52 protein-coding genes and 1 pseudogene (2 of these 53 only partly in view) are annotated in these 57,671 nt (G+C 67.7%); 22 read left to right on the forward strand and 31 right to left on the reverse strand.

The window, feature by feature from the left end:
* The 3 genes in view from efeU to ASD37_RS13625 are tightly spaced (at most 44 nt apart) and all read left to right on the forward strand, a layout consistent with a single transcriptional unit that may run on beyond the window.
* On the forward strand, positions 1 to 1,017 hold the 3' portion of the coding sequence (gene efeU / locus ASD37_RS13615; protein ID WP_056551589.1) for an iron uptake transporter permease EfeU. 576 nt of this gene lie to the left of the window's left edge; only the last 1,017 of its 1,593 coding nucleotides appear in the window; its start codon lies beyond the left edge, outside the window; its stop codon occupies positions 1,015 to 1,017.
* Positions 1,018 to 1,045: 28 nt separating this feature from the next.
* The gene (efeO, locus tag ASD37_RS13620) at positions 1,046 to 2,239 is read left to right on the forward strand and encodes an iron uptake system protein EfeO (RefSeq protein WP_235568252.1); all 1,194 of its coding nucleotides are present in this window, start codon (positions 1,046 to 1,048) and stop codon (positions 2,237 to 2,239) included.
* 44 nt (positions 2,240 to 2,283) lie between these two features.
* Positions 2,284 to 3,519 carry a Dyp-type peroxidase gene (locus ASD37_RS13625; RefSeq protein ID WP_082570189.1) on the forward strand — a complete coding sequence of 412 codons (1,236 nt, stop codon included), beginning with the start codon at positions 2,284 to 2,286 and terminating at the stop codon, positions 3,517 to 3,519.
* Here ASD37_RS13625 and ASD37_RS32275 read toward each other — a convergent pair.
* The 8 genes and pseudogenes from ASD37_RS32275 to ASD37_RS13665 all read right to left on the reverse strand — a co-directional run.
* A partial coding sequence (locus ASD37_RS32275) for an HNH endonuclease signature motif containing protein (RefSeq protein ID WP_235568261.1) occupies positions 3,492 to 3,965 on the reverse strand: 474 nt, incomplete at its 5' end. The two genes, ASD37_RS13625 and ASD37_RS32275, sit on opposite strands and share 28 nt — an antisense overlap.
* Before the next feature lie 489 nt (positions 3,966 to 4,454).
* A pseudogene (locus ASD37_RS32705) lies at positions 4,455 to 5,430 on the reverse strand (DUF222 domain-containing protein); the annotation flags it as partial.
* Positions 5,431 to 5,581: 151 nt separating this feature from the next.
* Positions 5,582 to 7,099, reverse strand: a complete 1,518-nt coding sequence (locus ASD37_RS13640) for an LCP family protein (protein WP_056551597.1) — start codon at positions 7,097 to 7,099, stop codon at positions 5,582 to 5,584.
* A gap of 187 nt (positions 7,100 to 7,286) precedes the next feature.
* The gene (locus ASD37_RS13645; protein ID WP_056551599.1) at positions 7,287 to 7,574 is read right to left on the reverse strand and encodes a YggT family protein; all 288 of its coding nucleotides are present in this window, start codon (positions 7,572 to 7,574) and stop codon (positions 7,287 to 7,289) included.
* An 87-nt stretch (positions 7,575 to 7,661) separates the two neighbouring features.
* Positions 7,662 to 7,982: a putative quinol monooxygenase gene (locus ASD37_RS13650; RefSeq protein ID WP_056551601.1), complete on the reverse strand. Its 321-nt coding sequence runs from the start codon at positions 7,980 to 7,982 to the stop codon at positions 7,662 to 7,664.
* A 16-nt stretch (positions 7,983 to 7,998) separates the two neighbouring features.
* The gene (locus ASD37_RS13655) at positions 7,999 to 9,024 is read right to left on the reverse strand and encodes an NAD(P)-dependent alcohol dehydrogenase (protein WP_056551603.1); all 1,026 of its coding nucleotides are present in this window, start codon (positions 9,022 to 9,024) and stop codon (positions 7,999 to 8,001) included.
* 35 nt (positions 9,025 to 9,059) lie between these two features.
* Positions 9,060 to 9,788, reverse strand: coding sequence for an iron-sulfur cluster assembly protein (locus ASD37_RS13660; RefSeq protein ID WP_056551605.1), 729 nt, complete (start codon positions 9,786 to 9,788; stop codon positions 9,060 to 9,062).
* A gap of 1 nt (position 9,789) precedes the next feature.
* A complete protein-coding gene (locus ASD37_RS13665; protein WP_056551608.1) occupies positions 9,790 to 10,827 on the reverse strand; it encodes an amidohydrolase family protein in 1,038 nt (345 codons plus the stop codon).
* A 169-nt stretch (positions 10,828 to 10,996) separates the two neighbouring features.
* On the opposite strand from ASD37_RS13665, the gene ASD37_RS13670 reads away from it, so the two are divergent.
* Entirely contained in the window at positions 10,997 to 12,472 is a 1,476-nt protein-coding gene (locus ASD37_RS13670; protein ID WP_082570190.1) for a GAF domain-containing protein, read from the forward strand.
* Between the two features lie 11 nt (positions 12,473 to 12,483).
* Here the strand turns inward: ASD37_RS13670 and ASD37_RS13675 are convergent, their stop codons facing one another.
* Positions 12,484 to 13,446: a cation diffusion facilitator family transporter gene (locus ASD37_RS13675; protein ID WP_056553261.1), complete on the reverse strand. Its 963-nt coding sequence runs from the start codon at positions 13,444 to 13,446 to the stop codon at positions 12,484 to 12,486.
* Between the two features lie 94 nt (positions 13,447 to 13,540).
* Between ASD37_RS13675 and ASD37_RS13680 the strand changes: the two genes are divergently transcribed.
* Complete coding sequence (locus ASD37_RS13680) at positions 13,541 to 14,791, forward strand: Ig-like domain-containing protein (RefSeq protein ID WP_370072877.1); 1,251 nt, start codon at positions 13,541 to 13,543, stop codon at positions 14,789 to 14,791.
* A gap of 2 nt (positions 14,792 to 14,793) precedes the next feature.
* On the opposite strand, the gene ASD37_RS13685 is transcribed toward ASD37_RS13680, so the two are convergent.
* Both ASD37_RS13685 and ASD37_RS13690 read right to left on the reverse strand, forming a co-directional pair.
* Positions 14,794 to 15,126: an Lsr2 family protein gene (locus tag ASD37_RS13685; RefSeq protein ID WP_056551613.1), complete on the reverse strand. Its 333-nt coding sequence runs from the start codon at positions 15,124 to 15,126 to the stop codon at positions 14,794 to 14,796.
* A gap of 94 nt (positions 15,127 to 15,220) precedes the next feature.
* Complete coding sequence (locus tag ASD37_RS13690) at positions 15,221 to 16,651, reverse strand: hypothetical protein (RefSeq protein WP_056551615.1); 1,431 nt, start codon at positions 16,649 to 16,651, stop codon at positions 15,221 to 15,223.
* A gap of 118 nt (positions 16,652 to 16,769) precedes the next feature.
* Between ASD37_RS13690 and ASD37_RS13695 the strand changes: the two genes are divergently transcribed.
* Positions 16,770 to 17,273, forward strand: coding sequence for a PPOX class F420-dependent oxidoreductase (locus ASD37_RS13695; RefSeq protein WP_056551617.1), 504 nt, complete (start codon positions 16,770 to 16,772; stop codon positions 17,271 to 17,273).
* A gap of 9 nt (positions 17,274 to 17,282) precedes the next feature.
* Here ASD37_RS13695 and ASD37_RS13700 read toward each other — a convergent pair whose 3' ends face one another.
* The 5 genes from ASD37_RS13700 to ASD37_RS13720 form a co-directional block, all read right to left on the reverse strand.
* Entirely contained in the window at positions 17,283 to 18,098 is an 816-nt protein-coding gene (locus ASD37_RS13700; protein ID WP_056551618.1) for an acyl-CoA thioesterase domain-containing protein, read from the reverse strand.
* Between the two features lie 27 nt (positions 18,099 to 18,125).
* A complete protein-coding gene (locus ASD37_RS13705; protein ID WP_056551620.1) occupies positions 18,126 to 18,437 on the reverse strand; it encodes a GNAT family N-acetyltransferase in 312 nt (103 codons plus the stop codon).
* A 15-nt stretch (positions 18,438 to 18,452) separates the two neighbouring features.
* A complete protein-coding gene (locus tag ASD37_RS13710) occupies positions 18,453 to 19,406 on the reverse strand; it encodes a pirin family protein (RefSeq protein ID WP_056551621.1) in 954 nt (317 codons plus the stop codon).
* 29 nt (positions 19,407 to 19,435) lie between these two features.
* Positions 19,436 to 19,852, reverse strand: coding sequence for an EVE domain-containing protein (locus ASD37_RS13715; protein ID WP_056553263.1), 417 nt, complete (start codon positions 19,850 to 19,852; stop codon positions 19,436 to 19,438).
* 301 nt (positions 19,853 to 20,153) lie between these two features.
* The gene (locus ASD37_RS13720; protein WP_056553266.1) at positions 20,154 to 20,486 is read right to left on the reverse strand and encodes a WhiB family transcriptional regulator; all 333 of its coding nucleotides are present in this window, start codon (positions 20,484 to 20,486) and stop codon (positions 20,154 to 20,156) included.
* A 365-nt stretch (positions 20,487 to 20,851) separates the two neighbouring features.
* Between ASD37_RS13720 and ASD37_RS13725 the strand changes: the two genes are divergently transcribed.
* Positions 20,852 to 21,580, forward strand: coding sequence for a hypothetical protein (locus ASD37_RS13725; RefSeq protein ID WP_056551623.1), 729 nt, complete (start codon positions 20,852 to 20,854; stop codon positions 21,578 to 21,580).
* Positions 21,581 to 21,587: 7 nt separating this feature from the next.
* Here the strand turns inward: ASD37_RS13725 and ASD37_RS13730 are convergent, their stop codons facing one another.
* Positions 21,588 to 22,910 (reverse strand): MinD/ParA family protein, encoded by a 1,323-nt coding sequence (locus ASD37_RS13730; RefSeq protein WP_056551625.1) that lies wholly within the window; start codon positions 22,908 to 22,910, stop codon positions 21,588 to 21,590.
* Positions 22,911 to 23,422: 512 nt separating this feature from the next.
* On the opposite strand from ASD37_RS13730, the gene ASD37_RS13735 reads away from it, so the two are divergent.
* The 13 genes from ASD37_RS13735 to ASD37_RS13795 all read left to right on the forward strand — a co-directional run bounded on the left by ASD37_RS13735 (position 23,423) and on the right by ASD37_RS13795 (position 38,239).
* Positions 23,423 to 24,265, forward strand: a complete 843-nt coding sequence (locus ASD37_RS13735) for an ESX secretion-associated protein EspG (RefSeq protein ID WP_056551627.1) — start codon at positions 23,423 to 23,425, stop codon at positions 24,263 to 24,265.
* A gap of 26 nt (positions 24,266 to 24,291) precedes the next feature.
* On the forward strand, positions 24,292 to 24,747 hold the full coding sequence (locus tag ASD37_RS13740) for a YbaB/EbfC family DNA-binding protein (protein WP_200959888.1): 456 nt from the start codon (positions 24,292 to 24,294) through the stop codon (positions 24,745 to 24,747).
* Complete coding sequence (eccA, locus tag ASD37_RS13745; protein ID WP_056553268.1) at positions 24,740 to 26,461, forward strand: type VII secretion AAA-ATPase EccA; 1,722 nt, start codon at positions 24,740 to 24,742, stop codon at positions 26,459 to 26,461. The genes ASD37_RS13740 and eccA overlap by 8 nt, the downstream gene beginning before the upstream one ends.
* 3 nt (positions 26,462 to 26,464) lie before the next feature.
* Positions 26,465 to 27,937, forward strand: coding sequence for a type VII secretion protein EccB (eccB, locus tag ASD37_RS13750; protein WP_056551630.1), 1,473 nt, complete (start codon positions 26,465 to 26,467; stop codon positions 27,935 to 27,937).
* Positions 27,934 to 30,156: a type VII secretion protein EccCa gene (gene eccCa / locus ASD37_RS13755; protein WP_056551632.1), complete on the forward strand. Its 2,223-nt coding sequence runs from the start codon at positions 27,934 to 27,936 to the stop codon at positions 30,154 to 30,156. Before eccB ends, eccCa begins: the two co-directional genes overlap by 4 nt.
* Positions 30,153 to 31,931, forward strand: a complete 1,779-nt coding sequence (gene eccCb / locus ASD37_RS13760) for a type VII secretion protein EccCb (RefSeq protein ID WP_056551634.1) — start codon at positions 30,153 to 30,155, stop codon at positions 31,929 to 31,931. The genes eccCa and eccCb overlap by 4 nt, the downstream gene beginning before the upstream one ends.
* Positions 31,932 to 32,074: 143 nt before the next feature.
* Positions 32,075 to 32,371, forward strand: a complete 297-nt coding sequence (locus tag ASD37_RS13765) for a PE domain-containing protein (RefSeq protein WP_056551636.1) — start codon at positions 32,075 to 32,077, stop codon at positions 32,369 to 32,371.
* Positions 32,372 to 32,413: 42 nt separating this feature from the next.
* Positions 32,414 to 33,742 carry a PPE family protein gene (locus ASD37_RS13770; protein WP_235568269.1) on the forward strand — a complete coding sequence of 443 codons (1,329 nt, stop codon included), beginning with the start codon at positions 32,414 to 32,416 and terminating at the stop codon, positions 33,740 to 33,742.
* A 103-nt stretch (positions 33,743 to 33,845) separates the two neighbouring features.
* Entirely contained in the window at positions 33,846 to 34,145 is a 300-nt protein-coding gene (locus ASD37_RS13775) for a WXG100 family type VII secretion target (protein ID WP_304438712.1), read from the forward strand.
* A gap of 33 nt (positions 34,146 to 34,178) precedes the next feature.
* Complete coding sequence (locus ASD37_RS13780; RefSeq protein ID WP_056551640.1) at positions 34,179 to 34,469, forward strand: WXG100 family type VII secretion target; 291 nt, start codon at positions 34,179 to 34,181, stop codon at positions 34,467 to 34,469.
* A 91-nt stretch (positions 34,470 to 34,560) separates the two neighbouring features.
* On the forward strand, positions 34,561 to 35,940 hold the full coding sequence (locus ASD37_RS13785) for a MinD/ParA family protein (protein ID WP_056551642.1): 1,380 nt from the start codon (positions 34,561 to 34,563) through the stop codon (positions 35,938 to 35,940).
* Positions 35,937 to 37,466 carry a type VII secretion integral membrane protein EccD gene (gene eccD, locus ASD37_RS13790; protein WP_056551643.1) on the forward strand — a complete coding sequence of 510 codons (1,530 nt, stop codon included), beginning with the start codon at positions 35,937 to 35,939 and terminating at the stop codon, positions 37,464 to 37,466. Before ASD37_RS13785 ends, eccD begins: the two co-directional genes overlap by 4 nt.
* Before the next feature lie 14 nt (positions 37,467 to 37,480).
* Positions 37,481 to 38,239 carry a hypothetical protein gene (locus ASD37_RS13795; protein ID WP_056551645.1) on the forward strand — a complete coding sequence of 253 codons (759 nt, stop codon included), beginning with the start codon at positions 37,481 to 37,483 and terminating at the stop codon, positions 38,237 to 38,239.
* Between the two features lie 18 nt (positions 38,240 to 38,257).
* Here ASD37_RS13795 and ASD37_RS31465 read toward each other — a convergent pair whose 3' ends face one another.
* From ASD37_RS31465 to ASD37_RS13850, 12 genes are all read right to left on the reverse strand, one after another.
* A complete protein-coding gene (locus ASD37_RS31465) occupies positions 38,258 to 39,715 on the reverse strand; it encodes a hypothetical protein (RefSeq protein ID WP_156720870.1) in 1,458 nt (485 codons plus the stop codon).
* A gap of 888 nt (positions 39,716 to 40,603) precedes the next feature.
* The gene (locus ASD37_RS31470; RefSeq protein ID WP_156720871.1) at positions 40,604 to 41,569 is read right to left on the reverse strand and encodes a hypothetical protein; all 966 of its coding nucleotides are present in this window, start codon (positions 41,567 to 41,569) and stop codon (positions 40,604 to 40,606) included.
* A 443-nt stretch (positions 41,570 to 42,012) separates the two neighbouring features.
* Positions 42,013 to 43,104, reverse strand: coding sequence for a hypothetical protein (locus ASD37_RS31475; RefSeq protein WP_156720872.1), 1,092 nt, complete (start codon positions 43,102 to 43,104; stop codon positions 42,013 to 42,015).
* A gap of 10 nt (positions 43,105 to 43,114) precedes the next feature.
* Positions 43,115 to 43,381, reverse strand: coding sequence for a hypothetical protein (locus ASD37_RS13810; RefSeq protein ID WP_056551649.1), 267 nt, complete (start codon positions 43,379 to 43,381; stop codon positions 43,115 to 43,117).
* 178 nt (positions 43,382 to 43,559) lie between these two features.
* Positions 43,560 to 43,901 (reverse strand): YbaB/EbfC family nucleoid-associated protein, encoded by a 342-nt coding sequence (locus ASD37_RS13815; protein WP_185934799.1) that lies wholly within the window; start codon positions 43,899 to 43,901, stop codon positions 43,560 to 43,562.
* On the reverse strand, positions 43,898 to 45,454 hold the full coding sequence (locus tag ASD37_RS32535) for a hypothetical protein (protein WP_056551652.1): 1,557 nt from the start codon (positions 45,452 to 45,454) through the stop codon (positions 43,898 to 43,900). Before ASD37_RS32535 ends, ASD37_RS13815 begins: the two co-directional genes overlap by 4 nt.
* Positions 45,455 to 45,500: 46 nt before the next feature.
* Complete coding sequence (gene eccE, locus ASD37_RS13825; protein ID WP_056551653.1) at positions 45,501 to 46,898, reverse strand: type VII secretion protein EccE; 1,398 nt, start codon at positions 46,896 to 46,898, stop codon at positions 45,501 to 45,503.
* Complete coding sequence (gene mycP / locus ASD37_RS13830) at positions 46,895 to 48,226, reverse strand: type VII secretion-associated serine protease mycosin (RefSeq protein WP_056551655.1); 1,332 nt, start codon at positions 48,224 to 48,226, stop codon at positions 46,895 to 46,897. Before mycP ends, eccE begins: the two co-directional genes overlap by 4 nt.
* A 237-nt stretch (positions 48,227 to 48,463) precedes the next feature.
* A complete protein-coding gene (locus ASD37_RS13835) occupies positions 48,464 to 48,721 on the reverse strand; it encodes an HPr family phosphocarrier protein (RefSeq protein WP_056551657.1) in 258 nt (85 codons plus the stop codon).
* A gap of 33 nt (positions 48,722 to 48,754) precedes the next feature.
* Positions 48,755 to 50,773, reverse strand: a complete 2,019-nt coding sequence (locus ASD37_RS13840) for a fructose-specific PTS transporter subunit EIIC (protein WP_056551659.1) — start codon at positions 50,771 to 50,773, stop codon at positions 48,755 to 48,757.
* A 32-nt stretch (positions 50,774 to 50,805) separates the two neighbouring features.
* Positions 50,806 to 51,783, reverse strand: a complete 978-nt coding sequence (locus ASD37_RS13845) for a 1-phosphofructokinase family hexose kinase (RefSeq protein ID WP_056551661.1) — start codon at positions 51,781 to 51,783, stop codon at positions 50,806 to 50,808.
* A complete protein-coding gene (locus ASD37_RS13850; protein ID WP_056551663.1) occupies positions 51,780 to 52,559 on the reverse strand; it encodes a DeoR/GlpR family DNA-binding transcription regulator in 780 nt (259 codons plus the stop codon). Before ASD37_RS13850 ends, ASD37_RS13845 begins: the two co-directional genes overlap by 4 nt.
* 102 nt (positions 52,560 to 52,661) lie before the next feature.
* On the opposite strand from ASD37_RS13850, the gene ASD37_RS13855 reads away from it, so the two are divergent.
* Complete coding sequence (locus ASD37_RS13855) at positions 52,662 to 54,383, forward strand: putative PEP-binding protein (RefSeq protein ID WP_200959889.1); 1,722 nt, start codon at positions 52,662 to 52,664, stop codon at positions 54,381 to 54,383.
* A 140-nt stretch (positions 54,384 to 54,523) separates the two neighbouring features.
* Positions 54,524 to 55,498 carry a pirin family protein gene (locus ASD37_RS13860; RefSeq protein ID WP_056551665.1) on the forward strand — a complete coding sequence of 325 codons (975 nt, stop codon included), beginning with the start codon at positions 54,524 to 54,526 and terminating at the stop codon, positions 55,496 to 55,498.
* On the opposite strand, the gene ASD37_RS13865 is transcribed toward ASD37_RS13860, so the two are convergent.
* Positions 55,495 to 57,648 carry an FUSC family protein gene (locus ASD37_RS13865; RefSeq protein WP_056551667.1) on the reverse strand — a complete coding sequence of 718 codons (2,154 nt, stop codon included), beginning with the start codon at positions 57,646 to 57,648 and terminating at the stop codon, positions 55,495 to 55,497. The two genes, ASD37_RS13860 and ASD37_RS13865, sit on opposite strands and share 4 nt — an antisense overlap.
* Positions 57,649 to 57,670: 22 nt before the next feature.
* Position 57,671 carries a 1-nt sliver of a TetR/AcrR family transcriptional regulator gene (locus ASD37_RS13870; protein ID WP_056551669.1) on the reverse strand. Its footprint extends 560 nt past the window's final position, so just 1 of its 561 coding nucleotides falls inside the window; its start codon lies off the right edge, out of view; its stop codon straddles the right edge of the window (only 1 of its three bases is visible, at position 57,671).

Below are 57,671 nucleotides of genomic sequence, written 5' to 3' on the forward strand. Positions count from 1 at the left end.
ATCGCCGCCGGCCTGGTGATGAGCAGCCTGCGGACCGCCCACGAGGCCGGCTGGGTCGACGTGGGGCAATCGCGAATCGTCGACCTCTCCGCAGTATTGGGGCCGAAATCGGTTGCCGGAGCGGTCGTCACGGGCATGTTCGGAATCCCGCCCGACCCTCGCCTGATCGAAGTGCTGGGCTGGCTGCTCTATGCAGTCCCCGTTCTCGTCGTCTTCCTCTGGCCGGCCAGGTGGGTACCCGCCCCTGCGTCGAAACGACGGTTGACGTTCGGCGTCGCGGTGGTCCTCGCGGTGCTCGCGGGCGCCATGGCCGTCCTCATCCCCGCGGGCGGCAGCCCGGCACCGGGACCGACGAGGACCGCGCGGACCGCGGGCGGCGGCACCGTCACCGCAACCGTGCACGCCGACGGAGCCGGCCGGGTGCTCACCGTCGTCGACCCGGCCGGGCCCGGACAGCAGATCTCGCTGGCCCCCGCCGGCCAACAGTCCGTCGACGGCGCCGACGTCGACGTATGGCAGGCAAGGGTTCCTGCCGATCCCGGGGTGACCACCTCGCCGATCGGCTTGGCGCAGTTGACGACACTCACCGGCGGGCGCCTGCCGGTCGGCCTCGGCACGGCACGCACCCCCGGGCCGTTCGACGCGACGTGGAGCGCGAGCACCGTGTACACAGTCCTCGCACACGGAGACGACGTCGTCTCCGCCGAACGGGCCAGCAGCAGAGTGGCCACCCTCAGCGGCGGGGGACTGACCGGTCCGAAGACGGTGAGCGTCGGTGGACTCGCCGCGGACTGGGCCACCAACCCCGACGACGACCAGACCGTCACCGACACGATGGCGCAATCCAACCGGGACCGGGCCGAGCGAACGCTCTGGACGGTATGGCTGCCAACGGTTTTCGCCGTGGCTGCCGTACTCGTCGCTCTCACCGCGGCCCGCACCCACAGCAATACCGACGAAAGGGAACGACGACAACATGGTGAATCACCAACTCGCGACGAGATCGGGGTCGCGTAGCGGCCTGTGGGCCGCACGAGCCCTGGCCGTGGCGACCGCCCTCGCGCTCAGTGCGTGCGGGTCGGCCGACGACGCCGCCACGAGCACGCCAAAACCGAACGCCGTCAACACCAACGGCGTCAGCGCGGTGAACGTGACTCTCGCCGAGGACGCCGGAAAGGACGCCTGCTCGCTCGACACCAAGACCGTGCCGGCCGGCCCGGTCACGTTCACCGTGTCCAACACCAGCGCACCCGGTGTCACCGAGATGGAGTTGCTCAAGGATCAACGCATCGTCGGCGAGAAGGAGAACTTGGCGCCAGGGCTGGATCCGGTCTCCTTCACCGTCACACTCGACGGCGGCAAGTACCAGATCTACTGTCCCGGTGCGGCATCGGAGTACCTCGACTTCGCAGTCACCGGTCAGGCCGCCGCCGCCCCGACCGGTACCGTGCCGACGATCCTGAGTCAGGGCACCAAGGAGTATTCGGCGTACGTCGTCGACCAGGTCAACCAGTTGAACACGGCGGTCAAGGCGCTCGACACGGCCGTCCAGGCGGGCAATCTCGCCGACGCGAAGACGGCATACGCCAAGGCGCGACCGTTCTACGAGCGCGCCGAATCCAGCGTCGAGGGCTTCGTGCTGCCGGGGTTCGCCGTCGACGACAACGCAGGCAACCTCGACTACCTGATCGACATGCGCGAGTCCACTCCCGTCGACGACAAGGTCGGTTGGAAGGGATTCCACGCCGTCGAACGCGACCTGTGGCAGGGCGGGGCGATCACTCCGGCCACCAAGGCGCTCAGCACCGAATTGGTCGGCAACGTCGGGCATTTGGTCACCGTCGTCGCACCCCTGCAGTACAAGCCGGAGGACCTCGCCAACGGCGCCGCCGATCTCATCGAAGAGGTGCAGAACACCAAGATCACAGGTGAGGAGGAGGCTTACAGCCACCTCGACCTCGTCGACTTCGCGGGCAACGTCGAGGGCGCGCAGCAGGCCTACGCGTCGTTGCGGCCCGGGCTGCAAAAGATCGACCCGGCCCTGGTGACGACGCTCGACCAGCAGTTCCAGACGGTCCTGACCACCCTCGACGGCTACCGTGACGCCGCAGCACCGGGCGGCTACCGGGTGTGGACACCCGCGCTGCGTGGCACCGACGCACCCAAGTTGACCGCGGTCATTCAACCGCTGCACGAAAGCCTTGGCACGGTGGCGCAGAAGGTCGTGTCGGCGAGTTGACCATTCAGGAAGGGCAACCACCCCCGGGCGTGTCCCGGCGCGGAATGCTCTCTGGCGCAATGATTGCCGGCCTTGGCGGCGCCGTCGTCGGCGCGGCAGGGGGTGGAACGACGGCGTGGGCGATGGCGTCGTCGGAGGCCGCGACGGTCGACGACGCGGATGCCGTCGACCTGGACCGCAGCCATCCCTTCTACGGGACGGGGCACCAGGGCGGCATCTCCACCGAACCCCAGCGGCACACCGTCTTCATGACCTTCCGGCTGGCCGACACGGCGTCGGCGAAGTCGCTGCAGACACTGCTGGCCCGCTGGTCGGCTGCGGCGGCGGTTATGCAGCAGGGCAAGCCGGTCGGCACGGTCCAGCCCGACAACGAGGTCGCGCCGCCCACCGACACCGGGGAGGCGTTCGGTCTGAGTCCCGCCAGCCTGACCGTCACGATCGGTCTCGGTCCGGCGCTGTTCGACGGACGCTTCGGACTCGCTGCCCACAAACCCGCCGCGTTCTCGGACCTGCCGACGCTCAACGGCGACACGCTCGACCCGAAGTTCACCGGCGGCGAGCTGTCCGTACAGGCCTGCGCCGACGATCCCCAGGTCTGCTACCACGCCGTGCGTAACCTGGCCCGCCTCGGCCGCAGCACGGTCACTCCGTTCTGGGCGGTGCTGGGCTTCGGGCGGACGTCGGCCGGACCCGGCCAGCAGACACCCCGAAACCTGTTGGGCTTCAAGGACGGAACGCGAAACGTCGACACCGACGAGCAGTACTCCAAGTTCGTCTGGGTAACCGGTGGTGACCAACCGTGGATGGAGGGTGGCACCTACCAGGTGGTGCGCAAGATCCGCATGCTGCTCGAGACGTGGGACACGGATCGCGTCGGCAACCAACAGCGAATCATCGGACGCCACAAGGAGGAAGGGTCACCGCTGACGGGTCGCAGCGAGAAGGACACCCCCGACTTCGCCTCGAAGGACACGACGGGCGAGCCGGTGATCAACCCGCTGTCACACGTCGCGCTGGCCGCGCACGAGAACAACGACGGTGTGCTGATCAAGCGCCGCGGCTACAACTACACCGACGGGCTCGACCCGAACGGTCAGCTGAACGCGGGCCTGCTGTTCATCTCGTATCAAAACGATCCGCAGAACTTCGTCCGCCTGCAGAACCGTCTCGGTGGTCACGACCTGCTCAACGAGTACATCCGGCACGTGGGCTCGGCGATCTTTGCCGTCCCACCCGCCCCCGAGCAGGGGCACTACGTCGGGCAGGCGCTCTTCGGATAACGGTCGTTCAGGTCGCGCTCGCGTTGGATGCGTCTGGCGCGGTCTTGGGTGCGGGTGGTCTTGCGGCGTGGCATTGTCAGCCCGGTCGTGTGTGCTGTGGGCACCCGGCTCGCCTGAACGGTCTTGGTGGGTTCGGACAGTTCGGGGAAGAGCAGGCGGCTGCCCGGTGTGGTGACGTACCGGCGGCCGTCGGGTGCGGTCCAGATGACCGTGCCGTCATCGAGTTGCTCGTCGCGCCAACCACTTTCGCCGCCCCAGAACGTTTTGAGCAAGTGGTGTCTTCGGCATAGGCATTTCAGGTTGGACGCGGCCGTGGGCCCGTCGGGCCACGGGATCGTGTGGTCGACGTCGGTATGGGTGGCGGGTACTTTGCAGCCGGGGAAGCGGCAGGTCAGGTCGCGGCAACGGACGAAGTCGGCCAGCTTCTTGGAGGGTCGGTATCGGGGNGTCGGTATGGGTGGCGGGTACTTTGCAGCCGGGGAAGCGGCAGGTCAGGTCGCGGCAACGGACGAAGTCGGCCAGCTTCTTGGAGGGTCGGTATCGGGGTTCCGGTGGTGCCTGTCCGGGGTGGACGATCGGGGTGATCGTTGCCCCGACGGTGGCGCGGCAGGCGATCGCCCCGGGTAGGAACTGTCCACCCATCAGGGCGGCGGGCCGCAGGCTGGCCAACCGACCCGGGGTGGGGGTGAGGGCTTCGGTGAGGGTCAGTTCACGCAGCGGCTTGCTGAACAGGGCTGGGGGTTCGCCGTCGAGGGCGGTGCGCTCGTCGGCGGGGTCGGCGTGGATGTCCTCGCGCGACTCAGCATGTGGCGCAGCGTCACTCGGGCGGTCGGCGCTGCCCTTCACGACGTCTTCTGCGCCTTCGGGAGCATCGTCAGGCCCTTGAACCGGTCCACACCAGCATCACCGCGGCCAACGGCGCTGCGGTGTGTTCNCCTCGCGCGACTCAGCATGTGGCGCAGCGTCACTCGGGCGGTCGGCGCTGCCCTTCACGACGTCTTCTGCGCCTTCGGGAGCATCGTCAGGCCCTTGAACCGGTCCGTCAGGCGGCCGAACATCGGGAACGTCAAACGGCGGTGCAGGCGGGGGTGGCGTCGACCGTTCGTCGACGGTGTCCTGGTGGGTGATCACGTAGACCACCACCCCGGTGGAGGGCGGGTTCTCCCCGGCCGGGCAGTCGTCGCTGTCGCAGAGGCAGGCCAGGCGGTCGTTGCCGTGGGACATGGCTCCGATGGCGTCGGCACGGCGTTGATCCTTGGTCCGGGGATCGGCCGGGCACGCGGTGTCGGCGATCGCACTCAACCGCGCGTCGAAGGCCTTCGCGTCGGTGGCGAACAAGGTCGCAAACACCGTGGCCATCCCGCTGCCGTCGTCGTCGCCGACGTCCACCGACCGGCCCCGGGCACGGGTCTCGGTGCGATGCACAGCCTGCGGGTCGACCTGGGCGACGAACGCGTCCACGGTCTTCTCGAGTGTTGCCGTCGACATGGGTTCGCGGGTGCTCAGCGCCTCGGCCAACAACTTGTCCAACTCGTGCAGGGCGTCCGGGTCGACGACGAGGGCGCCGCGCTGCACCACCGTCCGCACCAGTTGGTAGGTGATGAGTCCCTCGGCGAACACCGCCGCGACCAGGGGGAACCGTTCGTGCAGTGCCACGGCGATCAGGAGATGGTTGGAGGCGGCGCCATGAGTGATCCTCTGGGCGGCGCCGATGTGGGCGGCGACAGCGTCCCAGGTGTCGGTGCACCACAAATCCCGCTCGGCGGAGCCGTCGGCGGCGTAGGCGGCCTGGAACATGGCCGCCATCGCCGCAACGCGACGGGCGCAGGCCGCAGACTCCACCCGCTGCCACGACTCCACCGCACCGGCACCTGAGGTGCCGGCCGTGGAAGCCACCAGTGAGTCGAACATGCGTTCGAATTTACGCTCGGCGGCCGATGCCTGCGCCGGGAATCTCGCCGTGGACCCCGATCTGGGGATGAATCACGGACTGTGCATAACCCTCGTGCCAAGGCGCAAAAAGTCGGTCCAGCATGATCAGCGCGTGCCGAAAGGCGCCTGGCTAGTTGACGCAGGGGATTCCGCTGCCGCTGATGGGTAGGCCTTGGTCGGGGGCGGGCGCGTCCGAGCTGCCGACGTCGATCCCCAACGCCTCGCCACCCGACGGCGCGGTGGCCAAGCTGGCGAGATCGGTCGGCAGTGCGTAACCGTCGCCAAGGACCACCCGGACACGTCCGGGGGCCAGGTCGAAGACCGGCTGCGGGGGCGCGCTGACCTCCAGTGCGGTCGCGACGGCTTGGGCGGCGGGCTCGCCACCCGTGCCGAACTCGACGACGGTCGCCGGCGACTGACCGCGCCCGCCGAGGCTCAGCTCGCCTTCGTGATAACCCTGGTGGCTCAGGATGTTCGACGCCTCGGTGGCAAGACCGCGAACGCCGCTGGCGTTCACGACGTCCACCGTGACGTCGGCAGGTGCCACCGGAACCGGCGTCGCCGACGGGTCTCCGAAGGTGGTCTTGACGAGCGCGCGGATCGCCGCGGGGTCGACGATGTTGACGTCCTGGCCGTAGACCGTGTCGTACCGCACCACCGGAAGGGTTTGGTAGTGCACCTGCTCGCCGGAGAGCGAGCCGATGCGGCGGAACAGGCTCTGGTCCCACCCGCTGGACAGCACGATGTCCTTGCGCGCCACGTCCATCAGCTCGTCGAGCTTGCCCATGTCGCTGAACGACCCGGAGCCCTGCAGTTGGCGGATCACCGAGATGAGGAACGCCTGCTGGCGATGGGTGCGGTCGAGGTCCCCGTTGTCGAGGCCGTGCCGCTGCCTGACGAAGGCGAGCGCCTGGCGGGCGTCGAGGGTCTGGCGGCCCGCGGGGAAGTCGGCGCCGGAATAGCTGTCGTGCACCGCGTGGTTGAGGCAGACCTCGACCCCGCCGAGGCTGGCGGCGACGTCGTAGAAGCCGGCGAGATTGACCTCGGCGAAGTAGTCGATCGGGACGCCCGTCAGGGACCGCACCACCGCGAGCGTCGCCTTGCGACCGGCTTCGCGGCCCTGCTTCTCCAGGGTGGCCCGATCGGACTCGCCGTCGTCGACGAGCTTCTGCTCCTCGTCGGCCTTGGTCAGTCCGTAGGCTTCCTTGATCTTGATGTGGTCGTATCCCGGGACGATGCCCTTCACGCTCACGTAGTCGTCGCGCGGAATGGAGAACGCTTCGACGCTGCCGTCCTCGGCGAGGTGGACGAGGATCAGCGTGTTGGTGTTGTAGCCACCGGAGGTGGAGTCGCCGGCATGAAGCTGGTCGAGCACGTCCTGCGGCAGGTCGTCACCGTTTTGGTCCTTGCGCGAGTCCAGGCCGATCAGCAGGATGTTGACCGCCGTGCCGGCGGAGTGCGGCGCGTCGGCCCCGAGCGCCTGCGACACCGTGATGCCGGTCAGCATGCCGTGAAGGGTCCACCAGCCGAAGCCGGTCACCGCCACCACCACGGCGGTGACCACGGCGAGCCCGCCGCGCAGAAGCCGCGCCGCGGTGAAGCGGGGCTGCCTCGAAGACGGCATCAGGTGACGCGCACGCTCACCCATCACCGCCGCCTTCGATTGGTAGCCACGCCCCACCATGCGGGAAGAACCTCGTGACTCGGCTGTGAAGGTGGTGAAAGTCACCCTCGGCGCATGGCGCGCCCTGCCGACCGTTCGACCCAGAATACGGGGGTCTGGGCGGCGGTCGCCAGTCGACGAGACGGCCGGGCGTCGGTTTCTGGGGTGCGATTCAGAACGGAATCGCCGCGGCCACCACCGACCGAAGTACCAGCACGGCGACGAACACGACGGTGAAGGCCAGGTCGATCGACACCGACCCCACGCGGACTGGCCTCAAGACGCGCCGGACCGGTCCAAGCACGGGTTCGGTGAGTCCGTGAGTCACCCTGCGAGCCTGGTACATGGCGCTGCTACCACCGGTGGTCGGGGACAGCATTGCGGCCCAGTCGACGATCATCCTCGCGATCAGCACGACCTCGAAGAGCAACAGGGCGAAACCAAGCAGGCTGGCGATCATCGCACTCTCCTTTCCCTCCTCTGATCATCTGCCGGTTCTGTGAGAGCCGGCTGACACGAGGCTGAGACGGGACCGAGAAAACCGCGCTCACACCTTGATCTCGCCCATCTCCGACCAGCCGGTCGCGTCGATCTCGTGGCTGATGATCAGCGGAGTCGACGCCAGGAAGCCCGGTGCGGCCGCGACGAAGGTCTTGAAGTGCTCGCTGTTGACGTGCTCGCCGCCGGCGTCACCGTCGCGGAACCCCTCAACCAACACGTATTCCGACGGGTTCTCCAGGCTGCGGGACCATTCGTAGAACATGTTGCCCGGTTCGGCGCGGGTGGCGTTGGTGAAGTCGGCCACCAGGTTCGGGAAGTTCTCGACGTGCTCGGGCTTGGGCGTGAACTTGACGACGATGAATATCAAGGGAATCTCTCCTGCGTTACGGAATGAGGATGGCTCGGCCGCGGACGTTGCCGTTGTCGAGATCGCTGATGGCGGACTGGAAGTCGTCGAGTGCGTACTTCTGCGTGTGCAGGTTCACCGAACCGCGAGCGGCCAACGCCATCAGATCGCACAGGTCGTTGTAGGACCCGACCAGGTTGCCGATGAAGTTGATCTCACTGGAGACGATGTCGATGGTTGGCACGTCGATGTTCTCGCCGTAGCCCACCACGTAATAGTCACCGGCCCCGCGCAGCATCGCCACGCCCTCGCGCGTCGCGCCACCCTCGCCGACGAAGTCCACCACCGCCTCGGCACCTGCACCGCCGGTGAGCTCCAGCACCTGATCCACTTGCGAACCGTCGGCGATCACCCCGCGGTCGGCGCCAATCGCCTCGGCCAACTTCAGCGCCTCGGGATTGCGGTCCACCACGATCAACTCCGCGGGGGTCAACGCCTTGAGCACCTGAATCCCGATGTGCCCCAACCCACCAGCACCGATGATCACGCACTTGTCGCGGGGGGTCAGCCGCTTGGCGGCCTTGGCCGCTGCGTGATACGCCGTCAACCCCGCATCGGCCAGGGCGGCCACGTCGGAGGGCTCCAACGAATCGTCGATCTTCACCACGCTGCGCGCCGACGTCTTCAGGTACTCGGCATAGCCACCGTTGGTGTCGATCCCCGGGAACGCGTTGGCCTCGCAATGCACGTCGTCACCGGAACGGCATGCCCGGCACAGCCCGCAGGTGATCAGCGGATGCACGATCACCTTGTCGCCCTCGGCGACGTTGGTCACCGCCGACCCCACCGACTGCACCCAGCCCGCGTTCTCGTGACCGATCGTGTACGGCAGCGCGACCTGCGACTTCTCCGCCCACTGCCCCTCGAGGATGTGCAGATCGGTCCGGCACACCCCGGCCCCGCCAATCTTGACGACCACGTCGAACGGCCCCGTCGGCGTCGGGATCGGCACCTGGGCCATCTCCAAGTTCTGGTGATATCCGACGACCTGAACGGCTCTCATCGTGGGCGAGCGAAGCGACGGGGAATCGGTAGTGCTCACGAGCGTGTGTTCCTTCCAGCGAGGGTGAGTTCTTGGGTGGTGTCGGGGTAGCGGGTCTTGAGCAGTCCCCGACAGAAGTGTGCGTTCCCGTCGATCGAGATCCGGGTGGATCGCGCCCGGCGGAGCATCAACGGAACGACGTCGGGCGCGTACCCGGTTCCGTGGTGGTCGACCATCACCAAATCATCTGGTGCACAGGTCAACCCGATACTCGCGCGTCGTCGTAGCAGTGACTCGGTGGTGTCGACGTCGGGCAGGTCGCGAATCACGACGGTGCCGGCCTCGGCAACCGGGCGCTGCGGATCGGCTCGCAGCAGTTCCGTCAGGCAGCGCTCCATCGCGGCGGTATGCGCCTTGCGCTGGAACGTCACCCGCAACTCCTCGAGGTCGTCTTCGGCCTCGACGCCGAACGTGCCGCGGTAGCCGGCATCCGCCGCCAAGCCGGCGTTGATGATCTCCGAATCGTGGTGGTCGTCGAGCTCGACCGTCACGTGCTGGGTCCAATCCAGCGCCACCAGAACATCTTTGGCGTCGGACACCATCAGGTAGGCGAAGTTGGGTGCGCAGAACGACGTTGGTAGCCGCAGGTGGACCTCGAGATCACCGTCGGGCGACACGTCCACGGTGTGGACGAACCCGAGATCGGTGATCGGCTCATCCAATTCGGGGTCGATCACCACGTCCAGCGCGCGAAGGATCGCCTCGCGCAACAGTTCCCGATCCACCTTAGGCCTCGACGAGTTCGTCGGCGCCGCGCGGCCCGACGGCCGGCTCGTCCGCGTCGGCCAGCTGCAGCTCCGCGGGCACCTCGATGTCGTACATCTTGGCGGCGTTGAGCCCCAGGATCTTTCGCTTCTGATCGGTGGTGATCGGGGCGTACTCCGACAGTTCGGCGGGGATCTGGAAGTCCACGAACTTCTCGATCAGCCACTTCGGCGTCCAGATCGCGTAGTCCGAGGAGAACTGGATGCGGTCCTCGCCGATCCAGTAGAGCAGCTCGCCCATGATCTGACCGAAGTACTTCGGCCGGGTGTGGATGAACGGCATCGCCACCGCCAGCCCGGCGTGCACGTTGGGCTCCTGGGTGGCGATCCAGCAGAAGTCCTCGAGCCGCGGCAGGCCGCAGTGCTCGACGATGAAGTTCAGGTCGGTGAAGTCCGACGCCACGTGGTCGACGTCGGCGACGTCGAAGGCGTCGCGATCCAGCGGGCGGATCGTCGGGCCCTTGTGCACGTGGATGTTCTTGATGCCCAGCTCACGGCAGGCTTCGAAGTACCGGTACGCCCACGGGTCGTCCAGACGCCAGCCACGGGAGTCGCCATGCCATTCGGCGGTGTAGAGCTTGACGCCCTTCAGGTTGAAGCGGCGCGCGTCGTCACGCAGCTGATCCAACCCGGCCTCGCCGTTGCGGGGGTCGAAGTTGTGGTTGTAGGTCAGCTTGTCGGGGTTCGCCTTCGCCAGCTCCGACGCCTCGTCGGTCTGCCCGAAGCCCTTGTAGTAGAACTCCCCGAGCTGGGCGGGCTGGAAGATCGCGTGGTCCACGTAGCCGTCCTCGAACAGGTCCTTCATCAGGCGTTCCCCGCCCTGATAGAGGTAGTCCTCGTAGCTCCACACCTCGTCCTCGGGGGACAGATTGCGGTGGTAGTCGTAGAAGCAGTCGATGAACTGCTTGCCGTGGATGTTGCGCTGGTTCTCGGGCCGGGCGTCCCACAGGGCGACGTGGGCGTCGACGATGAAATAGCTGGTTCCGTCCTTGCGGTACATGCGGGCTCCTGGTGCGTCGTCAATGAGGTGTGAGGGCTGTCACACCGACTGACCGGAGCCTATGGGCGGTCGTCGGCGCTGCCGAGAGAATTGACGTCTCAATCTGAGACTTCGAGCGCAGGTGCAGCTGGGCCGCCTCCGCCATGCTGCTTGTAACGTGGATCACAGCGTGGCTGACGGACTACCGGATCGAGTGAAGCTGCACCAACTGCAGCACCGCGAGGCACCAGAGGTGCCCCGGCGGCTCTTGGCGTCCTGGCAGCGCAGCGAGGGCTACGGCGTGCCGTCCGACAGCGTCGAACCCGTCTTCACCGGCACCGACAACCTGGAATCGCTGTTCGCCGAGTGCGGAAACGAAGTGCTCCTCGACCTGCATCGCACGCTCGCCGACGAACCGGTCAGCCTGATGCTGACCGACGCCGACGGCGTCGTGCTCAGCCGGATGAGCGGCGATCACAGCTTGCTGCAGGCCCTCGACGACGTGCACCTCGCACCGGGCTTCGCGTACTCCGAACGCGACGTCGGCACCAACGGGTTGGGGCTGGCGCTGGCCGACCGCGCCCCGACGCTGATTCGTGCCGACCAGCACTACGCGATGAGCCTTTGCACGTTCACCTGCGCCGCCGTCCCGGTTCTCGACGCGTCCACCGGGCGGCTGGAGGGCTGTGTCAACCTCACCACCTGGTCGCAGTCGTCGAGCGAGCTGCTGCTGGCGTTGGCGAGGTCGGCGGCCAGCAACACCGCGGCCCTCATGCTGGCCAGGTCGAACGGTCACCGCCCACGGCCGACGTCACGCGGACAGGTGTTCCGCGTCGAGATGCCAAGGCTCGAGCCCGGATCCGGGAGCCTGCACGACCTTTCGGAGTCGTGGAATGCTGCGGTGACGACGGCGGAACGGGCCATGGCCGCCGGCCACGTCGTCGCCGCCATCGGGGAACCCGGCGCCGGCAGGGCGACGCTGCTGGCGCAGGCGGCGCGGCACACCTACCCGCGCGACCGGATCCTCTCGGCCACCGCCCCGGGAGCAACGGACCTCCACACGTGGCTGGGGCTGTGGACGCCCGAGCTGGGTAAGGAGCACACCGCTGTGATCGTGCGCGACGTCGACCTGCTGCCGACGTGGGTGGCCGACCAGCTCAGGGACCTGGTGGTGCGGTCGAGTCGTGCCGCGGCGGTGCCGTTCGCGGTGACGGCCGAACGCTTCGAGGACATCCCCACCGCGCTGGCGGGCCTCGTCGACGCCGTCGTCGAGGTGCCACCGCTGCGCGACCGGCCGGAGGACGTGCTGCCGCTCGCCGCGCACATCGCCAAACGGGCGCGGGGCCGCGACGTAGTCGTCAGCCCGTCGGCGGCCCGCGCCCTGCAAAGCCATGGCTGGCCGGGCAACGTCGACCAGCTCGCCAGGGTCGTCGCGCATGCCGCGGGCCGGACCGACGTCATCGACGTCGGCAGCCTGCCGCCCGAGGTCCTCGCGGGGTCGTCGCGGCACCTGTCCCGCATCGAGGCGTTCGAGCGCGGCGAGATCATTCGCGTGCTCTCGGCCCGTGGTGTTCCGACGATGGCCGAGGCTGCCCGGGAACTCGGAATGAGTCGAGCGACGCTGTACCGCAAGATAAGTCAGTACGGCATCAGGGTGCGGGCGTAGCGCGGGTTACGTTACGACCCCCGGTAGGACTGACCGTGCGGCTCGACGCAGTGTTGGTCGGGGTCCTCGGCGCACACGTGGTCGACCTGCAGGGTGGTGTGGTCGATGTGGTGCCGCTCGAGCAGGATCCGCTCGAGTTCACCGCGGATCGCATGGCAATCGGCTCCGTCGGCGACGATCACGTGGGCCGACAGCGCAGCCTCGCCCGACGTGATCTGCCAGATGTGCAGGTCGTGTACCTCGGCGACGGCACCGACCTCGGCAAGCTCCGCGCCGACCGCGGCGGGGTCGACGCTCTCGGGGGCCGCCTCGAGGAAGATGCGCCCGCTCGCGCGGACCAGGCCCCAGCCCGCCTTGACCATGAGCGCCGCTACGACCAGCGCGGCGATCGCGTCGGCGCGGGCGAAGCCGGTCAGCCAGACGACGGCCCCGGCGATCGCGGTGGCGATGAAGGCGTACAGGTCGTTGAGGATGTGTTGGTAGGCGCCCTCGACGTTGAGGCTCGAGCGGTTGGCCCGGCTGATGCACCAGGTGGCGGCGACGTTGACGACGATGCCGACCAGTGCGGTGACGAAGACCAGCAGGCCCTCGACCTCGCCGGGCTCGATCAGGCGTCGGACGCCTTCGAAGACGAAGTAGGCAGCGAGGAGCAACAGGGTGATGCCGTTGGCCTGGGCGGAGAGGATCTCGGCGCGCTTGAGTCCGTAGGTGTAACCACCGCGGGCCGGCCTGGCGGCGAGGCGGATGGCGATCAGCGCCAAGACGATCGACACGGCGTCGGTGAGCATGTGCCCGGCGTCGGTGATCAAGGCCAGCGAGCCGGCGATGACACCCACGACGACCTCGGCGCCCATGAACCCGACGATCAGGATCAGGGCCAGTGTCAACCACTTTCGGTCGGCGTCGGCCGACACCCCGTGCGAGTGCCCCCCGTGGCCGTCCCCGTGGCTGTGGTCGTGCCCTGTCTCTCCCATGGCAGCGAGCATACATCCATACATGCGAATGTCGGCATGTATCCCTCGCTGCCATCTACTATGCTGCTACGTAGATGCTGTGCCGACCGGAGACGTGCCCTTGATTCCCCACCGCCGACGCCGTGCCGCGGTTCTCACCGTGCTCGCCGTCGTAGCCGCTCTCACCTCTACTACCGCCGGAGGCCCTCTCCGCGATCGCGCGGAGGGCATCGCCGCGCCAGCGGAACCCGCCGCCACGGAACCGCCACGCCTGGCCGTGTTCCCGCCGGCGGACGCGCGCGACGTCGTCCCCACCGGTGCCACCTGGGTCCGAGCCCACTCGGGGACGCTCGTCGACGTCCGGATGGTCAACGAGGAAGGCCGGGCCGTCGCCGGTGCGATGACACCCGACGCCACCGCATGGCGTCCCGCCGAGCCCCTCGGGTACGGGCGCACGTACACGCTGACCGCGACCGGTCGTGGCACCGACGCCACCACCGAGACCCGGACGACCCGGTTCTCGACGGTGGTCCCGCAGAAGCAGACCGGCGTCACGTTGACCACCACGTCCGGCGCCGAATTACGCGACGGCGCAACGTATGGCGTCGGAACGGTGATCGTGGCGCGCTTCGACTCGCCAATCGTGGACAGGGCGGCGGCGGAGCGGCGGATGCAGGTCACGACCACCCCGCCCGTGGTGGGAGCGTGGTCGTGGGTCAACGACCAGAAGGCGCACTGGCGACCGCGGGACTACTTTCCGCCCAACACCAGCGTGCGCGTCGCGGCGGGCATCTACGGTGCCGAGCTCGGCGACGGAATCTACGGCCAGGAGGACAGAAGCGTCGGCTTCAGGATTGGGCCGTCCCACGTCACCGTCGCAGACGACGTCACCAAGCAGGTCAGCGTGTACGTCGACGGCAAGCTCGTCAGGACGATGCCGACGTCAATGGGCCGAGGCGGCACCGAAACCGTTGGGGGCAAGACGATTGCGTTCTGGACCCAGTCCGGTGTGTACACCGTGATGGACAAGGCGAACCCGGTGATGATGGATTCGTCCACCTACGGACTGCCGGTGAACTCCGCGTCTGGGTACCGAATCAGCGTGCCCTACGCGACGCGCATCAGCCCCGACGGCATCTACCTGCACGAGCGGGAGGCGACGGTCTGGGCCCAGGGGAACACCAACGTCTCGGCGGGCTGTCTGAACCTCAGTGCCGAGGACGCCCGCTGGTTCTACGAATTCTCCCAGCCGGGTGACGTCGTCGAGATTCGCAACACCGGCGGGAAGCCGCTGGAGCAATGGCAGAACGGTGACTGGAGCGTTCCGTGGCGAGAGTGGCTGCAGGGCAGCACACTTCGCGGCTGACGCTACTTCTTGTCGGTGGTCCGAGTGCGGTAGGCGTCGATGACCTCGGACCGAAGCCGGCCGCGCGGACCGACGTCTAAACCGTTGTCGATGGCCCACTTTCGTGCCTTGGTCGACTCGGAGGAGTCGGTCTTCGGCTGTGCGGCCCGCGCCCGGCGGTTCGACGAACGACGGCTGGCGTCGATCCAGCTGCTCAGAGTCTTGCGCAGCTTGGCCGCGTTCTTCTCGGACAGGTCGATCTCGTAGCGGGAACCGTCGATGGTGAACGTCACCGTTTCGGATGCAGCGGTGCCGTCGATGTCGTCGACCCATTCGACGACGGTCTTCTTTGCCACTGGCCGCCAACCCTCCTCGCGCTCATGGTGTCATCGGGAATGTGCCAATGATAGCGAACGGCGTAGTGGCTCAACGCCACTACCTCGCGAAGCACTACTTGAAGCGGATGTAGCAAAGATCCGCGTTGCCGCTGAGGCCGGACCGGAAGGCCACGATTCTGGTGAAGCCGGCGGGCACCGTCTCGCCGTTGACGTTGCTCGCCACCATGCCGTTGGTGAGAAGTCCCGCCACGGCCTCGTCGAGGTCGCCCGCGGTCAAGGTCAACGCCAGGCCCGCATTTTCCGACATGGCGCGCTGAGCGACTCCGGTCATGCACGCCGTGCGCAACGCGGCCGTCGCACTGTCGAGCGGCCCGCCGTGCTCGTGTTCGATCGCCAGCGCGTACCGCGACGTGACGACGGACAGTGCGGTGTTGTCGCCTTGCAGCAAGGTGTAGTCCTCGCGGTCCGACGGCCTGCCCATCTCCGCGAGTGTCGGCACGTCGACGAAGATGGTGTTGCTCTCCGGGCAGTAGGACGCCGCCGGACCTGGCTTGGCGTCGGAGCACTGCGGTGCGTCGAACGACAGCTTCGGAGCCTCGGCCGGTTGGAACACCGTGCCGAGCACGTCGACCAGCGACGTGACGACGTCCTTGGTTATCTCGACGTCGCCGGACGGCGGATCGCCGCCGTTCTCCTCGGGAAGCGTCAACGGCAGATCGCCTCGTCGCTCGGTGATTTCGTCCATGTCGATCTTGCCGCACTCGGACGCACCCGAGGTGAAACCGATCTGAAACGCGCTGATCCGGTCGAGCGCGGTGCCGTGGCCCTGCTCGAGATACGGCGCGTCGTCGGCGACGTACGTCGGGTCGCGCAACGTGAGTACGCCCGCCAGGACGTGATTGAGACCGTCACCGGTACTGAGCCGGAAGCGAGGCGACTTACCCTCGGCTACCCACCGAATGTAAGTTCCGGCAAGGCAATCCGCCTGCTGTTCACTCACCAGTGTGGTGGTGTTTTCGTCGACGATCTGCGCCATGTCTTGGATCGCGTGCCCGTACTCGTGGGCGAGCAGGGCGGCGATCGACGTGTCACCGAAGAACTGCTGTCCCAGCGGCACCAGTACGCCGCGGTCCCACGCGATGAGATGCTCTGGCGGACAGAACAAGGCGTTCGGGTTTTCGTAGGTTTCGCCCCCGCAGATCTCCGGGCTGGACGGGCTCTCCGAGTTGTAGGACTCGAGATCCTCGACGGCGGTGAAGGATCCGTCGAAGGCGTCGGAGTAGTTCTTCTCCCAGAACTCCGCGACGTCGTTGACGCCGAGGGTCGCGAGCTTGTCGGCGTCGCCACCGTCGCCGCCCTTCACCTCGCCCTGGGGTGCGGGAGTGTCCTCGCGGATGCCGCTTGGGCCGTCCTCGGCGGGCAGGCCGCCGGCGCGGAACGGGTCGTAGAGCGGCGAGACCGCCACACCCGGTGTGGTCGCCGCGCACCCGGCGAGCAACAGTGCCACGCTCGCGGCGATCAGCGCCGCCTTCAATGAGCCCATGGGTTTACGTCCCGCTTCGTCCACGCACCGAATGATCACACGAAATGCGAGGGTATACCGGCGAGCCCAACGGCATCCCGGTGACGGCGCTCGCCGCAGGCGCTGATAGGGATACCAGATGGGTAAGAATCAACGTTCGAACATCGTGATGAGCGACGACGAGATCGTCGAGTTCGTCGAACGTAGTCGCACCGCGACCATGGCGACGCTGTCGGCCGACGGCAGACCGCACCTGGTCGCCATGTGGTACGCCGTGGTCGACGGCGACATTTGGCTGGAGACCAAGGCCAAGTCGCAGAAGGCGGTCAACCTTCGCCGCGATCCGCGACTCACGCTGATGATCGAGGACGGCGACACCTACGACACCCTGCGTGGGGTGTCGTTCGACGGCCAGGCCGAGATCGTCGACGACGACGCGGATCTGCTTCTGCGCGTGGGCATTAGCGTCTGGGAGCGGTACACCGGGCCCTATACCGAGGACATGAAGCCGTTCGTCGACCAGATGATGAACAACCGGATCGCCGTGCGCCTGGTGCCGACCAGGACGCGCAGCTGGGACCACCGCAAGCTGGGCATGGGTGAGATGCCGGTGTCGGGGTCGACCGCGCAGTACCTGCGCTGACTTGGCGGACTAGAAGCGACCAGGTGCGAACCCCGAGTTCGCCAGGGTGGTCGCGGTGGCGGTCCCGATCTGCCCTTGCGCGTCGAACAAGGCAGCCGTGCCGGTCGCGATGCCGTCGTGGCCGGTGAAGGACATGGCGGCGAGCCCAATGTCGGGGCCTTCGGGGAGTCGACTCAGGGCCAGCGTGTAGTCCGCGTTGATGTAGTTCAACCCGGTGGTGCCGTAGTGGGTCAACGAACTGGCCACGTCGCCGGCCATCGACGCGCGGACGAACGGCGTCGTCGGCACGCCGTCGATCAGCGGTGCCATATCGCGGACCCAGACGAACTTCGGGCCGTCATGCTGCCATTGCGTCAGGTCGAAGGCGGCGCCTGCGGCGTCGGAGTTCCTGCCGTATGCCCAGACGAGCATCGGTGCGCCGGCGGAGGGCAGTGCGGCCTCCGGTGGCAGCGCCGGCATCGTCGTGCCCGATGACCACACCTCACCCGACGGCTGATCGCCCCTGCGCAAGAACAACGCCGACGCTCGGGCGACGACCGTGTCCCGCTGCAGCAACTCGGCTTCGACGAGGGTCAGCCGTCGGCCACTTCTCACGATTCGCGTACGACCACACAGCGGTGCCAACGCAGCGGGCCGCAGCAGATCGACGGTGAGGCGCGCGGGCTGCAGTTCGTGATCGTCGACTGCCATCTCCACCACGTGCCCGACGACGCCTCCGAGGAAGTTGCCGCTGATCGTGGCACCCCACGGCCCCTTGGCCATGGCAGTGGGGACGAAGTCGTCGCCGTCGGTGGTGAAGAACGCCGGCGGCGCCTGTGTCGTCATGGGAGGCGACGATAGCCGCGGGATCGGTCAGGTTGCGTCGGTGATGTCCGCGAACTCGGGGTGCTTTTCGATGTAGTCGGCGACCATCGAGCATTCCGGCACCACCCGCAGGCCTGCTTCCCGCGTTGCCTTCAGGGCCTCGGCGACGAGGATCGTGGCGAGTCCACGCCCCTGAAAGTTCGGGTTCACCTCGGTGTGCGGGAAGGTGCGCCGCCCGTCGCGGTCGAAGAAGTCGGCCAGACCCACGTTCTCGCCGTCGACCGCGATGACGAAGCGGTCCGCCTCGCTGGTGACGGTGGTTTCCGCGCCGGTCTTGTCGGTGGTCTTCACGGTGGTCATCGGTCTCCTCGGGGGTCAGCGGTTCGGACGGGGAAGCAATGTCGAGTTGGGCAGCGGCGGGGCGGCCAATCGTCTACCCGGATAGCCGCCGACCGAACCGAATCGTTCGTCGTGCTGCTCCCATTGGCGACGGTAGCCGACGATCTCGTCGTGGCTGCGGCCGACGAAGTTCCACCACATGACCAGTTCCTCGGTGAAGGGAATTCCGCCGAGCAACAGCATCCGCGCCCGCCCGTCACCGTCGTTGGTCAGTCGGACGACGTCGTGACCAGGCGACTGGTACCAGAGGTCGGCCACGCCGAGGGCCGTCCCTCCGGCGCGCACCTCGCCCTGGTCGAGCAGGACGCCATGCTCGAAGGCCGGGTCGACGGCGAGCTCGACGACGACGCCGGGCGCGAGGTCGACCTGCGCGCCCAACAACGGGGTGAAGGTGTGCACCGGCGACCTGACACCAGCGAGCTCGCCGATGAAGACCCGCAGCTCTGCGTCACCCACAGTCTGGACGGTCGGTGCGAAGTGGACGAAGTCGCGGCCGGTGTTGCGGTCGGCGTCGGGCAGGGCTACCCACAACTGCACACCGTGGAGGATGCGCGCGCTGGGGACGGACACCTCGGAATGGCAGATGCCCGCGCCGGCGGTCATCAGGTTGAGCTCGCCGGGGCGCACCATGGCGTGCACCCCTGCGCTGTCCCGATGCTCGATCTCGCCACTGAACAGCCAGCTGACGGTCTGCAGCCCGGTGTGCGGGTGGGGCGGTACGTCCATTCCCGCGCCCGCTCCGACGTCGTGCGGACCGTAGTGGTCGGCGAAGCACCACGCTCCGATGAGAGAGCGTTGCCGCTGTGGCAGGGTGCGGCGGACCCGGATGGCCCGCGGCCCGCCAAGGGGCACCTCGCGCGGATGCAGGACACCGGTGAAACGTGATGCACCACAGGCGACTTGATCTGGCGTCGTCTCGGTGTTGCTCACCCCGCCAGCCTAGCTGCGGCCCACCCCGGTCACCCCGTCATCGCCGTCCGGATCACCTCGAAGTCACTCACCTCGATCTTGAACACTCCGGACCGGAACCGATACCCCCACTGAGCCTTGTTCTCGATGAAGTCGAGCTTCTCGATGAGCGGGCGGATCGGCGTCTCGGTGCAGGGCAGGAACTCGACCCGACGCCGCCAGGGCTGGAACTGCGGGTCGAAGTCCTCCTGATAGACCTCGTCGTCGGCCACTCGGCCGATGGCGGTGAACGCCTGGAGCGGCGCGCCGTCGGGGTAGTCGGTCTTCGGCGAATAGAAGACGATCCAGTCGTCGCGCGCCATTCGTCGGAGCATGTGCGGCTTGCCGTGGTTGGCCTGGGTGAAGCCGCCCGCGACGCCCCGCGTCACGTGGCCCCTGCTGACGGTGTTGATCCAATGGGTGGTCATGTCGGTCAAGCTACGAGCGGCCCACGACAAAATCTCGATGATCTTGGAAAGTTATCCACAGGCCCGAAGTGGACTCCGAAAGAGGCCCGTGAAAGCCCAAAGCCGCCGATGCGAGTGCATCGGCGGCTCAGGCGACGGTGCCACCATGGCGCCTCACGGCAAGTGGTCGCTCTAGGCGACGGATTTAGTTGGTACCCGGGGCATGAGTGACACCGTCACGGAGAGTCTAACCGCTGACGCAGCGTTGGGTATTCCCAACCGACGACCCCTCGACGCCGATTCGCCGTCACCCCGGCATTGATCAGGCAGATTCCAGAAACTGCTCGACGAAGATTCGCCGAGCGCGAACGGGATAGCCGTGGCGTTCGGCCAACTCGCGAAGTTGGCGGAGGGCATGGCCGCGGCCACGGCCGGATTCCGGGACCACGATGCCGGCCCACAAACCCTCCGCCTTCGGCAGTTCGACGGCCTCGCGAGCGCATGCCCACCGCCGGGGGCACATCCGGCAGATGGACTTGGCGTCCTCGTCGGCGACGGTGGTCCACCGCTCGGGGTCCTTGGTGCACTCACCGAGCGGTAATCCGTCGAGTCCGACGGGGTTCGTCGCAGCCAATCCGATCCCGGAAACCTTCATCTCGTACTCCTCGTCCAGAGCGTCGCAGTCGGGTGCGTCGCGATGGCGCAAATGTATAGCAGTAACCGTAGCGTTGCAACAGTTTGAAACCGAAGCGCAGCCAGTTGGGATCGAATCAACCCCTGCGCGGCCGAGGCCGGCTGAACAGCGCGCTGTGCAGAGGCCCAGGTCAAGCGGCAATATTGACGCCAGTGAAGCACGCCAACGTGGCTTGACCACAAGTCGTAGCGATGAGACAGTTTCTTGGTTGAACCGCAGCGGTCGAGCGCCAACTGCTACGGTCAGCCGGGCCGTCAAACCATTGCAGCGCAGTGAAGGCGACCCGCCGTCCCACACCGTCTGTAGGCATCGAGGACCACGCAGAGATGACCACCCCGGCCGACGATGACACCGTCGTGGATCCGGGCATGGCGCGGGCGGGAGCCGCCGCCGCCGCGCGTCGGCGCGAACTGGACATCTCCCAGCGCAGCCTGGCCGCCGACGGGATCATCAACGCCGGTGCCCTCATCTCGTTCGAGAAGGGGCGCAGCTGGCCGCGCGACAAGACGCGGGCGAAGCTCGAGGAAGTGTTGCGCTGGCCGCCCGGCACGATCAACCGACTGCGGGCAGGCGTACCCGGCGACGACCGCGCCGAGGTGCCTACCCGGGGTCAGGCCTCTGGCGACGAGGGGTCACTGATCGCGGAGGCCGTGGTTGCCGCCGTCAACACCCTCGGCTCCACGATCGACGCCCTGCCTGCCGTCGACGATCCCAACTTCACCCCTCGGATCACCGCGATCCTGTCCGATCTACGGCAGCTGGAGGCGGTCGCGGCACGGGCCACCCGCATCGGCCGGGTCACCCCGGCACTCATCCGGGCGCTCAGCGCGGTCCGGCGCCGGATGGACGAGCTCACGATGCGGGCGGCCGCGGCAGAGCACGCCTCCCTCGGTCAGCGCCTCTACGCGGCCCGCCGCACCGCGAACCTCACCATCGGCGAGACGGCGCAGGCCGCCGGCGTCCCCGAGGACGTCATCGCGGGAGCGGAGTCGGAGCAGGCCGTGCCCGCGTCGGCAGTGAGTGCCATCGAGGCGCTGATCGGTCAGCTCGACTGACGCCGAGTCAGCGTCGGTCCCGCCCGCGCTCGTCGTTGGCCGGAAAGTGCTCGGCGAGGGCGGCGGCGACCTCCACGAACTTGCGGCGGGTCGGCCCGGACATCAGGGCGGTGCCCTCGATGACGCCCCCGGGGCGAAGATGCGGGTCGAATGGGACCTCGACCACCACCTGTCCCTGGCCGGCGAACTGCTGAGCCAGTATTGCCCGAGTTCGCTTGTCGGCGTGGCCATCCGAATCGTTGAGGACGACGACGGTGCGCCGCAGCAGACTCGTCAGCCCGCGATTGGCCAGCCAGTCCATCGTCTGCCCGGCCGCCGCGGCGCCGTCGACCCACGGAGACGAGACGACCACCAACGCGTCGAGGTCGCGAAGCACCTCCTGGGTGACGGGCGTGTCCATCGTCGAACTGCAGTCGACGATCGTGATGGAGAAGTAGCGGTCCAGCCGGGCCGCGGCCTCGCGGTAGATCGCGGGATCGAGGACGCGTCTGCGGGCCGGGCTCGCCTCGCCGGCGAGGACGAACAATCCCGCCGAGTTGTTGCCGACCCGGCTGCGCACGTCGGCGAAGGTCTCGAGGTGCTGATCGGCGGCCAGCTCCCAATAGGAGCCCACCGCCTTCGGGTCGACGCGACTGCCGAGCTTTCCGAACGCCGTGTCGGCGTCGATCGCCACCACGCGGTCCTCCTGGCGCAGTTCGGCGAACACCGAGCCGATGCTGGCCGACACGGTGGTCTTGCCGACGCCGCCCTTACCCATCACCCCGACCTTGTAATGCCCCCGCAGGACGACCTTGATGCGGGCCTCGAATTCGGCCTGCCGAATCTCCTCCGGTGACGGACCGGGGTTGACCAGCCCGAACGTGACCTTGTAGACCGCGCGGCGCCAGCCCGCGGCGGGGACGGGGCGACGTGGCGGCACCAAGTCGTCGGCCCTGATCCGGTCGGCGTAGGACCCCGTGGGTGCGGCGGGCGCGAGGCGCGGATCCGGGCCGTAGGGCTGGCCCTGCCACGTGCCGTACTGGGGCTGGCCCGGCGGCGGTGGTGGACCGGGCCGTTGCGGAGGTCCCTGCTGCCAGCCGGGTTGCTGATGGGGCGGCGGCGGTCCCCACTGTTGCGGTGGTCCCTGGGGTGGTCCGAAGCGCTGCGGCTCGCGATGCGGCGGTGGGGGCGGCGGCGGCGGAGGGGGTTCCGGCACGTCCACTGGCGGGCGCGACGGCACCGGGGCCGCCGCGGGCGTGAAGGTCGGCGGGGTGGTGGCGGGCTCGTAATCCGATTCCTCGGGGCCGGTCCAGCCAAGTTCCTTGCGCAGGGCGTCGTCGCGATCGCTCACGGCACCAAGGCTCCTTCCCGTGTCACACACGACGCACCGGCCGGCATGTCGGTCCAGTATCAACCACCGCGACCAGACGCCACCTGGGCGTCGACCTGCGAATGCCTGCAGCAAACGGATGTGTCGCCGGCGCCAATTCTTGGGCGGACTCCCTGGTGGTGCGCTGCGAGCGGACCGGACTGTGCCGTCCCAGCAGGACGACGGCCACGTCCGGCACGGGACGAGGGGGCGACGAGGGCAGTCGTCGGTGTGGGGAGGACGTGCCATTCACAGTGCTCAACTGCGATGTTGGGTGTGGCGGGAGGGGTTGGACGAGTCGTCGATTGGTGCACGTAGGGCCCTAAAACCGCTGGTACCCTCATATGAATTAGGGGGCTGGGAAGCGACCAGTCTGTCGGTGGCCTGCCGGTCGGCGGCAAGTCTCTTCAAGGCGCAGGCAAAGATGCGCCGAGTCGAGGTGGACATCGGTCCCGACCCCTGCCCGAGGAAGATGGGGAAGAGGGGGTATCGACATGTCCTTGCCCAACGGCGGCACCCACGTCGACGACGTCGTAGCGGTCGAGGTCACGATCGACGGGATGCTCGTCATCGCCGACCGGCTCCACATGATGGAGTTCCCGCCGGCGCTGGGAATTCGCCCCAACATTCCGCAGCTCGAACTCAGGGACATCGTGTGGGACCAGGTCGCCCGCGACCTCACCTCCCAGGGCGTGCTCGACGTCTTCGGCGCGCCGCACCCCGAAGTCGCCGCCATGGTCGACACCTTGAGCCGTGCCGACCGGACTCTCGAATGTCGTTGGTGGCGCAGGGATGTCGGCGGCAAGATGGTCCGCTTCGTCGTCTGCCGCAAGGGAGACCGCCACGTCATCGCCGCGCGCGACGGCGACATGATCGTCCTTCAGCGCATCGCACCCCAGGTTGGACTGGCGGGCATGGTGACGGCCGTCCTCGGCGCCGCCACCCCGGCCGCCGTCGAACCCCTCACCGGGGTAGCCAGCAAGCTCGGCCAGTCGACGACGGCGAACCAACTCGCAAATTTCGGCGTCGACCCGCCGTCGGCCCGGTTGTACGCCGAGATCACGGCCGCTCCGAGCAGCTGGGTGGAGATCACGGCCAACGAGCGTCACCCCGGGGGCACCTACACGCAGTCCGAGGTGGCGGCGGGCGTCCTGGACTCCCGCCAGGGCCGGATCGTGTCCTTGCCCCGCCGCGTCAACGGCGAGCTGTACGGCAGCTTCCTGCCGGGCACCAACGACAACCTGCAGCGTGCGCTCGACGGACTGATGGAGTTCCTGCCGTCCAAGGCCTGGTTCGACAAGAAGCCGCTCGACTTCGAAGCCAACATCCCGGACTGAGAGGCCATCGCTTGACGGACGATCCCTTGCCGGCAGATTTCGACGACGACGACGATCTGTCGGCGCTCAGCTTCTACGCACCCGACGCCGAATTGGCCGCGTCGGATCTCGACGCCCTCGAGGGGTACGAGGACGACGACGAGGTCGTCCCCACGATGTTCACCGTCACGAACCCGCCGGGGACCGTCACCGTCTCGACCTTCATGGACGGCAGCGTCCGACGAATCGACCTATCGCAGGAAGTGATCTCGATGACCGAAGCCGATCTCGCAGACGAGATCGTCGTCATCGCCCGGCTCGCCACGCAGGACGCCAGGGCGGCGCAGTACGTCCACGTTCTCGACGGCATGCGCCAGCAGGGCCATGACGACGTCGCCACCCGCGACTTCCTGTCCAGAGACCTCGACCTGCCGTCACCGGAAGATGCCAGTGCCGCTCGTGCACGCGTCTTCGCGACGCGGTATGCAGGTGACCATGAATGAGCAATTAGCTGCGCTATTCGGCAGCGCCGTCGGCATGCTGCCAACCGCTCCCGCCCGCTCCCTGCAGATGTTCAGCGAGATCACCGCGATCGACGAGACCGCGTGTGACGCCTGGGTGGGCCGGATCAGGTGCGGCGACGCCGACCGCGCGACCCTCTTTCGCGCCTGGTACTCCCGGGGAAGCTTCGGGCAGTTGGCGGGTGCCTCCGAAGTCTCGATGAACAGCCTCGAGGCGCGCGTCGAGATCGGTGGCCAGTTCGGCAACATCACCTATCCGGTGAACTCTCCGTTGTCGATCACGTTGGGCTTCGCCGTCAACGAAGCAGCACTCGGTAACTACGCCGACGCCATGGAGGCGCTCGAGGGCGTGCAGGCCGGCGGTGCCGACCACCTGGTCTCGTGGGCCAAGGCCGTCGTCTACGGCGCTGCCGAACGGTGGACCGACGTCATCGACGAGGTGCGCGGCGCCAGTGCCTGGCCCGACAAGTTCCTCGGGGCGGCGGCCAGCGTCGCGCACGGCGTCGCAGCTGCCAACCTTGGCCTGTTCAACGAAGCCGAGCGCCGGTTGACCGAGGCGAACGCCTCACCGGCCGGTGAGGCGTGTGGGCTCGCCATCGCCTGGAACCTCGCGATGACGCGGCGCAGCCTTGGCAACGAAGAATCGGCCGTCGTCCTGCTCGAGTGGCTGCAGGCCACCCACTCGGAGCCGAAGGTCACTGCCGCACTGAAGGATCCGAGCTACCGGCTCGTCACGACGACCGCCGAGAAGATCGCCTCGCGGCGCGACCCGTGGGACCCCTCCAGCGTGGAGGCCGACAACTCCGGCCGCGAACGCCTGCTCTCCGATGCCCAAGCCGAGCTCGATCGGCAGATCGGCCTCAGTCGGGTCAAGGAGCAGATCGAAAGATACCGAGCCGCAACGCAAATGGCGAAGGTACGGGCGGCTCGCGGCATGAAGGTTGCCCAGCAGTCCAAGCACATCATCTTCACCGGACCGCCCGGCACCGGCAAGACCACGATTGCGCGCGTGGTGGCGAACATCCTGGCCGGTCTCGGCGTGATCGCCGAGCCGAAGCTCGTCGAGACCTCGCGCAAGGACTTCGTCGCCGAATACGAAGGGCAGTCGTCGGTCAAGACGTCCCGCACCATCGACCGCGCGGTCGGCGGCGTGCTGTTCATCGACGAGGCCTACACGCTGGTCCAGGAGCGCGACGGACGGGCCGATCCGTTCGGCTCGGAGGCGCTCGACACCCTCCTGGCGCGGATGGAGAACGACCGCGACCGCCTCGTCGTGATCATCGCGGGCTACCCCGCCGACATCGACCGGCTGCTGGAGAGCAACGACGGCCTTCGGTCTCGTTTCTCGACCAGGATCGAGTTCGACTCCTACGGTCCGGACGAGATCGTCGAGATCGCGAATGTGCTTGCCCAGAACAACGATTCGACCCTGAGCGAGGAGGCGGCCAAGCGTGTCTTGGCGGCCGCCACGCTGCTGAGCCAGCGGACGCTCAACGGCAAGCCGGCGCTCGACATCGCAGGCAACGGCCGGTACGCCAGGCAGCTCGTCGAGGCCGGCGAACAAGGCCGCGACATGCGGTTGGCCAGATCCATGGACTTCGAAAGCCTTGGCGTGGAACAACTCAGTGAAATCAACGGCGACGACATGGCGGGCGCGATCGACACCGTCCACAGTCGACTGAACATCGGCGAGTGACGTATGGCAGGGTTCCGGTTAACCACCAAGGTGCAGGTCAGCGGATGGCGCTTCCTGCTGCGCCGTGTCGAGCACGCGATCGTGCGTCGCGACACCCGCATGTTCGACGATCCGCTTCAGTTCTACAGCCGGGCAGTGTCTCTCGGCATCGTGATCGCCGTGCTGGTCTGCCTTGGCGCCGTCCTGCTGGCCTACTTCAAGCCCCTCGGCAAGCGTGGCGGTGACACCCTGCTCGTCGACCGGACCACCAACCAGCTCTACGTCGTCATGCCGAACAACGGCCAGTTGCGACCCGTGTACAACCTGACCTCGGCACGCCTGGTCCTCGGCAACGCCGGCGCGCCGCAGGCCGTCAAGTCCGAAGAGCTGGACAGGATGCCGAAGGGTCAGCCGATCGGCATTCCCGGAGCTCCTTATGCGACACCGGTTTCCAGCGTCCCCCAGTCGACCTGGACGCTGTGCGACACCGTGACCAAGCCCGAGAGCGTCGCCCCCGTGGTCTCGACGTCGGTGATCGTGCTCCCGCTCGTCACCGACTCGTCCGTCGCCCCGATGACACCGGGGCAGGGGATGCTGGTCTCCTACCAGGACCGGGACTGGCTCGTCACGTCCACCGGCCGGCATGCCATCGACCTGTCCGATCGTGCCGTGACGTCGGCGGTGGGCATCCCGGTGACCGCGAAGTCGACCCCGATCTCGGAGGGCCTCTACAACGCGTTGCCGAACGGCGGGCCGTGGATCATGCCGCAGGTACCCGCCGGCGGTGCGCCCAATACCCTTGGGCTACCGGCGAACCTGGTGATCGGTACGGTCTTTCAGACGGTCACCGACTCGGGCGCCCAGCAGTACGTCGTGCTGCCCGACGGCGTGGCCAAGGTCAACGACACGACCGCCGCAGCGCTGCGGGCGTCGAACTCCTACGGGTTGATCTCCCCACCGTCGGTGGAGTCCAGTGTCGTCGCGAAGATCAACGAGCAGGTGTTCACCTCCCCGCTTCCGGCCACGCCGCTGGAGATGCTGCTGCGCGAGGACGACCCGACGCTGTGCTGGGCGTGGCAGCGGGGACCGGGGGACCAGTCGGCGAAGACATCGGTCATCGCCGGTCGGCACCTGCCGATATCCGCATCGTCGATGAACACCGGGATCGACCAGATCGGCGGCGACGCAACGGTCTTCATCGCCGGAGGGCAGTACATCCGGCTGCAGTCCCCCGATCCGCGGTACGGCGAGAGCCTCTACTACATCGATCCTCAGGGCGTGCGCTACGGAGTGCCCAACGACGACACCGCGAAGAAGCTGGGGTTGCCCGCACCGGTCACCGCCCCGTGGGAGGTGGTGGGTCTGTTGGTCGACGGCCCGGTGCTGTCGAAGGAGGCGGCGTTGCTCGAACACGACACGCTGCCAGCGGATCCCAGTCCCAGGAAGATTCCCGACGGCAAACAACCCGCGGTCGCGGGCGCGGGAGGTGGCTCGTGACGACACGAAAGTTCACGCCGATCATCAAGCGGGGTCCACGACTCACGCCCGGTGAAATCAACGTGACCCCACCCGATGATCTCGGGGTGGACATCCCGGCGTCCGGCGTGCAGAAGATCCTGCCGTACGTCATGGGCGGTGGCATGCTCGGAATGATCGGGATCATGATCTTCACCGGCGTCCGCCAGCTGTCGCCGTACATGCTGATGATGCCGCTGATGATGATCATGGGCACCGTCGGCTTCATGGCGGGCGGCGGCGGTGGCGGCAAGAAGGTCCCCGAGATCAACGCGGACCGCAAGGAGTACCTGCGCTACCTCGCGGGCCTCCGCACGCGCGTCACGTCATCCGCGGCCGCCCAGGTGACCTTCTTCAACTATCACGCACCGCATCCCGACGACCTGCTGTCGATCATCGGCAGCAACCGCCAGTGGTCGCGGACGTCGAACGCCGACTTCTTTGCGGCAGCCCGCATCGGCACCGGGATGGAGGCAGCCGTCGACCGGCTGCTCAAGCCCAACGTCGGCGGCGAGCTCGCTGGCCCGCAATCGGCACCGCAACCGCATCTCGAACCGGTCAGCCACATGTGGGTGACCAAGTTCCTCCGCACGCACGGCCTCATCAACGATTGCCCGAAACTCGTCCAGCTGCGGACCTTTTCGACGATCGCCGTCGGCGGCGACCTCCCAGGGGCGGGGGCGCTGCTCAGGGCGATGATCTGTCACCTGGCCGTCTTCCATCCGCCGGACCTCCTGCAGATTCGGGTGCTGACGGACGGCCCGGAGGACCCCGACTGGGCGTGGCTGAAGTGGCTGCCGCACGTGCAGCACCAGGCCGACACCGACGCGGCCGGCGCCATCCGACTGGTCTTCACGCGCCCCGACGGGCTGTCGGATTTGACTGCGCGGGGCCCGCATTCGGCCGACTCGGCCCCCAGCGGCCCCTACGTCGTCGTCATCGATCTCACCGGTGGGCGGGCCGGTTTCCCGGTCGACGGCCGCGCCGGGGTCACGGTGATCACGCTCGGCAATCACCGCTCGGCGTACCGCATCAGGGTCGCCGCCGACGGCACGGCGGACGATCGGCTGCCCAACCTGAACTTCCGCCTGGTCACCAGCACGTCCGATCGGATGACGCCCGGCCAGGCCGCCCGTATCGCGCGCAAGCTGGCCGGCTGGTCGATCACCGGCACGATCATCGACAAGTCGACCAGAGTGCAGAAGAAGGTCGCAACGGAGTGGCATCAACTCGTCGGCGCCCAGAGCGTCGAGGAGGTCACGCCGAACAGATGGCGGATGTTCACCGATCTGGACCGCGACCGGCTGCGGATTCCGTTCGGCCATGAGCTCAAGACCGGTGAGATTCAGTACCTCGACATCAAGGAGGGCGCGGAGTTCGGCGCCGGACCCCACGGGATGCTCATCGGCACTACCGGTTCCGGCAAGTCGGAATTCCTTCGCACACTGATCCTTTCGCTCGCCGCCACACATCATCCCGACCAGGTGAACCTGTTGCTGACCGACTTCAAGGGCGGTTCGACGTTCCTCGGCATGGAGAAGCTGCCGCACACCGCGGCGGTGGTCACCAACATGGAGGAAGAAGCCGAGCTGGTCAGCCGCATGGGAGAGGTTCTCTCCGGCGAGCTGGATCGGCGGCAGTCGATTCTGCGGCAGGCCGGCATCCAGGTCGGGGCGGCGGGTGCGCTGTCCGGTGTCGCCGAGTACGAGAAGCACCGCGAACGCGGCGCCGACCTTGCCCCGCTGCCGACGCTCTTCGTAGTCGTCGACGAGTTCGCCGAACTGCTGCAGAACCACCCCGACTTCATCCAGCTGTTCGACCGGATCTGCCGCGTCGGCCGGTCGCTGCGAGTTCACCTGCTGCTCGCGACGCAGTCGTTGAACACCGGCGGCGTCCGAATCGACAAACTCGAGCCGAACCTCACCTACCGCATCGCACTTCGCACGACGAGCTCGGCAGAGTCCAAGGCGGTCATCGGAACCCCTGAGGCGCAATACATTACGAACGCAGAGAGCGGTGTCGGCTTCCTCCGAGTGGGCATGGAGGATCCCGTGAAGTTCCGCAGCGTCTTCACGGGAACCAACTACGTCCCACCCTCGCTGGATTCCGACGTCGTCGCCACCCCGAAGCACACCGCGCAGAGCCCGATGCGGATCCGTCCGTTCACGGCGACGCCGATTCCTGAGCCGGTGATCCAATGAGTGTCGAGCCAGAACAGCGAGTCTTGCGCGAGGTCGTCCTCGGGCAGCTGGGTACGGGCGAGATGCGTGCCTATCGAATGTGGTTGCCGCCGTTGACCGATCCGACCCCGGTCAACGAGCTCGTCGCGCGCGACGAGCGTCGGCCGCTGCGTTTCGGGCTGGGGATCATGGACGAGCCGAGGCGGCACCGCCAAGAGGTGTGGGGTATCGACGTCTCGGCGGCGGGTGGCAACATCGCGATCGGTGGCGCGCCCCAGACCGGCAAGTCGATGTTCTTACAGACACTGGTGCTGTCGGCGTCTGCGACCCACACGCCGCGCGAAGTCCAGTTCTATTGCGTGGACATGGGCGGTGGCGGTCTCATGTATCTCGAGGACCTGCCGCACGTCGGTGGCGTCGCGACCCGGGCCGAACCCGACCGGGTCAACCGCGTCGTCGCCGAAATGAAAGCCATTCTGCGGCAACGTGAAGCGACGTTCAAGCAGTATCGCGTCGGCTCGATCGCCTCGTACCGGCAGATGCGGGACGACCCCAGCCATGCCGCGTCGGCGGATCCGTTCGGTGACGTGTTCCTGATCATCGACGGTTGGCCCGCCTTCGTCGGGGAGTTTCCCGAGCTAGAACCGGTCGTCCAGGACTTGGCCGGGCAGGGGCTGGCATACGGCGTCCACACGATCATCTCGACGCCTCGCTGGACCGAGCTGAAGTCTCGCATTCGTGACTATCTGGGCACCAAGGTGGAGTTCCGGCTCGGTGACGTCAACGAGACCCAAGTCGACCGCATCACCCGCGAGATTCCGGTCAACCGCCCCGGCCGTGCCGTCTCGATGGAGAAGCACCACCTGATGATGGGCGTTCCACGGCTCGACGGTGTGCACGGCGTCGCCGACATCGTCCCTGCGATCACCGCCGCGGTGCAGCACATCTCGATGCAGCACACCGACGAGGCGCCCCAGGTGCGGGTGCTCCCCGAGCGCATCTACCTCCACGAACTGGATCCGGCGCCGCCAGGGCCGGAGAGCGACTACCGCACCAGGTGGACGGTACCGCTGGGCATCCGCGAATCGGATCTGTCGGTGGCCTACAGCGCGATGCACTCGTCGCCCCACCTGCTGATCTTCGGTGCGCCGAAGTCTGGCAAGACGCGCATTGCGCACGCCGTCGCATCGGCCATCTGCGCGCGGAACAGTCCCGATCAGGTCCGCTTCATGCTGGCCGACTACCGGTCCGGTCTCTTGGACGCCGTGCCGCAGAGCCACCTGATGGTCAACGCCGGCGTCAACCGGAACAACGCCTCTCTGGAGGAAGCCATCAAGGCACTGGCCGCGGCGCTCCAGAAGAGGCTGCCGCCGCCGGACCTGACCACCGCTCAACTGCGATCCCGCTCGTGGTGGGAGGGGCCCGACGTGGTTCTGCTCGTCGACGACTGGCACATGGTCGTGGGCGCCGGAGGACCGATCGGGCCGATGACGCCGCTGTCGCCGCTTCTGCCCGCGGCGTCGGACATCGGACTGCACATCGTGGTGACCTGCCAGATGAGCCAGGCCCAGCGTTCCACCATGGACAAGTTCGTCGGTGCTGCCTACGGCGCTGGTTCTCCCACTCTGTTCCTCTCCGGCGAGAAGATGGAGTTCCCCACCAGCGAGTTCAAGCTGAAACGGCGGCCCCCTGGCCAGGGACTTCTGCGGACACCTGACGGCAAGGAAGTCATACAGGCGGCGTACGTGGACCCACCCGAAGAAGAAGTGTTCGCACCACCCCAAACCGGCCGGTAATATTCAAAACAGACAATAGCAACGATGCTGTGAGCCAACAGCAAAGGATCGAAGTCGATCCGACGGGGGAGCTAGTTACCGCTCCGCTCGGGCCCGCGGCCCGATGTTCAGGGTTAACGCAAGTAAGTAGGGAGTGATTGCAAATGCAACCGATGGAACACAACCCGGCGGCTGTAGGTGTCGGCACTGAAGTGACCGCAAACGGTGCCCGCGGTTTGGCCACGGGAATGGCGGCCACCACCGAGGCCAGTGCACTGGTCCCCGCTGGGGTTGACGAGGTGTCGATCCAGGCAGCGCTGGCATTCGCCACGGAAGCTCTCGAGACGAACGCAATCAACGCGTTCGCTCAGCAAGAACTGTCACGCGCCGGTTTGCAGTACGTGGAGTCCGCGGCGATCTACGAGGCAGTGGACGCCTCGACCGCAACGACGCTCCTGTAACAGCCTCACATCGACACCCGAGAGATCTGAGCTCAGCAAACCATGTCCGCCGTGCCCGCAATGTTGACCATGTTCTATGGGGCGCTGCCGCCCGAGGTCAACTCGGGTCGGCTGATGGCGGGTGCTGGCGAAGCGCCGATGTACCAGGCGGCGGCTGGCTGGGAGATGTTGGCGATCTCGTTGGAGACGCAGGCCGAGGAGCTGGCAGCGAGCCTGGTGGCACTGCAGGGATCCTGGCAGGGCGCGGGAAGCCAGCAGGCCGTCAACGCCTCGACGCCAATGGTGCAGTGGTTGCGGACTGCGGCGTTGCAGGCGCAGAAGCGGGCGATGCAGGCGATCGCCCAGGCGAGCGCTTACGCGGCGGCACTGGTGACCACGCCGCCGCTGCCGGAGATCGAGATGAACCACGTCACCAACGCGGTGCTCAACGCGACCAACTTCCTCGGCGTCAACACCGCGCCGATCGGAGCCAACGAGTTCGACTACTTCGTGCGCATGTGGAACCAGGCGGCCGGCGCGATGGAGGGGTATCAGGCGGAGACGTCGTTGAACACGGTGTTCGAGCCGATCATGCCGCCCAAGCCGATCGTCATGCCAGGCGTCGGTGAGATGGGAGCGGCGACGGCCATCGCCCAGAACGCCGCGTTGATGGGTGGTGCCGTCGTTCGTGACGCGACGTTCGCCTACGTGAGCGCGCAGGGCACCGTCGACTCCGTGAACATGGTGGCCGGCAATCTGGCAGGTCAGGGGGCATTCGCTGCGGAGCGCGCCCAGGGTGCTTCGGAAAACGCGCAGAACGCCGGCCAACAGGCGGCCAGCCAGCAGGACAAGCCCCAGCAGGGCATGCAGATGATGACTCAGGTGGCGTCGCAGGTCGGCTCGACGGTCGCGCAACTGCCTCAGCAGCTCGGTCAGATGGTCACCCAGCCGCTGCAGCAGATGACGCAACCGATCCAACAGATGACGCAGATGTTCAGCCAGATGGGCAGCGGCTTCGGAACGGACAAGGCGCAGATCGGCCTGATCGGTGCCAGTCCGATGTCGAATCATCCGCTCGCCGGGGGATCGGGTGCGGGAACGGGTGCAGGACTGGTGCGCGCGGCGTCGCTGCCGGGAATGGGCGGGTCGGCGCCGAGGACTCCGATCATGTCGAGCCTGGTCGCCAGCCCCGAATCGGAGGCACTTTCCACCAAGGCCAGCGCATCGGGTGCCGCGGCAGGCGCCGGGGGTGCCGGACCTGCGCCGGTCGGCGGCGGCGGTCCGATGGGTGGGGCCGGCCAGCACGGCAAGAACGGCGGTGGCACCAGGCCCGGCATGAAGGCGCCCACCCCGTTGCCGGCCGACACAGACGAAGACGACGACGACTGGTGACGATGCGTCACCCCAACGACTTCCCGGCCCAGGGGCTGGAAGACTCGCCAAACCCTTGGTGAGGACAGAAGGATGAGAAAGGTAAACAGCAATGGGTCAACCGATGCACACAGACTCTGCCGTCCTCGCCAGTGAGGCCAGCAACTTCGAGTCCATCGCCTCTCAACTGCGCGCGATCATGAGCCAGGTCGACTCGACCGCCGGCGGCTTGGCCACGCACATGGTGGGCCAAGCGGGCACCGCCACTCAGCAGGCCTTCGTGCGCTACCAGGAAGCGGCGCTCGTGCAGAAGAACGAGCTCGACGAGATCTCGGCGAACATCCACACGGGCGGCACGCAGTACGCGTCGACCGACGAGGACCAGGGCGCGGCTCTCGGTCAGACCATCAACATCGGCATCTGACCACTACAACTTTCGATCGTCAGGAGACACAACATGAGTGAACAGGTTTGGAACTTCGCGCAGATCGAAGCGGCCGCCGGAGAGGTTCAGGGGTACGGCAGCGCCGTTCACGGCCTACTGGACGAAGGCACGGCGTCGCTCGGCAGGCTGCAGGCAGCATGGGGCGGCACCGGCCAGGCGTCCTACGAGGCCGTGCAGATGCGCTGGAACAACGCGTCCACCGAACTGAATGCCGCGCTGCAGAACCTTGCCACCACCATCAGCGAGGCTGGCATGACGATGGCAGGCACCGACCAGCACGTTGCGGGTAGCTTCGGCGGCTAACGTCGAAATACCCTAGGTGGGCGGTAGGGTCACCGCCCCTCCGCCCACCTCTGCACGTCTTCCCCGCGACCAGATCTTTGAGAGGTAACTCATGTCGGCCGACTATGACCGGCTCTTCCACTCTTCGGAGGCGGCACAGGCCGAAGAAGAGACCGCCGCGGTCGACCGCGACGTAGTTGCTCCGGCCGCGCCGGCACCGGCCGAGCCGTCGCCTGCCGCACCTACCCAGGGGCAGGCTGCGCCAATGCCCACCGCCGCTCCGCCACCTCGGGCCACCGAAGTGACCATGCAGATGCCCCCGAGCAAGGCCGGCGCACCGCGGGTACAGAACGGGCTGATGCGGTCCCCGCAGGGGGCGACGCCGACCGGTGCCCGTTACGAGCAGCGGCCTGCCGCACCCGCGCCGCAAGCACGTTCCGCAGCGGTGCCGTCGCCGCAGCACAGCGCGGAAGCGCAGGCAGAGAACAGAGCCGCCGCCTGGGCGTCGGCGCAGCCGCTCGCCGGGCCGCCGGGACCGACGTCGGCCGCGACGATCGGCAACCATCGGGCCATCGACGCGCTGTCGCACGTAGGTGTGCGTTCCGCGGTGAAGATGCCGTCGCAGCGCGGCTGGCGTCACATCGTCTACATGCTCACCCGGATCAATCTCGGGCTGTCGCCCGACGAGATCTACGAAATGGACCTGCACGCCCGGATTCGCCGCAACGCGCGCGACTCCTACCAAATCGGTGTCTTCGGACTCAAGGGCGGCGTCGGCAAGACGGCCGTCACCGTCGCGCTGGGCTCCTCGCTGAGCAAGATCCGCGGCGACCGCATTCTGGCGGTCGACGCCGATCCCGACGGCGGAAACCTCGCCGATCGGGCGGGACGTCAGTCCGCGGCCACGGTGGCAGATCTGTTGTCGGACAAGGAATTGTCCCGATACAACGACATCCGCGCCTACACCAGCATGAACGGCTCCAACCTCGAAGTGCTCTCCTCCGAGGAGTACAGCGGGGCGCGGCGCGAGTTCAACGACGACGACTGGAAGGGCGCCGTCGGCATTGTCTCGCGGTACTACAACCTGGTCCTCGCCGACTGCGGCGCCGGACTGTTTCAGCCCGCCTCGCGCGGTGTGCTCTCCACGGTGTCCGGTCTGGTCATCGTCGCCAGTGCCTCGATCGACGGCGCGCGCCAAGCCGCGGTCACGATGGACTGGTTGCGGCAGAACGGATATCAGGATCTGCTCGGACGGTCCTGCGTCGTGATCAACCACGTCGTGCCGGGCAAGCCGAACATCGACGTCGAGGACCTGGTGCAGCAGTTCGAGCGCCACGTGCCTGCGGGTCGCGTCATCGTCTTGCCCTGGGACAAGCACATCGCCGCGGGTACCGAGATTCAACTCGACTTGCTCGGCAACGAATTCCGCAGGCGTGTCACCGAACTCGCAGCTGCTCTCTCCGACGACTTCGATCGGCTCGAACGTCGTTGACCGCCACGGCCGCCGCACCCACCTCGTCGAGCGTCACGCCCGGTAGACCCGCGACGACCCGCGTCACGATCCTCACGGGTCGGCGCATGACCGATCTCGTGCTGCCGGCGGCTGCGCCGGTCGAGACGTACATCGACGAGACCGTCACGGTGCTCGCGGAAATGCTCGAGGACACCCCCGCCGAGGTGTTGGCGGGCTTCGACTTCAAGGCGCAGGGCGAGTGGGCGTTCGCGCGTCCCGGCGCACCGCCACTGAAGGCGGCCGAGTCGCTCGACGACGCGGGTGTCGTCGACGGCGCGTTGTTGACCTTGGTGTCGGTGACCCGTACGGAGCGGTACCGGCCACTGGTCGAGGACGTCATCGACGCGATCGCGGTGCTCGACGAGTCGCCAGAGTTCGACCGGGGCGCACTGAATCGCTTCGTCGGGCTCATGATTCCGGTCCTCGCGGCGGTGCTGTCAGTGCTCGTGCTGATGAGCTGGTCGAGGACAGGACACAGCTGGTGGTGGACGCTGGCGCTGGGACTGCTCGGTGTCGGAGTCCTCGTCGGCAGCTTCGTGGCGCGCAATCGGTTTCAGAACGTCAGCGCCTCGGAGAGCCTGTTGGTTGCTTCGCTTCCTCCCCTGGCGGGTGCCGCGGCACTGGCCGTTCCGTTGCCGATAGGCATCGACGGCCTTGGCGCACCCAACCTCGCGGGTGCAGCCGCGATGGTGCTGCTGGTAGTCCTCGCCACGCGCGGTGGCCCACGCAAGCGCGCCGAGGTGGCGTCGTTCATGGCGGTCGGTGCAGTCGCGGTGACCGCGGCCGCCGTGGCGTACGGCTACGGCTGGCAGGAATGGGTGCCTGCCGGCGCCATCGCGTTCGGCATGATCGTCGTGACCAACGCCGCCAAGTTGACGGTGGCCGTCGCACGAATTGCGTTGCCTCCCATCCCGGCTCCCGGCGAGACCGTCGCCAACGAGGAGCTGCTGGACCCGGTGTCCACACCCGAGGCCAGTGATGAGGAATCCCCGACGTGGCAGGCGATCATCGCCTCGGTTCCCGAGTCTGCGGTAAGGCTGACCGAACGCAGTCATCTGGCGACGCAACTCCTGGTCGGGTTCCTGTCCGCAGGTGTGGTGGCGCTGGCCGCCGGTGCCATCTCGGTCGTGGTGCAGGGGCACTTCTTCGTTCACAGCCTGATCGTGGCGGGCCTGGTGGCGACGGTATGTGCCTTCCGGTCGCGGCTGTATGCCGAGAGATGGTGTGCGTGGGCGCTTCTCGCTGCCACCGTGGCGATCCCCACCGGTGTGGCGATCAGACTCGCGCTCTGGGATCCGAGCAGTGCGTGGCTGGTGCTGAGCATTTACACCGCCGGCGTCGTCGTCGCGCTGATCATGGTCGGTGCGACCGAAGGCGTGCGTCGCGTGTCGCCGGTGACCAAGCGCATCCTCGAGCTGCTCGACGGTGCGGCGATCGCCGCGGTCATCCCGCTGCTGCTGTGGATCGCCGGTGTCTACGATCTGCTGCGAAACATCCGGTTCTGAGCGGAGTGGTGTGAATGGGAATCGGTGACCAGCCTCCGCTGAAGGTCGATCCAGAACTGCTGAGCAAGTACGGCAATCAGCTGCTGTCGGCGGCCAGCGACATTCCGGAAGCGCCACCGCCATTCGTCGTTACGGGCGAGGACGCCATCAGCCAGGCCATCGCGGGAAAGCTGCCTGGCCTGGAGGGCGCGATCCAAGACGCGCTCCCGCAACTCAAGGGTGAGGCATCCGCCACGGCGGACAACGTGGTCGCAGCCGCCGGTAAGTACGCGGACACCGACGCGCAGCTCGCGGCCAACTACGAGAAGCTCCAATTCGGTCCGGCGGATGCTGCCGGTGGTGCAGGCGGCGCCGCGGGTGCGGGCGCGGGTGGCGGAGCCGGCGCGATGGGCCAAATGGGCCAAATGATGAGCATGCCAATGCAAATGGCGAGCCAGGCGGCCCAGATGCCGATGCAGGCGATGAGCGCTCTTGGCCAACTGCCGCAGGGCATCATGCAGGGCGTTCAGCAGATCGGTCAGATGGCCGGTGGGCTGGGTGGCGGTGCCACCGGGTCGCCCGAGGCCGGCGCGGAGAAGCCCGGGGACGGCGCTGCTCCGGCGCAGGACGATCGCCGCGACGACGACAAGGCCAAGCAGGAGGAAGCCGCCGCGGGCGACAAGGCCGGCGAACGCGCGCCCGAACCGGCGCCGAAGGAGGCACCGGCCACTCCCGCTGTGCCGCAACAGAGTTCACCACGCCACGCTGCACCCGATCCGACGATCGACGTGTGACGTCGGCCGCGGGAGCGGCTAGACCGTGACGTCGGCGCTGATCGCGTCCGACATGAGCACGCTGAGATGCTGCCAGTAGACCCAGTCAGCGATCGCGGCCCGCTGCACCGCAGCGTCAAGAGCGTTGTGCGCCTTGTGAAGTGCCAACTCCTGCGCGTGGTCGGCGTAGGTCACGAAGGCCTCGAGGTGCGCGACAGCACGGTCAGAGGAGGTGCTCATCAACGGCTTGCTCAACCCGAACCAGAGCGCCGCGGACTTGTCCTCCGGAGGGGTGGAATCCGCCGGCGCGATGGGCAGCAGGTCGTGCAGTGCTCCGTCGCCGACTGAGGCGAGTCGCTTGGCGGCGCTGGGGGCGATCACCTCGAAGCGACTGCGGCCCTGCATTTTTCCTGACTCGGGAATGTCGTCGCGCTGCAGGACGACCTTGGGTACGCCGGGATCGAAGTTGGCGAACTGCTCCTTGGTGGCGATCACGGCGCGCAGCTTCTGGTCGTGCGCCTGTGCCCAACCCTGGATGGCGAGGATCGGGTAGGTGGCCCACTTGCCGCGCTCGGTCGGGGAGATCGACTCGTCGGCCGACGCCATGGTGACCTGTGGGGGCAGCTCGACGCCCTCGGGGATGTAGGCGAGCCCGAAGCTGTTGGCCACCACGATGGAGCCGTCGGCAGCGAGCCCGGTGACCCAGTAGAAGCCGTACTGCGGGGGGCCCATGTTGAGTGCGGCGGCGATGCGGCGGGCGTGGATGAGTGCTGCATTGGCGTTGCCGCGGTGGCGTTGCATGGCCCCGGCGGTCGACGCGGACAGCACGGCGTCCCGCTCCATTCGTGCGGCCGAGACCGGCATGGGCGCCATCGCCGCAATCGAGGGGTCTCCCTTGGTTGACGCCGGGTTGACGCCGGGTCCGGTGTTCACCGCCGCAGCTGCGGGCTGCTGCCCGGGTGCGCCGCTCGACGGCGGCGGACCTGCCGGGGGCGGGGTGGCCGGGGGGCCGAGTGGCATCGGTGGGGGTGTGGGCGCGCTGCCGCCCGGGGAGCCGAAGGACCCACCGCCGCCGGACATTCCACCACCACCGCCACCAACTCCACCGCCGACTCCGCCACCGCCGGTGGTGCCGGCGGAGTGCTGGATGGGAGCGGACGCGGACGAATCGGTTGGGGGAGCGACGGGGGCGACGGGTTGAGCGGTGGCTGCAGCGGGGGACATGGTCGGCTGTTGGGTCGCCGCATTAAGGCCCTTGGCGAACTGGTCGGCGGGGGCCTTCTCGCCGCCAGACCCACCGGGCCCGCCGGTGGCACCGCCCTTGCCTTGTGCGTTCTTGGCGTCTGTCGCGGCGTCGGACTTGGCCTGCATGTCCTGCAGACCGGCCTTGGCGCCCGAGGCCGCGCCGCTGGTCGACTGCGCGGACGAGGACGAAGATCCGCTCGACGACCCGCCGCCCGACGGGCTAGAGGAGGAACCTCCCCCGCTGCCGCCCACGCTCGGGGCACTCGGGGCGCTTGGGGTGCCGGGGGTTGATGGAGGTGGGGCGGATGGGGTTGGGGTTCCGCCCGGTCGTGGGTTGCTGTAGTTAGCGTTCTGGTAATTGCTTTGCGCTGGTGTGGTTTCAGGTGCGGCTTCCGGTTTGGGCGCAACTATATTCTGATCCATGGCGCCAGCCTCTGTGGTCTCAGCCGCAGCTTGCGTATCCGGCGTGACGGGATTCTGCCGCATATCTCCCGCCTCGCCAGTTTCGGTTGGCGGAAGCGCAGGTGCCTGTGAGTCTGGAATCCCGCCGGCGGCGGCTTTGGCGCCCCCAAAATCGGGAACGTTTGCTTCGAACTTTGGTATTTCTTTATCGGAAACGGGCGGATAGGGCTGCCCAGCCGTTATTGCAGTCCCAGCCGCGCTGACGACGGATTCATTGGCACGCAATGCTTGGTCGACGATAGCCGCGATCGCGTCCGCGCGCTTTTGCTGGTCTTCGTTCGTCTGTAAGTTACGGGATAGCAGATCGTCGATTACCTCCTGGGCCGCGTCGCAGTTAGCGGCGATGTGCTCCTTTGCATTTTTTATGGATTCCGACGCGCTTCGGTGGAAGGCCGCAGTGTCTCCTAGAAGCTCACCCGTGGACTGCATCCGACTCGATACAGCGTCAATTTTCTTTTTGCCGGCATCTGAAGCCTTGCCGAACCAGGTGTTGCCGTCGAAAATTGACGTCTGCGATCTCAGCCAGGAACTACTGGACTTTTCGAGCTGTAAGGCAGTCCGTAGTAGTTCGCCGGCGCGAAGCCCGTACGCGTCCTCGTCTGCCTCAGGCCATGCGGTGGGAGGCGTGGTCATCTGGGTTTTGTATTCGCCAGTCGGGCGCGCGATTGTCACCGCGGTTCAGCCTGCCGTGGCCCGACAAGCTCCAGATACAAGATTTGCAATCCGGAACGCTGCATAATTGAGCCATCCGTCGGCGTTTATGTAGGAGTCTCCAGCAGCTAGATAAGCGCGAATATACGCTGCTGAAGCATTTGCGAAGTCCTCAAGCACAAAGTTGGCACTCTGTCGTCCTAGCATCTGAATATCATCAGCATAGGAGTTGAGCAGGGGTCGAGCGGCATCCTCTATTTGCTTCCGATTTGCGTCCCACTGGGAGCCAGGGATGCCCGAATCGCGGTGTTGCCACTCGGGTGAAGTCTCAGCGTTGAACCTGTCTAGGCGAGCGATCCACTCTGTACATGTGCTGTTCGAAGTTGTTACAAAAAGGTTTGGTTCAGACGGATCGCCGATGGGTGGTGTATTTGTCGATGGTTGGGCCGTAGCTTGGTTCAGCGATCGACTCGCTGAACCGAGTTGTATGGCATTGCAAATTCCGACCATCGCCGAACTGGAGTTGACGAAGACCGACGCAAGCCCGTCGTTGGCGGGTATGTAGTTGGGAATGCTGTCGGAATAGGCCCGGCCATATGCAATGAACTGCTCGTAGAGCTCCCTCACTAGGCGATGAGGGGTCTGTTTGACCAGTGGCACAAGCTGGTCGGTTGCCGTCCGGACAGACGTCGCGACAGCCTCGACCTGCGACCGCTGTTCGGTTGTCCATTCCGCTACCGGGCCGAGCGTTGAGCGGACTTCGCCCCAGCCATTTGTTTGTACGGCGGCGAGATTGTTGTTAATTCCGTTGAATGTATTGCATGTTGGCTCGTCAGTAATCACGCCTATAGGTCCCGTGTCACTTGAACTAGCGATATCGCCCGGCGTACGCGGCGCGGGAGTTGCTCCCCCGTTGTCGGAGTTGCGGGTAAAGATCAGAGTGGCACCGATAGTGATCCCAATCACCAAAAGAACGGCTACGGCAACCAGCAACCATTTGATGCCACTGTTGCTGTGCGGCGGCGGCGCTGGCGGCCAAGCTCCCTGCTGCCAACCGGGAGGCGGCTGCTCAGGGTAGTAGCCGGACTGTCCGTACGGCTGGCCCTGGTTCGGGGGTGGCCCGGAATGTTGCGGCGGCTGCCATCCATCGGGGGGAGGCATGCTCACGATTGCCTACCTGCGGCTGGCATCTGCACTGCTGTACCTCCGCGCAATCCGCTCATCACGCCCCGGAGTTTACCGACGCGCATCCCTATCTAGCGTAGGGGAACATTGACCGCAGGCGACGCACGAATTTTGACGTAACTAGGGCCGAGTTTGCGCTAGCGGGACACCGGTCCCGCACGATCTTCAAGTGACTGCCATCTGCCTGGAGCTGCGAGGGCCGGTTCTCATCCACGCCGAACAGTGAACAATCAATCGCCATGGTTCCGGACTCACCCGGCCGCACGACATGCCCCGGAAATGACGTTACTCAGACGGAAAGCCGTATAGGTCAGCCACGCATCGGTGTCGATGTACTTGTCTCCGAGCGGGACGTAGGCGCGAATGTTAAGAGCAGCAAGCGCCGCGAAATCGTCGAACACCGGGTTGTTGCTCTGCTCACCTGCGGCCTCCATGTCATCCGCCCATTCCGCCAGGTGGGACACCGCCGACAGCTGAAGGCTTCTTTGTGCGGGCGTCCAGTGGGAGCCGAGGACACCAGTGTCGAGGCCGGCCCAATCGATTGTCGCGGAAGTGAACTGGCTTTCACGATCAACCCAGTACGTGCACGTATCGCCTGGCGACGTGACGAACATCTGACGGTCGCTAGGGTCGGCGGGCGCCATCACCTCACTCGGCTCCCGCGCAGAAGCAATCGAAGTAGCGCGGGCAGCGGGTCCATAAGTAATCGCGTTACATATGCCGGCTAACGCACTACCGGCATTGACATTGGCGGATGCTAAGGCATTATTCGCTGGCGTATATGTGTCGATATTGTCTGCGTAGGCGTGTCCATAGGCCGCGAACTGTTCGTAGAGTTCGCGCACCACGCGATGTGGGGTCTGTTTTATAAGCGGCACGACTTGGTTGGCTGCGTTCCGTATGGCGTTGGCAACTGAAAGCACTTGTGACCGCTGGTCGGCAGTCCACGCCGACACAGGCCCCAGCGAGCTTCGTTGAGCACCCCAGCCTTTTGCCTCGACATCGGCAATGCTGTTGTTGATGGGAATATAGCTCGCGCATGTCGGTTCATCCGTGATCACGGAAACCGGCCCCGTGTCGTTCGCACTAGCGACGTCGCCTAGAGCGTCAGTCGGCGACGCAGTTGGCCCCGAATCCCCGCCACGGCTCATCACGATCACCGTGATGCCCACGGCTATTGCGATCACCAACAGCACCGCCACCGCGCCAAGGAGCCACTTCAGGCCGTTGCCGGTCGGCGGCGGCGGTCCGGGCGGATGCAGCCACGGGCCCTGCTGCCAGGGCGGCCCAGATCCGTGCGGGTCGCCCGGCCGCCATCCTTCACCTTGTGGCGGCGTGCTCATGCGCGCATACCTAGAGAACCAGGAATGCGATGGCCGCTGCGACGATGAAGACCACCAGCACCCCGATGCCGAACAGCAGCCATCGGCCGTTGCCGTCGGTGGTCTTGGAACCACCGTGCTGGGTCCACGTGCCCTGCTCCCACCCTGGCGGTGGGGGTTGCTGCTTCGGGCTGGACACCGTCGGGTCGAAGGGCTGGCCGTACGGCTGCCCCTGATCGCCGGACGTGGAATCCCCTGGCTGCGATGACGGCCACCCGTCGTGAGCAGGCGTGCTCATCCGCGCGTTCCTTCGACTACCCCGTACATGCCCGCACCCCCGCAACACTCGCCGGTCACGCCGCGCACCGTCGACGCCCACACGCCTTCACCGTAAGCCGAAAACCTTGCTACACCGCGCACCAAAATGCCCCGCGTCCCGCGCGGCAGGATCCGATCCATCGCACGTACTCCTGGTGTCAGCGGTTGGCGTCGTTGATGTCGGAGGTGATCTCGGCGACCGCGGAATCTATGCGCTCCCGGTCGGCTTCGATCGACGCGGACGCGGTCGCCCCGGCGTTCTGCAATGCCTCGTTGACTCGCGCGGCGACCGTGTCGGCTCCGAGCCGCAACAGGCCCTCTTCGATGAAGACGTCGGTCAGCCAGTGATGGCCGTTCAGCGTGACCTCGACGGTCCTCGCCTCATCGGTGGCGGTGAACGTCTCGCCCGCCATCTTGCTCAGCTGCTCGTCCATCAGCGACTGCAGGCGCTGCGCCTGCTTCAGCACCGCCGCCACCTGCGGATGCATGTCCTCGGTCACTTGGAGTCCTTGGGATCCTGAACGGTCCTGCGCTTCCGGTCACCGATGATGCCCTGCGTGTACTCCCGATCCTCGACGTAGAGATCCTCGTCGGGGGACAACCCGGGGGTCCGCTTCTTTTCCTTGCCGCCCTGGGCCTGGCCACCGTGGCCGCCGCCCATACCTCCACCCATGCCACCGCCCATCGCGCCGCCAGGTCCACCGGCGGCCGGGGCACCGCCCGCGGCGCCTGCTCCTGCCGGCCCCGGTCCGACCGAGACCCCGGCAACGCTGGGCTGCAACGGTACTGAACCTGCTCCGCCGCCTGCGCCGCCCCCGGAGCCGCCACCGGCGCCACCACCTGCTTCGGCCGCGGCGGGGTGCAGGCCGAGATCATCGGGCGAGATCGGTGTGACTTCAGGTCCGCCACCTGGCATGCCTCCGCCTGGCGATCCACCCGAGGGCGAGCCGCCGCCGGACGGTGAACCGCCACCTGAGCCCGAGCCCTGCCCGCCCGAGGGCTCGCCGGCACCCTTTTCGGCCGACATCGGCGACACCCCGTGCGACGGGGACTGCGGCATCGTCGGCGAACCTCCCGGTGGCTGCCCGCCGCCGCCACCGCCGCCGCCGGCGGGCGATCCGGGGCCCTGGCCCGGATGTGTCCGGTCCCAGTCGGACGGCAGCTTCCTCGGGTCCCCGTTCTCGGTCACCGGCGCCGAAGGCGTGCCGACGGGCGGAGGCGGGTTGTCCACCGTCACACGTTCGACCGCAGCTTTCGCCGTGTAGATGTCCTGGATGTGCTCGGACTGCTTGACCAGCTTGTCCATCGCGACCAAGCTCGCATGCTGGTTGGCCGTGGTCATGTTGTCTTCCAACGACTTGTACTGCTCATAGACCGGGTTGTGCTCGCCTACTGCAGCGAGGTGGGCGTCCCACACCTTCTGCGCCTCAACCGCCAACGCTTGCCACTTCTGGCCGAGTTGGGTGATCCAGTTGCCGTAGTTGAAGAACTTGCCGTACGCCTCGTCGGCGGCATCGCCCTCCCAGTTGACGATGGGCGCGATGAACGTCGCCCCCGCCTTCTGCAGAGCGACGCCGTTGGCGTCCCACTTGTTGCGTGCCGCCTCGAGGGAGGCACCGTGGTCGCCGCTCCCGAGTGCGTCTTGGGCGAGGTCGATGAAGAGGTTGCTTCCGCTGCTCGACCTTGACGGTGCCGCCAAGTCGCCAGGAGCCTTCGGTTCGGGAGTGCCGCTACCTGCCGGGACGACGGGTGCGGGTGCGGGCCCGCCGCTGTCGATGCTGTGCCGCGCCGCCTCGTCGAAGTCGTCGTACGCCTTGGCGACCGAGTTCAACGTGTCGGCCAGTCGTTGCTGTTCGGTCTTCGCGAACGCCTGGTTCTTGGCCAGGTAGTCGGCATTGGCCTGAAGGTGTTCGATGGTCCGCTTGGTGTGGGGCAAGCTATCCGGTGCCTGGAGCCCCGACGACAGTCCCTCGGCATCGGCGAACTCGACGTTCGAAACTTGTCTTGCCTTCGTGCGCAGGTCTCCCGTGTCGACCTTGATGCCGTCGCCCATCAGTCCTCCTCACACCCGCCCGCGCACGGGTCCGACAATTGAAGTGTCATGGCTCGAGCGCCATCTGGTAGCGGCTTTCCTCACGCGGGTTGATCAACCGGATCGGCAGCTGGCGATGACGTGGCGTGTCGATGAAGTTGTGCCGCAACACGACTCGTCCGACGCCGGGGTGCGGCCCCAGGTACGTCGTCGAGTTGGGCCAGACGATCTTCGCGACCGTGCCCACGCGAGCGTTGATGAGCCCGGCGAACTCGCGGAACTGCGGACCAAGGGTGATGACGGCACCGGCAGCGGCCGAGCGGATCACGAATTGCGTGAACAGTCGTGCGTCACCAAGGTTGATGCTGACGTCGACGTCGTCGAACGGCATGTACACCGGGTACCGGTCGGCCGTCTCGCCGACCAGCACGCCCGCCGAGCCGATCGGCAGTTCGTAGTGGCGATCTGTCGTCGGGCTCTCCCCGTACAGGGCCGCACGCTGACCACCGAAGAGGCACGAAAACCCGCGTGGCGTGGTCGGTTCCGCCAACGTCGTCAACAGGACCGTCGTCGTCGGGGCGGTGCCAGGGCGCACCCGCACCCGGGTGATGGTGTGGTCCGCCCGTGCCGACCACCACATGTCCGGCCCACCGAGGGCGGTGTATGCGGCGGTGAAGGTGCTGCGCCCCTTGATCAGTGACCACGCTTCGCGTTCGAAGCTGATCTCGGTGGCGCGGTCGAAGTCCTCGAAGCTGCGTCCACACCGGGCGTCGATCCCGTTGCTGGACAGGTGATCTGCGATGCGGGTGGTGGAGGCGACCAGGTAGCTGGCGAGCCCCGCGACGCCGACGTCACGGCGCAGCGCGGACCTGCGGGTCTCCTCGGGGAGCGCGCGCAACACGATCCAGGTCCGCCGGTTGGCCGGCGCCGGATACGGCCCGACCACCTGGTCGTAGAGCGCGACGAGGCTCGCCGGAGCCGTCCGTCCGACCCGGTACCCGGCCGAGACGACGTCGGCCTCCAGATCGGGGCAGTACGTGGCGATGAGCTGTTCGACGAGTTGGGTGTCCAGCACGTCGTCGGTGAAGGCCTCGCCGGACACGATCACCGTCGGAGTGAACGGCCGCGGGACGAGCTCGATGATCGAGACGAGGTGGTCGTCCTGCCAGCGCACCGCGACGTGGTCACCAGGGATGACGGTCGCGCCGACGGCCGCCGCAGACGGCGCGTCGGGCGCCACCACGTGCCGGCGCCGCCAGGAGAACACTGCTGCGATCCAGCCCGTCACACGACGGCCGCGCACGGTGAGCGTCGTGGCGATCGCGATCAGCACGGCCAACGTGATCGCCAACCACATCAGGTGGATGTGGACGAAGAACACCACGCACGCGGGTATCAGGACGGCGGCCCAGAGCAGGTGTCCCGTGGTGATGCGCAGACCGAAGATCGACAGCAGGTTCTTCATCGGCGCCTCAGTGCGCGCCTTGCGAGAGCGAGGATTCCGAGCGCCACGGCCAGGCTGACACCGGTCACGACCACCATCGTGATGGGGCCGCGGTCGGGTGGCGGGACGTACACCGGCGCCGGAATCTCCTGCACCTTGTAGGACACCGACTTCGGGCCGGGTGGGACGTCCCACGTCAACGCGGCCACCGGATCGATCACGCCGGCGCCGACGTAGTTGTCGACGCCGCCGCCGGGATGCCGCGACGTGGCGGTGATGCGGTACATGATCTGGGCCGGGGTCAGGTCCGGAAAGCGCTGGCGGAGCATCGCGGCCAGGCCCGAGACGTACGCCGCGGCGAACGAGGTTCCGTTGATGGGAATCGGGCCGTCCTGGCCCTGCAGCGCGTTGACGGGATTGCCGTCGTACCCCAGAGCGATGATGTTCTCCGCGGGTGCGGCCACGCCGAGCCACGGCCCCGACATCGAGAAGGTGCTGGGCTGGCCGGTTTGGCCGATGCCGCCGACGGTCAGCACCAACGGCGAATACCAGGCCGGCGAGACGATGGTCTGAACTTGCTTCCACCCGCGGGGATCGGCCGGCGTCGACGCGTCGGGCGGCGGATTCTGCGAGCATTCTTGGCCGGTGTTGCCTGCCGCGACGACGACGACGGCGCCCTTGGCGTTGACCGCGTATTCGATTGCGGCGCCGAGGCTCTTCTCGTCGATCGGCCGGGTGATCTTGTAGCACGCCGCTTCGCTGATGTTTATGACCTGCGCGCCGAGGTTGGCGGCGTGCACGATCGACCGGGCGAGGCTGCGAAGTGATCCAGCGGTCGGGGTCGTGTTGGGGTCGTTGGGGTCTTGCCGGGCGCCCACGGGTTGGTAGTTGTCCGACGTCTGACGCAGCGACAGCAGTCGGGCGTCGGGTGCGACGCCGATGAAGCCGTCGGTGGGCGACGGACGGCCGGCGATGAGCGACGCGGTCAGGGTGCCGTGGCTGTCACAGTCGTTCATGCCGTCGCCGGCCTTGTCGACGAAGTCGCCGCCGGGCAGGGCGGGCACGCGGGCCGAGCCGTTCACGCCCGTGTCGATGACGGCGACGGTCACGCCGGCGCCGGTGGCGAACTTCTGCGCATCGGCGATCCGGAGGTAGTCGTTGGCCCAGGGCTTGTCCGCGAAGTTGGCGCCGGGAAATACGGTCGGGCTGGAGCAGACGCGACGTAGCTCGGTCGGTGTGTCGGGGCCGGTCTCGTCGGGTGGTAGGGCCGTCGGGTCGATGGCGGGCGGCTCGATCGCGATCGCAGGCGGCGCGGTGAACACCGTCAGGAACAGCACGGCGACGAGCATGACGATGCGACGCGTCAAGAGTCACCCCTTCGTTCCCCGACCAGCCCCAGCTGGCGCTGAGACCCCGATAGCAAAGCAGTCGCCGCCCCGTGGACGGCGTATTCCCTCACGTCAAGCCCTACGAGCACGCGCACGTAGCCAATCGTACGATGCGGTGGGAGTGCGCCATGCACCATTCTTGACGAGCTCAGGGGAGGCGCTGGTGGCGCCTCCCCTGAGTAGAAACTGCTGGTCTAACTAGGCGTCGAGATCCTTCTGGATGAGCTCCGCGACGGTGCTGAGCGCGGCCTCGTCGTCGGAGGCGACCGTCACCTCGGCGCCGTTGCCGGCCCCGAGGGTCATGATCATCAGCGCCGAGCCGGCGTCCACCGGCTCACCACCGTCCAGCGACAGGGTGACTTCAGCGCCGGCGTTGACGACGGCTTCGGCGATGATCGCCGCGGGGCGGGCGTGCAGGCCGATCGACGAACCGACGATTACGGTCTTGGCGGGCATGGTGAATCTCCTTTTGCGGTGGGTTCGAGAATGTCAGGCGGCGACGAGTTCGGGGGCGGTATCGGCGTCCGCCTTCTTGGCGAACTGCTTGGCGGCGACGACCGCGGCAGCGGCGACGACGGTTCCCAGCGCCAGGGCGACCAGGAACCAGAGCAGGTTGCCGATTGCGAAGAACACGAAGATGCCGCCGTGGGGCGCCTTGAGCGTCACGTCGAAGGCCATGATGAGCGCCCCGGTGACTGCGCCGCCGGCCATCATCGACGGGATGACGCGAAGCGGGTCGGCCGCGGCGAACGGAATGGCGCCCTCGGAGATGAACGAGGCACCGAGAAGCCATGCCGCCCGGCCGTTTTCGCGCTCCGGCTCGGTGAAGAGCTTCGGACGTACGGTCGAGGCCAGCGCCATCGCCAGCGGCGGCACCATGCCGGCGGCCATCACGGCAGCCATGATGCGCAGCGACGACGGATCGGCGACGTTGAGTCCCGCGGTGGCGAAGGCGTAGGCCGCCTTGTTGACCGGACCGCCGAGGTCGAAGCACATCATCAGGCCGAGGATGACGCCGAGCAGGATCACCGAGCTGCCCGACAGACCGCCGAGCCAGCTCGTCAGGCCCGAGGTGATGGCGGCCAGCGGGCGTCCGAGAAGCAAGAACATCAGCAGACCGACGACCAGCGAAGCGCCCAGCGGGATGATGACGACCGGCATGAGGCCGCGCATGGCCTTGGGGACGCTGATCTTGCTGATCCACAGCGCGGTGAAGCCGGCGATCAGACCGCCGACGATGCCGCCGATGAAGCCGCCGCCGACGAAGACCGCCACCGCGCCTGCGGTGAAACCCGGTGCGATACCGGGTCGGTCGGCGATGGCGAAGGATATGTAACCGGCCAGCGCGGGCACCAGGAAGCCGAAGGCCAAGCCGCCGAGGGTGAACAGCGCGGCGCCGAGGTACTGGACGAAGCCGCCGTCGGGCAGGTTGGTCAGCGAGTTGGTGCTGGCGATGATGTTGCCCAGTGACTGCGTCGCGCCCTCGGGTTTGTTCGCGATGTCGTATCCGGCGAACAGGAAGCCCAGCGCGATCAGCAGACCGCCTGCGGCGACGAACGGAATCATGTAGCTGACGCCGGTGAGCAGGATCTGGCGGGTGCGGGTGCCCCAGCCGACACCGCCTGCGGCGGACGGGGAGGACGACGACGCGGCTCCGCCTGCGGAGCCTTCGACGCGCGCGGCGCTGGGATCGCTTGCGGCGGCCACTGCTTCGGCGACCATCTTGGCTGGTTCGTTGATGGCGCGCTTGACGCCGGAGGCGATGACGGGCTTGCCGGCGAACCGGCCGCGGTCCTTGACGCCCACGTCGGTGGCGAAGATGACGGCGTCGGCGGCGGCGATGATCTCCGGTGCCACCGGGGTGCTGCCCGAGGAGCCCTGTGTCTCGACGTGCATGGTCACGCCGGCTTCCTTGGCGGCCAGCGCCAGCGAGTCGGCGGCCATGTAGGTGTGCGCAATTCCGGTGGGGCAGGCGGTGATTGCGATCAGCGTCGTGGTCTTCGCCGAGTCGACGGGCGCGGCGGCAGCGGCCGGCGCGGCGGCGGGGGTGGCTGCCGGGGCGGGGTTCACCACACCCTCGACCAGTGCGACGACCTCTTCGGCCGACGCGGCGGCCCGCAGCGACGCGACGAACTCCTTGCGCACCAATGCCCTTGCGAGACTTGACAGCAACTTCATGTGCTCGGCGCCGCCGGAGTCGGGGGCCGCGATCAGGAAGGCGAGGTCGGCGGGGCCGTCGGGCGCGCCGAAGTCGACGGCGGGCGAGAGCCGCGCGAAGCCGATGGTGGCCTGGTCGACGTAGGGGGAGCGGCAGTGGGGGATCGCGATGCCGCCAGGAAGACCGGTGGCGGACTGGGCTTCGCGGGCCATGGCGGCGGCGACGAGGCCTGCACCGTCGGAGGAACGTCCGGCATCGGCGAGACGCGCGGCGAGCAGGCCGATTACGGCCTCCTTGTCGCCGCCCGCGTCGACGTCGATGGCGACGAGGTCAGTGGTGATGATGGACATGGTTCTCTTTCCTCTGGTGTGAGTCGGGTTGGTTAGGGGCGGATGGCGGCGGGTGTGATGGCGTAGACCCGGACGGCGTCCAGGTCGACCTGTGACGGGGCGGGTAGGGCGGAACCTGGCAAAGCCGCTGCGGCACTGCCGTAGGCGACGGCCATCTGGAGGCGACGAGGCGGCTCGGCGCCTCCGACCGCGGCGCGCACGTAGCCGGCCAACGACGAGTCGCCTGCGCCGACGGTGCTGCGTGGGGTGATGGGTGGCGGGGCGGCCATCCAGCTGCCGGTCGGGTCGACCAGGACGGCGCCTGCTGCCCCCAGCGTGACGAGGATCGTCTTCGCGCCGCGTTCGATGAGCTGGTTGGCTGCCAGGATCACCGGTGCCGGATCACCCTGGGCAGCAGCACTTTCCAGATCCTCGGGCGACGCACCGACCAGGCCGGCGAGTTCTTCGGCGTTGGGCTTGATGAGGTCGGGTGCAGAAGTGCCAAAGGCGGCGGCGAGTGCGTCGAGCGGACGCTCGGAGGTGTCGACGGCGACCTGGCAGGGTGCCGACGCGAGTCGCGCGACCACGTCGGCGTACCAGTCGTCGGGAACGCCGGGCGGCAGTGACCCGGAAAGCACGATCCACGAGGCGGTTTCGGCGTGGGCGAGGACGGCGCGGGTCAGCGCGTCCAGTGCGTCGGCGTCGAGCGGTGCGCCGGGCTCGTTGAGCTTGGTGGTGGTGCCGTCGGCCTCGGTGATCGCGAGGTTGGTCCGAACGACTCCGCCGACGGGGACGCTGCGGAAGGTGACGCCGGCCACGCGTAGGGCGGCCACCATGGGGTCGTCGTCGGCGGTGGGGAGGACGGCGAGGGTGTCGAGGCCCGCGAGTGCCAAGGCCCGTGCGACGTTGACGCCCTTGCCGCCCGGCTCGCTGGTGGCGGAGGTGACGCGGTGGACGGCGCCGCGAGTGAGCGTTGCGCCCAGTGACACGGTGCGGTCGATGCTGGGGTTGGGGGTAACGGTGACGATCATTCGGGAGCTCCCGTCGTGATGACTTCGACGCCTTCGTCGGTGAGGGTCCGGCGGTCGGCGTCGGAGATCTCGGCGTCGGTGATGAGGGTGTCGACGCTGGAGATCGGCGCGAAGCTGACGAAGTCTTCGCGGCCCACCTTCGTCGAGTCGGCGGCGACGACGACGTAGTTGGCGCACGCGACCATGGCGCGCTTCACGGCGGCCTCCTCGCTGTCGGGGGTGGATAGTCCGTGTCTGGCGCTGATGCCGTTGGTGCCGATGAACGCGATGTCGACGCGGAGGTTGTCGAGCACCCGAAGGGTCTGCTCGCCGACCGCGGCCTGGGTGACGCCCCTGACGCGACCGCCGAGCAGCTGCAGCGAGACCGTCGGCATCGACGCCAGCCGGGCGGCGATGGGCACCGAGTTGGTCACGACGACGAGGTCGCGGTCGGTGGGCAGCTGGTTGGCGATGCGGGCGGTCGTGGTGCCCGCGTCGAGCAGCACGCTGGCGCCGTTGAGGGGGAAGAATTCGGAGGCGGCCTCGGCGATGGCGTCCTTGTAGTCGGCGCGGGTGGTTTCCCGCTCGCCGACGCCGGGTTCGACGAGGTGGAGCGCCCGGGTGGGGACGGCTCCACCGTGGACGCGCCGCAGGACGCCGGCCCGGTCGAGTACGGCCAGGTCCCGGCGCACGGTCTCGGTCGTGACGTCGTAGGTGTGTGCGAGTTCGGTGACCGAGGCGCGACCCTGGCTGATCACCAATGCGGCGATCGCTTGTTGGCGCTCTTCGGCGTACATGACTCTCCGTTTTTGTGGGTTATGCATGTTTCGAATGTTGATATAGTTGGTTTTACCCCTGAATGTGTTGACTTGTCAACGGTTTGTTGTAATCTAGTTCACATGAGCGCTACTTCGTCTCCCGTATCACTGCATCCCGCGGACGTCTCGCAGCCAACGGCCGGAACCGTCCTCCGCGGCATCCCCGCCGTGGGCGGCGTGCAGTACGCGCCAGTGATCAGACCGGGCTCGCGGCCGACGGTCGACGCTGCGTCGACCACAGCCGATCTCGAGGAATCCCGGCGCCCGGGAGAGGTGGCCCGGTTCACCGCTGCGGCCGCCGCCGTGGCCGACCGGCTGCGGGAGCGTGCGGCGAACGCCTCGGGTGCCGCCTCGGAGGTGCTGGCGACGACGGCGCAGCTGGCGCAGGACCGCGCCTGGATCGCCGCCGCCGAGAAGCGGATCGGGCAGGGCAACCAGGCCGTCAGCGCGGTGACCGGCGCCGTCGACCAGTTCGTCACCATGTTCACCCAGTTGGGCGGGCTGATGGCAGAGCGCGTGACCGATCTGCGCGACATCCGCGACCGCGTCATCGCCGAACTCAACGGCCTGCCCGAACCCGGCGTCCCGGTGCCCGAGGTGCCGTCGATCCTGTGCGCCGAGGACCTCGCTCCCGTCGACACCGCGGGTCTGGACGCGTCACTGGTCGTCGCCCTCGCCACCACGCTCGGCGGACCCACCAGCCACACCGCGATCATCGCCCGGCAACTCGGCATCCCCTGCGTGGTCGCCGTCGACGGCCTCGACTCCGTCGCCGCCGGCACCATGGTGATGGTCGACGGCACGGTCGGCACCGTCACCGTCGCGCCGGACGAGGCCGAGGCGGCCCAGGCCGTCGCCGTCGCCCGGGGTGAAGCCGACCTCGCCAAGAGCTGGAGTGGCCCCGGCGCCACCGCCGACGGACACGTCGTCGCGATCCTGGCCAACGTCCAGGACGGCGCGGCTGCGCGGGCGGCGCGGGATACCCCGGCCGAGGGCGTCGGGCTGTTCCGCACCGAGCTGTGCTTCCTCAACCGCTCGACCGAACCGTCGGTGGACGAGCAGGCGCAGATCTACGGCGAGGTGCTCGACGCGTTCGCCGGGCAGAAGGTCGTCATCCGCACGCTCGACGCTGGTTCGGACAAGCCGCTGAAGTTCGTCGGCCATCCCGACGAGGCCAACCCGGCGCTTGGCGTGCGCGGCATCCGCATCGCGGACGGCAATCCCGGCATCCTGACCAGGCAGCTCGAGGGCATCGCCGCGGCGGCGAAGAACACCGGCAGCTCGCCGTGGGTGATGGCGCCGATGATCGCCACCCCGGCCGAGGCCAAGGCGTTCGCCGACGAGACGCGCGCCCACGGCCTGGTGCCGGGCGTGATGATCGAGGTGCCCGCGGCCGCGCTGCTCGCCGACCGCATCCTCGACCACGTGGACTTCCTGTCGATCGGGACCAACGACCTGACCCAGTACACGATGGCCGCCGACCGGATGTCGGCCGAGCTGGCCACGCTGACCGACCCGTGGCAGCCAGCCGTGCTGGCGCTGGTTGCGATGGCGGCCAAGGCCGGGGTGGCGGTCGGCAAGCCCGTCGGCGTCTGCGGTGAGGCCGCCGCCGATCCGTACCTGGCCTGTGTGCTGGTGGGCCTCGGCGTCTCGTCCCTCTCTGCGGCCGCCGCGGCGGTCAGCGCCGTCGGCGCGAAGCTGGCCCAGGTCACGCTCGCGCAGTGCCAGGAAGCGGCGGCCGCCGCGTTGGACACGGCCACCGCGGCCGATGCCCGTGCTGCGGCGAGCGCCATTCTCGCCTGACCCCACGGCCGCGAGCAGTCGCAAAGCTGCACGTTTTGCGGCGTGTCGCGACACATTTGCGACTGCTCGCGGCGGTGGCCTTTGGAATGAATCGGACCGCGGTCCGGTTATGCTGGGTACACGTCACCAAGGAGGTACCAGTGCCCGCCATCACCGCCGACACCTTGACCCTGCCCCGCGTCGCGGGGCCCGCCGCATCCGACACCGAGCGGCCCGTGCTGTCCATCACCACCGGCCCCAAGGGGTACGAGGGCGAGGGATTCCCCGTGGTTCGCGCCTTCGCCGGCGTCAGCGCCGCCGCCCTCGACCCGTTCGTCCACATGGACCAGATGGGTGAGGTCGAATACGAGCCCGGCGAGCCGAAGGGCACCGACTGGCACCCGCACCGCGGCTTCGAGACCGTCACCTACATCATCGACGGCCGCTTCGCCCATCAGGATTCGCACGGCGGCGGCGGGCTCATCACCGACGGCGCCACCCAGTGGATGACCGCCGGCGCGGGCGTCCTCCACATCGAGACGCCGCCTGCCGAACTGGTCGAGAGTGGCGGGACGTTCCACGGCATTCAGCTGTGGGTCAACCTGCCCCGTAAGGACAAGTTCGCCGCGCCGCGTTACCAGTCCATCGAAGGCGGCGAGGTCAAGCTGCTGGCCTCCGACGACGGTGGCGCCCTCCTGCGGATCATCGCAGGTGAGATCGACGAACAGCAGGGACCGGGTTCGACGTACACGCCGATCACGTTGGCGCACGCCACGATTCAGCCCGGTGCTCGTCTCGACGTGCCGTGGAACCGCGACTTCAACGCGCTGGTCTACGTGCTGGCGGGCGAAGGGGCCGTCGGCCCGGTCGGAAACCCGATCCGCCAGGGCCAGCTCGCGGTGATGGGACCCGGTGACCGGATCTCCGTCTCGGCGCGTTCCAGCCAGGACGCGCGCAACCCCGCGATGGAGGTTCTGTTGTTGGGCGGCAAGCCCATTCGCGAACCGGTCTTCCACTACGGCCCGTTCGTGATGAACACCAAGGCCGAGGTGATCGAGGCGCTCGAGGACTTCAACGCGGGCAAGTTCGGTGCCATCCCGCCGAATGCCCTGATGCCGCACCGGGGCGGGCGCTAACCGCTCCGTAGGGCGGCGGGGTGCACCGGCTCCGGGTACAGCAGTTCCAGCTCGCCGAGGTTCGCCGCGACGGTGACGAGCGGCAGCGCCGCCCTGATCGACAGGTCGTCGCTGCCGGCCTCGGCGCGCAGGGCAAGCACGAAGTCGTCGCCGATCGGGCCGAGGTCGTGCACCGGCCGCCGACCGTGCAGGCGCTCCCGGATCACCGAGGTGTGTAGCTCGAGAACCTCGCGCACCCGCGGATAGGCGGTGATCGGCGGCGGCACCACGTCGGCGATCAACTCGGCGGCGGTGCGCACCCGGACGGCGCGGTTGACGGCCCGGATCGCCGGGGCGCGCCGGTCCGTCGACCCGCCGCTCTCCGAAAGGTATTGGCGGACTGCATCGTCCAACGTCCGCGACGCCGACATGGCCGCGTGGCTCAACGAGTACACCTTGTCGTCGGCCGATTCCGACGCGCCTCGCGTCACCCGCTTGACCGCGATGGTGAGGAACGTGGCGCCTGCCGCGATGGACGCGTCGACCGCGCGGGACACCCTGGCCGCCGCGCCGCGTGGCCACAGAAGCAGTGACACCACCGCGCCCACCAAGGCGCCGACGACGACGTCCTCCACCCGGAGCAGGCCCACCTGCCAGCCGCTGGGACTGATGACGTTGAAGATGATCAGCACCATCATCGTGAACATCGCCTGACCCGCGACGAACGAGGCGACTTCCGGCACGTACGCCGAGCCGAAGGCGACGGCGGGTAGCGCCACCCACAGCACGACCGGGTCGACGCCCATCAGCTCGATGAACGCCACGCCGAGCAGGAAGCCGATCGTGGTCCCGACGACGGCGCGGACCACCCGGGTGCCCGTCGTCAGCGCGCTGCTGCGCAGCACCGACATGGCGCCGAGCACCACCCAGAAGCCGTGCTGGACGGGAAAGACGTGGGTGACGGCCACCGCGAGCGCGAGCCCGAGCCCGGTGCGGATGCTGTTGCGCACCACGACGGCGCGGGTGGCCAGGAACCCGCCTGGCAGCGACGTCAGCGCCTGAGACTCCGACAGCAGCCGCTCGGCAGCCCCGGCCTCCGGAAGTCTGCGTCCGAGCACCCTGGCCCACACGGGACGCGCGTCGGCCGCCGCGGCGATGCCGATGACCCGCCCGGTCGTCCCGACGCACCCGGAAATGGTCCTGCGTGTCAGCAACTTTCGGCCGACGCCGATGGCGGTGGCGTCGTTCGGTTCGGCGAGGATCTCGATGATGTCGTCGCGATAGCGGCTCTGGGCGATCAACCGCTGGATGGCGAGTGCCTCGGACAGGTTGGCGCGGTGGGCGTCGCGGCCGGCGACCGCCGTGCTGAGCACCAGGGCGCTTTCGCGCAGCACCCGGACGACGGGATCCCTCATCTCCGCCAGCAGCTCGCCGCTGGTGTCGGTGACGCGGTCGGCCAGCCACTGCAGGTCGTCGACCACCCGCACCAGCGCACGGCTGCCCGCGGTCAGTCCGACCGGACGGAAGTCGGCGCCGAGGAAGTTGGCCCGCAGCGCGCCCATTGCCGTCGACACGTCGTCGTCGGTGGCGTCGCCGTCGAGCCGGTCGGCCAGCGTCCGGCACACCAGGGCGGCGTGACGTCGGAGGTCGTCGTGGTGTCGGGGCGGAAGCAGGAACAGCGCGGCGGGCACGGCCAGCGAGAGCGCGATGAACCAGCCGAACAGGCGCTCCGGAACGGGACCTACCGGCGTGCAGGCCGGCAGCACGAAGAGCATCAGCGTCGACCGTTGGCCCGCGGCGAACGTCTCGCTGAGAACACCGGAGAACGTCACGATGACGGCGAGGACGAACATCGTCAGGACCGCGACCCACGGAAGGGGCGCCACCAGCGTGCCGAGCGTGATGAGGATGGCGCCGTTGACGCCGAGGCCGCCGTACGCCAACGCACGTGCGGGCCGGTTGCCGGGGAAGTCGACGGTGATCAACAGGGCGACCGAGCCGAAGATGGCGAACAACGGTGTCTGCGAACCGCTTCCGAGGGCGAAGCCCGTCGCGGCGGCCAACGGCAACACCAGTGCCGCGCGCACCGCGCGTCGTGCTGCGTCGTGCTCTGGGTCTCGCCGCTTGATCCGATCAACCGCCCGGCTCCAGAGAAGGGCCGGGTTCAGCATGGTCCCAAGGTAGTCCGCTGCCT

Source organism: Mycobacterium sp. Root135 (assembly GCF_001426545.1).
In the GTDB taxonomy this organism is placed as follows: Bacteria; Actinomycetota; Actinomycetes; order Mycobacteriales; family Mycobacteriaceae; genus Mycobacterium.

What these genes read in the sequence shown, in the direction of transcription:
- ASD37_RS13720 (WP_056553266.1), bottom strand. Translation starts at nt 20,486, where the DNA reads ATGAAGGTTTCCGGGATCGGATTGGCTGCGACGAACCCCGTCGGACTC.
- ASD37_RS13715 (WP_056553263.1), bottom strand. Translation starts at nt 19,852, where the DNA reads ATGACCACCCATTGGATCAACACCGTCAGCAGGGGCCACGTGACGCGG.
- ASD37_RS13675 (WP_056553261.1), bottom strand. Translation starts at nt 13,446, where the DNA reads ATGGGAGAGACAGGGCACGACCACAGCCACGGGGACGGCCACGGGGGG.
- eccB (WP_056551630.1), top strand. Translation starts at nt 26,465, where the DNA reads ATGGCAGGGTTCCGGTTAACCACCAAGGTGCAGGTCAGCGGATGGCGC.
- ASD37_RS13810 (WP_056551649.1), bottom strand. Translation starts at nt 43,381, where the DNA reads ATGAGCACGCCTGCTCACGACGGGTGGCCGTCATCGCAGCCAGGGGAT.
- ASD37_RS13700 (WP_056551618.1), bottom strand. Translation starts at nt 18,098, where the DNA reads ATGACGACACAGGCGCCGCCGGCGTTCTTCACCACCGACGGCGACGAC.
- ASD37_RS32535 (WP_056551652.1), bottom strand. Translation starts at nt 45,454, where the DNA reads ATGGGCGACGGCATCAAGGTCGACACGGGAGACCTGCGCACGAAGGCA.
- ASD37_RS13780 (WP_056551640.1), top strand. Translation starts at nt 34,179, where the DNA reads ATGAGTGAACAGGTTTGGAACTTCGCGCAGATCGAAGCGGCCGCCGGA.
- mycP (WP_056551655.1), bottom strand. Translation starts at nt 48,226, where the DNA reads ATGCTCGTCGCCGTGCTGTTCCTGACGGTGTTCACCGCGCCGCCTGCG.
- eccA (WP_056553268.1), top strand. Translation starts at nt 24,740, where the DNA reads ATGAATGAGCAATTAGCTGCGCTATTCGGCAGCGCCGTCGGCATGCTG.
- eccE (WP_056551653.1), bottom strand. Translation starts at nt 46,898, where the DNA reads ATGAAGAACCTGCTGTCGATCTTCGGTCTGCGCATCACCACGGGACAC.
- ASD37_RS13865 (WP_056551667.1), bottom strand. Translation starts at nt 57,648, where the DNA reads ATGCTGAACCCGGCCCTTCTCTGGAGCCGGGCGGTTGATCGGATCAAG.
- ASD37_RS13765 (WP_056551636.1), top strand. Translation starts at nt 32,075, where the DNA reads ATGCAACCGATGGAACACAACCCGGCGGCTGTAGGTGTCGGCACTGAA.
- ASD37_RS13770 (WP_235568269.1), top strand. Translation starts at nt 32,414, where the DNA reads ATGTCCGCCGTGCCCGCAATGTTGACCATGTTCTATGGGGCGCTGCCG.
- ASD37_RS13840 (WP_056551659.1), bottom strand. Translation starts at nt 50,773, where the DNA reads ATGTCCATCATCACCACTGACCTCGTCGCCATCGACGTCGACGCGGGC.
- ASD37_RS31475 (WP_156720872.1), bottom strand. Translation starts at nt 43,104, where the DNA reads ATGAGCACGCCGCCACAAGGTGAAGGATGGCGGCCGGGCGACCCGCAC.
- ASD37_RS13855 (WP_200959889.1), top strand. Translation starts at nt 52,662, where the DNA reads ATGAGCGCTACTTCGTCTCCCGTATCACTGCATCCCGCGGACGTCTCG.
- eccCb (WP_056551634.1), top strand. Translation starts at nt 30,153, where the DNA reads ATGAGTGTCGAGCCAGAACAGCGAGTCTTGCGCGAGGTCGTCCTCGGG.
- ASD37_RS13845 (WP_056551661.1), bottom strand. Translation starts at nt 51,783, where the DNA reads ATGATCGTCACCGTTACCCCCAACCCCAGCATCGACCGCACCGTGTCA.
- ASD37_RS13665 (WP_056551608.1), bottom strand. Translation starts at nt 10,827, where the DNA reads ATGTACCGCAAGGACGGAACCAGCTATTTCATCGTCGACGCCCACGTC.
- ASD37_RS13625 (WP_082570189.1), top strand. Translation starts at nt 2,284, where the DNA reads ATGCTCTCTGGCGCAATGATTGCCGGCCTTGGCGGCGCCGTCGTCGGC.
- ASD37_RS13705 (WP_056551620.1), bottom strand. Translation starts at nt 18,437, where the DNA reads ATGACCACCGTGAAGACCACCGACAAGACCGGCGCGGAAACCACCGTC.
- ASD37_RS13695 (WP_056551617.1), top strand. Translation starts at nt 16,770, where the DNA reads ATGGGTAAGAATCAACGTTCGAACATCGTGATGAGCGACGACGAGATC.
- ASD37_RS13690 (WP_056551615.1), bottom strand. Translation starts at nt 16,651, where the DNA reads ATGGGCTCATTGAAGGCGGCGCTGATCGCCGCGAGCGTGGCACTGTTG.
- ASD37_RS13645 (WP_056551599.1), bottom strand. Translation starts at nt 7,574, where the DNA reads ATGATCGCCAGCCTGCTTGGTTTCGCCCTGTTGCTCTTCGAGGTCGTG.
- ASD37_RS13655 (WP_056551603.1), bottom strand. Translation starts at nt 9,024, where the DNA reads ATGAGAGCCGTTCAGGTCGTCGGATATCACCAGAACTTGGAGATGGCC.
- ASD37_RS13795 (WP_056551645.1), top strand. Translation starts at nt 37,481, where the DNA reads ATGGGAATCGGTGACCAGCCTCCGCTGAAGGTCGATCCAGAACTGCTG.
- ASD37_RS13725 (WP_056551623.1), top strand. Translation starts at nt 20,852, where the DNA reads ATGACCACCCCGGCCGACGATGACACCGTCGTGGATCCGGGCATGGCG.
- ASD37_RS13850 (WP_056551663.1), bottom strand. Translation starts at nt 52,559, where the DNA reads ATGTACGCCGAAGAGCGCCAACAAGCGATCGCCGCATTGGTGATCAGC.
- ASD37_RS13735 (WP_056551627.1), top strand. Translation starts at nt 23,423, where the DNA reads ATGTCCTTGCCCAACGGCGGCACCCACGTCGACGACGTCGTAGCGGTC.
- ASD37_RS13640 (WP_056551597.1), bottom strand. Translation starts at nt 7,099, where the DNA reads ATGGGTGAGCGTGCGCGTCACCTGATGCCGTCTTCGAGGCAGCCCCGC.
- ASD37_RS13785 (WP_056551642.1), top strand. Translation starts at nt 34,561, where the DNA reads ATGTCGGCCGACTATGACCGGCTCTTCCACTCTTCGGAGGCGGCACAG.
- ASD37_RS13835 (WP_056551657.1), bottom strand. Translation starts at nt 48,721, where the DNA reads ATGCCCGCCAAGACCGTAATCGTCGGTTCGTCGATCGGCCTGCACGCC.
- ASD37_RS13775 (WP_304438712.1), top strand. Translation starts at nt 33,846, where the DNA reads ATGCACACAGACTCTGCCGTCCTCGCCAGTGAGGCCAGCAACTTCGAG.